General features: G+C 65.1%; 54 protein-coding genes and 2 tRNA genes (1 of these 56 running past the window's edge). 26 read left to right on the top strand and 30 right to left on the bottom strand.

The genetic code is table 11. From position 1 onward, the window contains the following. Positions 1-107 precede the first annotated feature (107 nt). Positions 108-698, top strand: coding sequence for a TetR/AcrR family transcriptional regulator (locus QQZ18_RS10085; RefSeq protein WP_446728623.1), 591 nt, complete (start codon positions 108-110; stop codon positions 696-698). A 6-nt stretch (positions 699-704) separates the two neighbouring features. Here QQZ18_RS10085 and QQZ18_RS10080 read toward each other — a convergent pair whose 3' ends face one another. The 5 genes from QQZ18_RS10080 to QQZ18_RS10060 all read right to left on the bottom strand — a co-directional run bounded on the left by QQZ18_RS10080 (position 705) and on the right by QQZ18_RS10060 (position 6,344). Further along, positions 705-1,787, bottom strand: coding sequence for an ABC transporter ATP-binding protein (locus QQZ18_RS10080; protein WP_284540655.1), 1,083 nt, complete (start codon positions 1,785-1,787; stop codon positions 705-707). A 5-nt stretch (positions 1,788-1,792) separates the two neighbouring features. After that, positions 1,793-2,707, bottom strand: coding sequence for a carbohydrate ABC transporter permease (locus QQZ18_RS10075; RefSeq protein WP_284540652.1), 915 nt, complete (start codon positions 2,705-2,707; stop codon positions 1,793-1,795). Next, a complete protein-coding gene (locus QQZ18_RS10070; protein WP_284540650.1) occupies positions 2,707-3,579 on the bottom strand; it encodes a carbohydrate ABC transporter permease in 873 nt (290 codons plus the stop codon). Before QQZ18_RS10070 ends, QQZ18_RS10075 begins: the two co-directional genes overlap by 1 nt. Before the next feature lie 74 nt (positions 3,580-3,653). After that, the gene (locus QQZ18_RS10065) at positions 3,654-4,880 is read right to left on the bottom strand and encodes an ABC transporter substrate-binding protein (protein ID WP_284540648.1); all 1,227 of its coding nucleotides are present in this window, start codon (positions 4,878-4,880) and stop codon (positions 3,654-3,656) included. Positions 4,881-5,006: 126 nt separating this feature from the next. Next, on the bottom strand, positions 5,007-6,344 hold the full coding sequence (locus QQZ18_RS10060; RefSeq protein WP_284540646.1) for a GH1 family beta-glucosidase: 1,338 nt from the start codon (positions 6,342-6,344) through the stop codon (positions 5,007-5,009). Positions 6,345-6,641: 297 nt separating this feature from the next. Here QQZ18_RS10060 and QQZ18_RS10055 point away from each other — a divergent pair, with 297 nt between their 5' ends. Then, positions 6,642-7,802, top strand: coding sequence for an ROK family protein (locus tag QQZ18_RS10055; RefSeq protein WP_284540644.1), 1,161 nt, complete (start codon positions 6,642-6,644; stop codon positions 7,800-7,802). Positions 7,803-7,883: 81 nt separating this feature from the next. On the opposite strand, the gene QQZ18_RS10050 is transcribed toward QQZ18_RS10055, so the two are convergent. After that, positions 7,884-7,959, bottom strand: a tRNA-Asn gene (locus QQZ18_RS10050). 257 nt (positions 7,960-8,216) lie between these two features. On the opposite strand from QQZ18_RS10050, the gene QQZ18_RS10045 reads away from it, so the two are divergent. Beyond that, the gene (locus QQZ18_RS10045; protein ID WP_284540642.1) at positions 8,217-8,471 is read left to right on the top strand and encodes a PGPGW domain-containing protein; all 255 of its coding nucleotides are present in this window, start codon (positions 8,217-8,219) and stop codon (positions 8,469-8,471) included. A 449-nt stretch (positions 8,472-8,920) separates the two neighbouring features. Beyond that, positions 8,921-9,157: a hypothetical protein gene (locus tag QQZ18_RS10040; protein WP_284540640.1), complete on the top strand. Its 237-nt coding sequence runs from the start codon at positions 8,921-8,923 to the stop codon at positions 9,155-9,157. A gap of 43 nt (positions 9,158-9,200) precedes the next feature. Here the strand turns inward: QQZ18_RS10040 and QQZ18_RS10035 are convergent, their stop codons facing one another. Then, on the bottom strand, positions 9,201-9,398 hold the full coding sequence (locus QQZ18_RS10035; RefSeq protein ID WP_284540638.1) for a family 1 glycosylhydrolase: 198 nt from the start codon (positions 9,396-9,398) through the stop codon (positions 9,201-9,203). Positions 9,399-9,726: 328 nt separating this feature from the next. On the opposite strand from QQZ18_RS10035, the gene QQZ18_RS10030 reads away from it, so the two are divergent. From QQZ18_RS10030 to nifH, 6 genes are all read left to right on the top strand, one after another. Beyond that, positions 9,727-9,800 (top strand) — tRNA-Cys (locus QQZ18_RS10030). 353 nt (positions 9,801-10,153) lie between these two features. After that, on the top strand, positions 10,154-11,668 hold the full coding sequence (locus QQZ18_RS10025; protein ID WP_284540636.1) for a nitrogenase component 1: 1,515 nt from the start codon (positions 10,154-10,156) through the stop codon (positions 11,666-11,668). A 13-nt stretch (positions 11,669-11,681) separates the two neighbouring features. Next, complete coding sequence (locus QQZ18_RS10020; RefSeq protein ID WP_284540634.1) at positions 11,682-13,085, top strand: nitrogenase component 1; 1,404 nt, start codon at positions 11,682-11,684, stop codon at positions 13,083-13,085. Then, a complete protein-coding gene (locus QQZ18_RS10015) occupies positions 13,082-13,474 on the top strand; it encodes a NifB/NifX family molybdenum-iron cluster-binding protein (RefSeq protein ID WP_284540632.1) in 393 nt (130 codons plus the stop codon). The genes QQZ18_RS10020 and QQZ18_RS10015 overlap by 4 nt, the downstream gene beginning before the upstream one ends. Further along, positions 13,471-14,412, top strand: a complete 942-nt coding sequence (locus tag QQZ18_RS10010; protein WP_284540629.1) for a radical SAM protein — start codon at positions 13,471-13,473, stop codon at positions 14,410-14,412. The genes QQZ18_RS10015 and QQZ18_RS10010 overlap by 4 nt, the downstream gene beginning before the upstream one ends. A gap of 32 nt (positions 14,413-14,444) precedes the next feature. Then, on the top strand, positions 14,445-15,314 hold the full coding sequence (gene nifH, locus QQZ18_RS10005; RefSeq protein WP_284540627.1) for a nitrogenase iron protein: 870 nt from the start codon (positions 14,445-14,447) through the stop codon (positions 15,312-15,314). A gap of 73 nt (positions 15,315-15,387) precedes the next feature. Here nifH and QQZ18_RS10000 read toward each other — a convergent pair whose 3' ends face one another. The 5 genes from QQZ18_RS10000 to QQZ18_RS09980 all read right to left on the bottom strand — a co-directional run bounded on the left by QQZ18_RS10000 (position 15,388) and on the right by QQZ18_RS09980 (position 21,522). Further along, on the bottom strand, positions 15,388-16,566 hold the full coding sequence (locus QQZ18_RS10000; protein WP_284540625.1) for a trans-sulfuration enzyme family protein: 1,179 nt from the start codon (positions 16,564-16,566) through the stop codon (positions 15,388-15,390). Next, positions 16,563-17,948 (bottom strand): cystathionine beta-synthase, encoded by a 1,386-nt coding sequence (locus QQZ18_RS09995; RefSeq protein ID WP_284540623.1) that lies wholly within the window; start codon positions 17,946-17,948, stop codon positions 16,563-16,565. The genes QQZ18_RS10000 and QQZ18_RS09995 overlap by 4 nt, the downstream gene beginning before the upstream one ends. A gap of 260 nt (positions 17,949-18,208) precedes the next feature. Further along, positions 18,209-19,264, bottom strand: coding sequence for an amino acid ABC transporter permease (locus QQZ18_RS09990; protein WP_284540621.1), 1,056 nt, complete (start codon positions 19,262-19,264; stop codon positions 18,209-18,211). Beyond that, the gene (locus QQZ18_RS09985) at positions 19,261-20,472 is read right to left on the bottom strand and encodes an amino acid ABC transporter permease (RefSeq protein ID WP_284540619.1); all 1,212 of its coding nucleotides are present in this window, start codon (positions 20,470-20,472) and stop codon (positions 19,261-19,263) included. The genes QQZ18_RS09990 and QQZ18_RS09985 overlap by 4 nt, the downstream gene beginning before the upstream one ends. A gap of 12 nt (positions 20,473-20,484) precedes the next feature. After that, positions 20,485-21,522 (bottom strand): amino acid ABC transporter substrate-binding protein, encoded by a 1,038-nt coding sequence (locus QQZ18_RS09980; RefSeq protein ID WP_284540617.1) that lies wholly within the window; start codon positions 21,520-21,522, stop codon positions 20,485-20,487. 286 nt (positions 21,523-21,808) lie between these two features. Between QQZ18_RS09980 and QQZ18_RS09975 the strand changes: the two genes are divergently transcribed. Beyond that, entirely contained in the window at positions 21,809-22,246 is a 438-nt protein-coding gene (locus tag QQZ18_RS09975; protein WP_284540614.1) for an RrF2 family transcriptional regulator, read from the top strand. 135 nt (positions 22,247-22,381) lie between these two features. Here the strand turns inward: QQZ18_RS09975 and QQZ18_RS09970 are convergent, their stop codons facing one another. Both QQZ18_RS09970 and QQZ18_RS09965 read right to left on the bottom strand, forming a co-directional pair. Next, positions 22,382-23,437, bottom strand: coding sequence for an isopenicillin N synthase family dioxygenase (locus QQZ18_RS09970; protein WP_284540612.1), 1,056 nt, complete (start codon positions 23,435-23,437; stop codon positions 22,382-22,384). A 110-nt stretch (positions 23,438-23,547) separates the two neighbouring features. Then, entirely contained in the window at positions 23,548-24,165 is a 618-nt protein-coding gene (locus QQZ18_RS09965) for an RBBP9/YdeN family alpha/beta hydrolase (RefSeq protein WP_284540610.1), read from the bottom strand. Between the two features lie 336 nt (positions 24,166-24,501). On the opposite strand from QQZ18_RS09965, the gene QQZ18_RS09960 reads away from it, so the two are divergent. From QQZ18_RS09960 to QQZ18_RS09940, 5 genes are read left to right on the top strand one after another with little or no spacing between them, the layout of a single operon-like run. Beyond that, positions 24,502-25,680 carry an aminotransferase gene (locus QQZ18_RS09960; RefSeq protein ID WP_284540608.1) on the top strand — a complete coding sequence of 393 codons (1,179 nt, stop codon included), beginning with the start codon at positions 24,502-24,504 and terminating at the stop codon, positions 25,678-25,680. Next, entirely contained in the window at positions 25,677-27,110 is a 1,434-nt protein-coding gene (locus QQZ18_RS09955; RefSeq protein ID WP_284540606.1) for an FAD-binding oxidoreductase, read from the top strand. Before QQZ18_RS09960 ends, QQZ18_RS09955 begins: the two co-directional genes overlap by 4 nt. A 34-nt stretch (positions 27,111-27,144) precedes the next feature. Further along, the gene (locus tag QQZ18_RS09950) at positions 27,145-27,933 is read left to right on the top strand and encodes a MetQ/NlpA family ABC transporter substrate-binding protein (protein WP_284540604.1); all 789 of its coding nucleotides are present in this window, start codon (positions 27,145-27,147) and stop codon (positions 27,931-27,933) included. Positions 27,934-27,944: 11 nt separating this feature from the next. Then, positions 27,945-29,042: a methionine ABC transporter ATP-binding protein gene (locus QQZ18_RS09945; RefSeq protein WP_284540601.1), complete on the top strand. Its 1,098-nt coding sequence runs from the start codon at positions 27,945-27,947 to the stop codon at positions 29,040-29,042. After that, on the top strand, positions 29,023-29,715 hold the full coding sequence (locus QQZ18_RS09940) for a methionine ABC transporter permease (protein WP_284540599.1): 693 nt from the start codon (positions 29,023-29,025) through the stop codon (positions 29,713-29,715). Before QQZ18_RS09945 ends, QQZ18_RS09940 begins: the two co-directional genes overlap by 20 nt. A 72-nt stretch (positions 29,716-29,787) precedes the next feature. Here the strand turns inward: QQZ18_RS09940 and QQZ18_RS09935 are convergent, their stop codons facing one another. The 5 genes from QQZ18_RS09935 to QQZ18_RS09915 are packed head-to-tail and all read right to left on the bottom strand — an operon-like array spanning position 29,788 to position 34,267. Further along, positions 29,788-31,098: an O-acetylhomoserine aminocarboxypropyltransferase/cysteine synthase family protein gene (locus tag QQZ18_RS09935; RefSeq protein WP_284540597.1), complete on the bottom strand. Its 1,311-nt coding sequence runs from the start codon at positions 31,096-31,098 to the stop codon at positions 29,788-29,790. Continuing rightward, a complete protein-coding gene (locus QQZ18_RS09930; protein WP_284540595.1) occupies positions 31,095-31,400 on the bottom strand; it encodes a hypothetical protein in 306 nt (101 codons plus the stop codon). Before QQZ18_RS09930 ends, QQZ18_RS09935 begins: the two co-directional genes overlap by 4 nt. Beyond that, positions 31,393-32,178: an ABC transporter ATP-binding protein gene (locus QQZ18_RS09925; protein WP_284540592.1), complete on the bottom strand. Its 786-nt coding sequence runs from the start codon at positions 32,176-32,178 to the stop codon at positions 31,393-31,395. Before QQZ18_RS09925 ends, QQZ18_RS09930 begins: the two co-directional genes overlap by 8 nt. Further along, positions 32,178-33,176, bottom strand: coding sequence for an ABC transporter permease (locus QQZ18_RS09920; protein ID WP_284540591.1), 999 nt, complete (start codon positions 33,174-33,176; stop codon positions 32,178-32,180). Before QQZ18_RS09920 ends, QQZ18_RS09925 begins: the two co-directional genes overlap by 1 nt. Before the next feature lie 44 nt (positions 33,177-33,220). Then, positions 33,221-34,267 carry an ABC transporter substrate-binding protein gene (locus QQZ18_RS09915; protein WP_284540588.1) on the bottom strand — a complete coding sequence of 349 codons (1,047 nt, stop codon included), beginning with the start codon at positions 34,265-34,267 and terminating at the stop codon, positions 33,221-33,223. Between the two features lie 431 nt (positions 34,268-34,698). On the opposite strand from QQZ18_RS09915, the gene QQZ18_RS09910 reads away from it, so the two are divergent. From QQZ18_RS09910 to QQZ18_RS09895, 4 genes are all read left to right on the top strand, one after another. Then, entirely contained in the window at positions 34,699-35,355 is a 657-nt protein-coding gene (locus tag QQZ18_RS09910; protein WP_284540586.1) for a protein-L-isoaspartate O-methyltransferase family protein, read from the top strand. A 294-nt stretch (positions 35,356-35,649) separates the two neighbouring features. Beyond that, complete coding sequence (locus tag QQZ18_RS09905) at positions 35,650-37,065, top strand: TolC family outer membrane protein (protein WP_284540584.1); 1,416 nt, start codon at positions 35,650-35,652, stop codon at positions 37,063-37,065. Between the two features lie 254 nt (positions 37,066-37,319). Then, positions 37,320-38,000 (top strand): PopZ family protein, encoded by a 681-nt coding sequence (locus QQZ18_RS09900; protein ID WP_284540582.1) that lies wholly within the window; start codon positions 37,320-37,322, stop codon positions 37,998-38,000. 4 nt (positions 38,001-38,004) lie between these two features. Beyond that, positions 38,005-38,337, top strand: a complete 333-nt coding sequence (locus tag QQZ18_RS09895) for a YnfA family protein (RefSeq protein ID WP_284540580.1) — start codon at positions 38,005-38,007, stop codon at positions 38,335-38,337. A gap of 35 nt (positions 38,338-38,372) precedes the next feature. Here QQZ18_RS09895 and QQZ18_RS09890 read toward each other — a convergent pair whose 3' ends face one another. Both QQZ18_RS09890 and QQZ18_RS09885 read right to left on the bottom strand, forming a co-directional pair. Further along, complete coding sequence (locus QQZ18_RS09890; RefSeq protein ID WP_284540578.1) at positions 38,373-39,119, bottom strand: hypothetical protein; 747 nt, start codon at positions 39,117-39,119, stop codon at positions 38,373-38,375. 99 nt (positions 39,120-39,218) lie between these two features. Continuing rightward, positions 39,219-40,124, bottom strand: a complete 906-nt coding sequence (locus tag QQZ18_RS09885; protein ID WP_284540576.1) for a LysR substrate-binding domain-containing protein — start codon at positions 40,122-40,124, stop codon at positions 39,219-39,221. 102 nt (positions 40,125-40,226) lie between these two features. Between QQZ18_RS09885 and QQZ18_RS09880 the strand changes: the two genes are divergently transcribed. The 3 genes from QQZ18_RS09880 to QQZ18_RS09870 all read left to right on the top strand — a co-directional run bounded on the left by QQZ18_RS09880 (position 40,227) and on the right by QQZ18_RS09870 (position 44,191). Beyond that, the gene (locus QQZ18_RS09880; protein WP_284540574.1) at positions 40,227-40,457 is read left to right on the top strand and encodes a hypothetical protein; all 231 of its coding nucleotides are present in this window, start codon (positions 40,227-40,229) and stop codon (positions 40,455-40,457) included. Between the two features lie 88 nt (positions 40,458-40,545). Further along, positions 40,546-43,305 (top strand): valine--tRNA ligase, encoded by a 2,760-nt coding sequence (locus QQZ18_RS09875; RefSeq protein ID WP_284540572.1) that lies wholly within the window; start codon positions 40,546-40,548, stop codon positions 43,303-43,305. A 139-nt stretch (positions 43,306-43,444) separates the two neighbouring features. Further along, positions 43,445-44,191 (top strand): metallophosphoesterase family protein, encoded by a 747-nt coding sequence (locus QQZ18_RS09870; RefSeq protein WP_284540570.1) that lies wholly within the window; start codon positions 43,445-43,447, stop codon positions 44,189-44,191. A gap of 22 nt (positions 44,192-44,213) precedes the next feature. Here the strand turns inward: QQZ18_RS09870 and QQZ18_RS09865 are convergent, their stop codons facing one another. The 5 genes from QQZ18_RS09865 to uvrA all read right to left on the bottom strand — a co-directional run bounded on the left by QQZ18_RS09865 (position 44,214) and on the right by uvrA (position 49,760). Beyond that, the gene (locus QQZ18_RS09865; RefSeq protein WP_284540569.1) at positions 44,214-44,891 is read right to left on the bottom strand and encodes a (5-formylfuran-3-yl)methyl phosphate synthase; all 678 of its coding nucleotides are present in this window, start codon (positions 44,889-44,891) and stop codon (positions 44,214-44,216) included. 17 nt (positions 44,892-44,908) lie between these two features. Beyond that, positions 44,909-45,379: a 2-amino-4-hydroxy-6-hydroxymethyldihydropteridine diphosphokinase gene (gene folK, locus QQZ18_RS09860; RefSeq protein ID WP_284540567.1), complete on the bottom strand. Its 471-nt coding sequence runs from the start codon at positions 45,377-45,379 to the stop codon at positions 44,909-44,911. Continuing rightward, positions 45,372-45,743 (bottom strand): dihydroneopterin aldolase, encoded by a 372-nt coding sequence (gene folB, locus QQZ18_RS09855; protein ID WP_284540565.1) that lies wholly within the window; start codon positions 45,741-45,743, stop codon positions 45,372-45,374. The genes folK and folB overlap by 8 nt, the downstream gene beginning before the upstream one ends. Next, complete coding sequence (gene folP / locus QQZ18_RS09850) at positions 45,740-46,558, bottom strand: dihydropteroate synthase (protein ID WP_284540563.1); 819 nt, start codon at positions 46,556-46,558, stop codon at positions 45,740-45,742. The genes folB and folP overlap by 4 nt, the downstream gene beginning before the upstream one ends. A gap of 289 nt (positions 46,559-46,847) precedes the next feature. Continuing rightward, complete coding sequence (uvrA, locus tag QQZ18_RS09845) at positions 46,848-49,760, bottom strand: excinuclease ABC subunit UvrA (RefSeq protein WP_284540561.1); 2,913 nt, start codon at positions 49,758-49,760, stop codon at positions 46,848-46,850. Positions 49,761-50,189: 429 nt separating this feature from the next. On the opposite strand from uvrA, the gene QQZ18_RS09840 reads away from it, so the two are divergent. After that, a complete protein-coding gene (locus QQZ18_RS09840) occupies positions 50,190-50,717 on the top strand; it encodes a single-stranded DNA-binding protein (RefSeq protein WP_284540559.1) in 528 nt (175 codons plus the stop codon). A gap of 160 nt (positions 50,718-50,877) precedes the next feature. Then, positions 50,878-51,462, top strand: coding sequence for a GNAT family N-acetyltransferase (locus QQZ18_RS09835; protein WP_284540557.1), 585 nt, complete (start codon positions 50,878-50,880; stop codon positions 51,460-51,462). On the opposite strand, the gene QQZ18_RS09830 is transcribed toward QQZ18_RS09835, so the two are convergent. Both QQZ18_RS09830 and QQZ18_RS09825 read right to left on the bottom strand, forming a co-directional pair. After that, positions 51,446-52,489 (bottom strand): zinc-dependent alcohol dehydrogenase family protein, encoded by a 1,044-nt coding sequence (locus QQZ18_RS09830; RefSeq protein ID WP_284540555.1) that lies wholly within the window; start codon positions 52,487-52,489, stop codon positions 51,446-51,448. The two genes, QQZ18_RS09835 and QQZ18_RS09830, sit on opposite strands and share 17 nt — an antisense overlap. 97 nt (positions 52,490-52,586) lie before the next feature. Further along, positions 52,587-52,955 (bottom strand): winged helix-turn-helix transcriptional regulator, encoded by a 369-nt coding sequence (locus QQZ18_RS09825; protein WP_284540553.1) that lies wholly within the window; start codon positions 52,953-52,955, stop codon positions 52,587-52,589. Positions 52,956-53,082: 127 nt separating this feature from the next. Between QQZ18_RS09825 and QQZ18_RS09820 the strand changes: the two genes are divergently transcribed. Then, complete coding sequence (locus tag QQZ18_RS09820; RefSeq protein ID WP_284540551.1) at positions 53,083-53,925, top strand: SDR family oxidoreductase; 843 nt, start codon at positions 53,083-53,085, stop codon at positions 53,923-53,925. Positions 53,926-53,949: 24 nt separating this feature from the next. On the opposite strand, the gene QQZ18_RS09815 is transcribed toward QQZ18_RS09820, so the two are convergent. Both QQZ18_RS09815 and QQZ18_RS09810 read right to left on the bottom strand, forming a co-directional pair. Further along, entirely contained in the window at positions 53,950-54,822 is an 873-nt protein-coding gene (locus QQZ18_RS09815; RefSeq protein ID WP_284540550.1) for an MBL fold metallo-hydrolase, read from the bottom strand. After that, a protein-coding gene (locus tag QQZ18_RS09810; protein WP_284540548.1) for a metallopeptidase family protein crosses the window boundary here: on the bottom strand, positions 54,819-55,168 show its 3' portion. It continues 82 nt past the right edge of the window; only the last 350 of its 432 coding nucleotides appear in the window; the start codon falls outside the window, past its right edge; the stop codon is at positions 54,819-54,821. The genes QQZ18_RS09815 and QQZ18_RS09810 overlap by 4 nt, the downstream gene beginning before the upstream one ends.

The following is a 55,168-nucleotide window of genomic DNA, read 5'->3' as shown; positions in this document are numbered from 1 at the left end:
CGGGCCGAGCGAACCGTTGCCCTCGGATCGGGTTTGCAATAAAAAGGAGGATGTCTCCGTTTCTAAATACGGAGGGAACCTCCGTTTATCAAGAGGCTCACGCGGACGTGATCGATAGTGCCGGAAAACCGCCCCGCAAGCCGCGCGCCGATGCCGAGCGCAATCGCACCCGGCTGATCGATGCCGCCAAGTCGGTCTTTGCCGAGAGGGGAGGCTCCGCCAGCCTCGAGGAAGTGGCGCGGACGGCGGGGGTCGGCATCGGCACGCTCTACCGCCATTTCCCGACGCGAGATGCGCTGATCGAGGCGGTCTATCGCAACGAAAGCGATCAGTTGGTGCGGGCGGCTTCCGAGCTTGCCGCCAGCCGGCCGCCGGTCGAGGCGCTCAGGGCGTGGATGCGCCTGTTCTTCCGCTACATGTCCGTCAAACACGGCATGATGGAGCTTCTGGACTCGCTCGCCGATGGCAAGTCGTCGCTCTACGCCGCGTCCGGCGCTGCCACCAAACAGACGATCGACCTTCTGGTGGGCAATGCCATCGCGGCCTGCGAGATCGGCTTCGACGCCGAACCGATCGATCTGCTGCGAGCCTTGGCCGGCATGGTCCAGTTCAGCGGTGGCCGCGACAACGAGGAAGCCGCCGCCCACGCCATCATCGACGTCATGATTGCCGGCTTGCAGGCGAAGCGGCCAAGCTGATCCGTGCTAGATCCGCCGCTCTGTCTGGGCGTCGAACACCGACAGACGGGAAAGATCGAACCCGACGACAACAGGTTCTCCGAGCTTCGGCAGCATGTCGGACGGGAATTTGCCGACGATTTCCTCGCCGCCCATGGCCAGCACGACGAGATTGTCCGAGCCGGTGTGCTCGATCAGCGTCGGCTTGAGCGTCAGTATGAAGGGCTCGCCGCCCGTCGTCGGCTGGACGGACTCGGGGCGCAGGCCGACCACCACCGCCTGTCCGTCGGCGGGCGCCGTTTCGAAGGCATAGCCGTCGAGCGGTACGGTAGCGGCACCGACGTCCGCCGAGACGCGTCCGCCCTCCATACGGAGGTGGCCCTTCATGAAGTTCATGCCGGGATTGCCGAGGAAGTCGGCGACGAACAGGTTGACCGGCCGATGATAGACCTCCTCCGGCTTGCCGACCTGCTGGATCTCGCCGGCCTTCATCACCACCATCCTCGTGGCGAGCGTCATCGCCTCGAGCTGATCGTGGGTGACGTAGATCGCCGTGGTGCCGAGCGACTGGTGCAGCTTCTTGATCTCGGTGCGCATGCTGGCGCGCAGCTTGGCGTCGAGGTTGGAGAGCGGCTCGTCGAACAGGAATACCTTGGGGTCGCGCACCAGGGCGCGACCGATAGCGACGCGCTGCCGCTGGCCACCGGAGAGCTGGCTCGGCCGGCGGTCGAGCAGGTGGTCGATATGCAGCATGCGTGCCTTGTCCTCGACCAGCGGTCGGATCTCCGACATCGGCTTGCCGCGCATGCGCAAGCCGAACTCCATGTTGCTGCGAACGCTCATGGTCGGGTAGAGCGCATAGGATTGGAACACCATGGCGATGTCGCGATCCTTGGGCTCGACGTCGGTAACGTCGCGGCCGCCGATCTCGACGACGCCGGAGGTCAGCCGATCGAGGCCGGCGACGATGTGCAAGAGCGTCGATTTGCCGCAGCCCGACGGCCCCAGGAGCACGATGAATTCGCCGCGCTCGATCTCCAGGTTGATGTCCTTCAGCACCCTCAGCGAACCGTAGTTCTTGTTGCAGTTGGAAATCCGGATGTCGATCATGACGGTCAACCCTTGACGGCCCCGGCGGTCATGCCACGCAGGAAGTAGCGGCCGAGCAGGATGTAGAGGATGAGGGTGGGAGAGGCGGCGATCACCGTCGCGGCCATGTGGACGTTGTATTCCTTCACCCCGAAGTTGGAGTTGACCAGATTGTTGAGGGCGACCGTCATCGGCGCGCTCGACGGATTGGAGAAGGAAACGGCGAACAAGAAGTCGTTCCAGATGCCGGTGAACTGCAGGATCAGCGCCACCACGATCACCGATGGCGACAGCGGCAGCACGATGCGGAAGAAGATCCAGAAGAAGCCGGCGCCGTCGATGCGCGCCGCCTTGATCAGGTCGTTGGGCACCGACAGGAAGAAGTTGCGGAACAGCATGGTGGTGATGGGGATGCCGTAGATCACGTGGATCAGGATCAACCCTTCCACCGAGCCGAACAGGCCGAGCGTGCGCAACGTCACCGACACCGGCGCCAGCACCACCTGGAACGGCACGAAGTTGCCGGCGACCAGGGCGGCGAACACGAAGCGGGCGCCGGGGAAGGGCCATTTGGCCAGCGCATAGCCGTTGATGGCGCCGATCATCACCGAGATCAGCACGGCGGGGACGGCCATCACCATCGAGTTGCCGAAATAGCCCTTGAGACCGCCGCAGGTGATGCCGATGCAGGCTTCGCCCCAGGCGGTGACCCAGGCCTGGGCCGTCGGCTCGTGCGGCAGCGACATCAACCCGCCCGCCTGGATCTCCGGCATCGTCTTGAACGACGTGCTGAGCAGGATGTAGAGCGGCCCGGCGAAGAAGAAGGCGACGATGGCAAGCAGCAGGTAGAGAACGACCCGCTTCAGGATGGCCTTGGTCCGCCGGGGCGTCAGCCAGCCGGATCGCGTGGGCCGGAGCATTGCATCTGTCGGAGCCGACATCAGGCGCGCTCCCTCGTTTCGACGTAGAGATAGGGGATCAGGATCGCCAGCACCGTGCCGAGCATCACCACCGCCGAGGCGGCCGACAGGCCGAGGTTGGTGCGGCGGAAGGCCATGTCGAACATGAACACCGACGGCAGGTCGGACGACACGCCGGGGCCGCCGTTGGTCAGCGCCACCACGAGGTCGAAGGCGCGAACGATCGACAGCGACAACAGCACCACGACGGTGAGAAACACCGGCGCCAGCATCGGAATGACGATGAACACATAGACGCGCCAGGCCGGGATGCCATCGACCGCTGCCGCCTTCCAGATGTCTTCATCGATGCCGCGCAAACCGGCGAGAAAAAGTGCCATGACAAGGCCGCAACCCTGCCAGAAGGCGGCGACCACAAGGGCCCAGATGACGGTGTCGGGATTGGTCAGCCAGTCGAGCCGGAAGCTCTCAAAGCCGAGCTGATGCATCATCACCTCGATGCCGAGTGTCGGGTTGAGCAGCCACTGCCAGATGATGCCTGTCACCACGAAGGACATCGCCATCGGATACATGACGATCGACCGGAAGAAGCTTTCGGCGCGGATGCGCTGGTCGATCAGGATGGCGATCAGGAGACCGAGCGAGATGGTGACGAGCAGGAACAGCCCGCCGAACAGGAACATGTTGGTGAAGGCGACGTGCCAGCGCGGGGTATGGAACAGGCGCCAATACTGCTCGAGGCCGACGAAACTGTCGAAGCGCGGGAAAGCCTTGCTGTTGGTTGTCGAGACAGCCACCGTGTAGGCGATGAAGCCGTAGAGAAAGATCGCGATCAGCGCCAGCGACGGCGATAGGGCGACCTGCGACACGTGCCGCTGGAGGAATCTGCGCATGATCGGAGCCTTCGCTTCACGGATCGGAGCGTACCGGCGGCAAGCCGCCGCCGGCACATCGTGTCGAATGCCCGTCAGCGGGTCGCGGCCACGGCGTCGGCCATGGCGGTCATGCCTTCCTCGGGCGTCATCTTGCTGTGCAGGAAGGTGGTCATCTGGTCGACCAGCGCGCCGATGCCGGTGGCGTCGGTGACGTTGTCGGGCACCAGGAACAGGTCACCATCGGCGGCGGCGCCCATGGCGATTTGGGCGCAGGCGTCGAAGCCGGTCTTGTCGATGTCGAGACGCGGCGGGATCGAGCCCTTGCGCAGGCTGAATTCCTTCTGCACCACCGGGTCCATGATCGTCTTGGCCAGCGCCAGCTGGGCCTCGCGGGCGGCCGGATCCTTGACGGCGGTCATGGCGAAGGCGTCGGTGCCGAACACCAGCGTCTTGCCGCCGGCCGGGAAGATCTCGCAGACGATGTCCTTGCCGGGAACCTTGTTCGCGGCCACGAACTCACCCTTAAGCCAGTCGCCCATGATCATGTAGGCGGCCTTGCCGCTGATCAGCATGCCGCCGGTGATGTTCCAGTCGCGGCTCGGACTGCCGGGATCGACCAGATCGCGCACCTTGGCGAAGGTCCCGAAGGCCTTCAGCATTTCCGGGCTGCGCAGAGCGGCGTCGTCGAGATCATAGGTGACCTTGGTCAGGAAATCGCGGCCGCCGACGTCGATCAGGATGCTCTCGAAGACGAAGATTTCCTGCCAGGACTGACCGCCGAGCGCCAGCGGAATGTAACCCTTGGCGCGGATCTTGTCGGCCGAGGCGATCAGCTCGTCCCAGGTCTTCGGCATGGCAATGCCGACGTCGTCGAGCACCGCCTGGTTGCCCCACAGCCAGTTATGGCCGTGGATGCTCATCGGCGCCGTGACGTACTTGCCTTTGAACTTGGCGTTGTCGGCGATCACTTTGGGCAGAAGCTTATCCCAATCCTTGGCCACTTCGTCGATGTCGTTGAGCTGGCCTTCCTCGGCGAGCGCCATCAAGGGAGCGCCGACCTGCCACTGCATGGACGTCGGCGGATCGCCGCCGAGAATACGGGTGCGCGCCACCATGCGGGCGGCTTCGCCGCCGGCCACTGGATTGTCCTTCCAGGTGTTGCCGGTCTTCTCATAGGCTTCGACGAGAATTTTCAGGGCGGCCGCCTCGCCGCCCGTCGTCCACCAGTGGATGACCTCGGCGGTGCCGGCGAACACCGGCGTGGTCGTGGTCAGGGCGAAGGCCATGACCGAGCCCAGCACTCCAAGCTTGTTCAACATCTCTCTCCTCCTTCATCGCAGCCCGAACTCTCCCCTCGGGCCTCTCCTGCATCGCCAAACCGCTGGCCCTGAACGCGAAGCGTCGGGGCGACGGAATGGAATTCGCTTCCGCCGTCGGCTGGCGGATCAGCCTTTCAAGAAGTCTGCAAACCAGCGGCCGCTGTCTTTCATGGTCCGCGTCTGGGTCTGGAAATCGACGTGCACCAGGCCGAACCGCTTGGAATAGCCTTCCGCCCATTCGAAGTTGTCGAGCAGGCTCCAGACGAAGTAGCCGGCGAGATCGACGCCGCCATCCATCGCGGCGCGCAATGCGTCGATGTGGCGATGGATGTAGATCGCTCGCCGGTCGTCATGGATACGGCCGTCCGCGGCCATCTCATCTGGATAGGTGGCGCCATTTTCGGTGATGGCGATCGGCACCGGGTGGTAATCGCGCGTGACGCGCAGCAGCAGTTCGGTGAGGCCTTCCGGATAGACCTCCCAACCGAAGCCGGTGACGTCGGGGGCCGTGGTCTCGACGACGCGCGACCGCATCGGTCCACCCTTCGGATCGTCGGCGATGATCTCCCGGAAGTAGTAGTTGATGCCGAGGAAGTCGGTCTTGCCGGCGATGATCGCGAGATCCCCCTCGAGGATATCGGGCGCGGCGGCGCCCAACTCGCGGAGGACGTCCTCCGGATAGCCGCGACCATGCAGCGGGTCGAGGAACCAGCGGTTCCTGAGGCCATCGTGGCGGATGGCGGCAAGGCGATCGGCTGCGGAGTCCGATGCCGTGTGGATCGGATGCAAGCTCAGGGCGATGCCGCATTGGGCGTCGGCGGCATTGGACCGGAGCACGGGCAATGCCAGGCCATGCGACAGCAGGACGTGATGGGTCGCCTGCATGGCCGCCGAGAGGTCGCGCTTGCCGGGCGCGAACTCGCCCTCGTAATAGCCCTTGATCGTGCTGCACCAGGGCTCGTTGTGGGTAATCCAGCGCTTGACACGATCGCCGAGCCGGCGGGACACCACGTCGGCGAAATCGGCGAAGGCGAGGGCGGTTTCCCGGTGCGGCCAGCCGCCGGCATCCTCGAGCGGCTGCGGCAGGTCCCAATGATAAAGCGTCAGCCACGGCTCGACGCCACGCTCCAGCAGCCCGTCGACGAGGCGGTCATAGAAGGCAAGGCCGGCCTCGTTCACCGCGCCGGTTCCCTTTGGCAGGATGCGCGGCCAAGACACGGAAAAGCGATAGGCGTCGACGCCGAGTGCCTTGACCAGATCAAGGTCCTCATCGAGGTGATGAAAGTGATCGCAGGCCACCGTCGGCGTGTCGGCGTTTCGGATCCGCCCCGGCTCGGCCGCGAAGGTATCCCAGACCGAGGGGCGGCGGCCTTCGATGTCCGTGGCGCCTTCGATCTGCAGCGCGGAGGTGGAAACGCCCCACCGGAAAGCGTCGGGAAACTGGGCGCGAGTGGAGCGAGGCATGCTGACGACCGCCGTTGATGACCTGATGTTGCTTCAATTAATTAAATGAAATGTACGACGAGTCAAGCGAGATAGTTTGCCCTCCAAAATTTATGCGCATGGGTGGAATGAGGCCTTGGAAGTGGGGAAGTCCCGGCCGATTTCCGCCGCTTTCGCTAGCTCGTCGTCGGCAGGCGTCCCAGTCGATGACGCTCGGGAGAAGTCCATCCGCAGTTGTCCGATATGTTGAAGTCCAACCGCTTTCGTTTCTATAAGTGAAACGAACGGGTCGCTGGCTCCGGAAATGGAAATGTTCTCATGCCCTCGCTGAAGGGAAATCAGAGTACGTCGCGCACGCTCAACCGGCTGCTGCTGCTCAATCACCTGCGTCGGCATGGACCAACGGCGCGATCGGACATTGCGGCGGCGACCGGACTCAGCCCGGCAGCCATTTCCTATGTTTCGTCCGAGCTCCTGGACCAGCAGATCATTACCGAACGCGACGCCGTGGCCGACGGCGGCCGGCGCCGGATGACCCGGCTCGATCTGAATTACGCCGGTCACGTCGCTCTCGGCGTCAAGCTGATGGAGCGTCACCTGAGGGCGACGCTGACCGACCTCGGCACCAACGTCATCGACACGCTGACGGCGGACGTCGACGCGCGGTCGCCCGACGCGGTCGCGCGGGCGACAGCCGACGCGCTCACATGTCTCATGGAGCGTTCGGGCGAGGATCGGAAGCGGCTCATCGGGATCGGCCTCGCCATGCCCGGCCAGCACGATGCCGAGAGCGGCGTATGTCTGCGGTGCGATCGATTCGGCTGGAAAGATGTGCCGATCGCCGCGCTGATCTCCGGTCTGGCCGGCGCGCCTGCCTGGGTCGACAATGACGTCAACGCCTTTGCGCTCGCCGAACATCTGTTCGGAGCCGGGCGGCAGGCGTCGTCGCTGGCAGTGTTTTCCTTTGGCCGAGGCATCGGCGCTGCAATGATTGTCGACGGCCAACTTCTGCGCGGCCGCTACGGCGGCGCTGGCGAGATCGGCCATCTCAGCGTGGTCGAGGATGGTCCCCGTTGCGAGTGCGGCCGGCTGGGCTGCCTTGAGGCCGTGACGTCCCTCCCGGCCATTCTCAACGCCTATCGCATGGTGCGGCCGTCCAGCCATGCCATCGACCCCGTTTCCCTTGCCGCGCTGGCGGGGGAGGGCGACCCGGTGGCTTGCGAGATCCTTGGTACCGCCGGCCGCCGTCTTGGCGCTGCTGCTGCCACTTTCGCCAGCCTGTTCGATCCGGAAACCATGGTGATCGGCGGCGAGGGCGTGCTGTTCGGGCCGGCTTTGCTCGAACCCATGGTGGCGACGCTGAAAGAGAAGAACTTCCAGCGCGATACCGAGGTGTTCGTCGAGTTCTGGAACGATGACGCCTGGGCGCGCGGCGCGGCCGCGCTTGCCATCGACAGCTTCTTCTCGCTTCCGTCGTAAACGGGCGCGTCACACGACCGGACGCATCAATCCACGAATGGATGCATCAGTGCCAGTCTTTTGATTTCCTTGGGAAACCGATGGCTCCGCGAGTAGGACTCGAACCTACGACCCGGTGATTAACAGTCACCTGCTCTACCAACTGAGCTATCGCGGAACAGCTTCGGTGGCGGTGCGTATAACAAAGCTGTTCCGGTTTGCAAAGCCCCCTCGGCAAGGAAAATGCGATCGTGGCGTGAAAAGGCCGGAAGAGGTGGAAATTTTGTAGCTAACGGTATGGTGGGGAACGGCTTTTCCTTCGCCGGGCAGTGTTTTCCCGCAAGCCCCGCGATAGGCTTTGAAAAGCCGGGGGTGCTTTCCTATCTGTCCCGAACCGGTCTTCGCCGGAAACGCGAGCATTTCGAAAGGCTGCGCATGTCGAGGGTGAAGTTCTGGGGGCGGACGGTGCGATTGCCGAGAAATCGGCCCCTTCGTGTCGCCATGGGCTTTGCCTTCGTTGCCATGGGGCTCGTTGGCTTCCTGCCGGTTGTCGGCTTCTGGATGATTCCGGTCGGCCTGGCCATCCTTTCGGTGGATTCGCCGCTTGCCCGGCGGTTCAGACGCCGTGCCGAAGTCTGGGTCCTGCGTCGCTACAATCGCTGGAAAAGGCGCAACGTCGGCTCCGTCTAGATCGGCATCAGCCATATCTCGACCGACTTCGGTCACCTGGCGGAATCCATTCACGCGAATGTGCCCGACTTTGATATTTCGTTTCTGGAGTGGGGACTCCACTTATGGCAGGTTGAATGCAGGACAGGCGCGATGGGATCGCGGTACTGCCGGAACAGGACACCCAGCCGAGTCGTTCGGCGTCATATTTCGGTCGTTGTTGATCACTATCGGTGTGCCCCAGAGAGTAACGCTCTCTCGAATTTGGGAAAGGAGGTCATAAATGACACACATTTCGCTCTCGCGGATGACGCGCACGAATGTATGCCGTTCAATGATCCGCCCCAATCATCTTCGCTCGAAACGCCAATGGCGAACGTGTCTTTGCTGAGCATCTGACACTTCTTACAAAAAACGTAGTCGACAGGATGATGGTCTCGCCACCGGCGAAAGGCCAGGAGAGCAATATTATGTCCAAGCCAATTGTGATTGAAGTGGCCGGAAAGGCCGTTGCCGTTGCTGCCCCCGCGGGCGATCAGGTGCGTTTCGTTGCCGTCAAGTATGATGTCTGGGATCTCGATGGCGAGCTCTACGGTTCTGTCGCCGAGGCCCAGCGGGCGGCCGCCCGGCTTCTCGCCGGTCGGGACAGTGTGGAGCGGCCCTTCGGTTCGAGCCGTTTCCCTGCCGAGCTGGCGGTCGCCGTCTGAGCGATGGCCGTCACGCGCACCAACTCCTCATACAAATAGGTCGCTACCAGTCGAGCCGATTGGTGGCGGCCATACGGCCGAACCACAGGCCAGAGGCCTTGATCGTCCGCTTATGACTGCGGAAGTCCGTGTGGATCAGGCCGTAACGCTCGGTGTATCCCTCCACCCACTGGAAAGTGTCGAGCGGCGTCCAGGCATGGAACGCCCGCACGGACGCCCCGTCGGCGATGGTCGCGCGCATTCCAACAGAACCTGCCGATGCCAGTCGATCCGCCTCTGGTCGAGTAAGCAAGGTGGTTCATGGCCGTTCGTATCGAACGGGATCATGCGCAACGGTCGGGGTGACGCCTATCGCCGTTCGTCACGGCGGCCTTGCCGAACCCGCGTGATCGCCGACCAACATCGGGCAGACGGTGTGTACCCCCTCCCGGTGGTCTTAGATCATGCCGATCGGCATGGCGAGCACCGGCCGGACCTAAGCAAAATGGCCGACGATAATGCTGCGATGGATTTTCCCTCGCTGCCCCCTTGTCTACGCAGCCGCGCTCGCTTATGACCCTTCTCCGTGAGGCCACGTGGCGGAGTGGTGACGCAGCGGATTGCAAATCCGTGTACGGGGGTTCGATTCCCTCCGTGGCCTCCAGACCATCCAATCGACATTGATATTGTTGGACTTGTTCAGTTGGCCGTCCGCCGCTGTGATCGCGCTTCCCGTGCCCGTTGCGAGCGAACAATTGACAGCGGCTGGTGAACCGGAAGACGGGCTAAGTGAAATATCTTAAGTATATAATATTATTAGCTTATCTTGGAAGCTCGTTCTCGGGCTCGCGCGGATTCAGGGCAAAAACTGCTCTCTCTTCCCGTCAATTAAAATACTAAATCTATCGTCTAATATTTCTCCGTGATCTCCTGAAGTCAGAGGTCGCGAGAGGCTTTCGAGCATCCCTTCGCGACCGGTTCCGTTCCAAGCGGCCTGCCGACAGGGGATAGCGCCACATGCCGATCAATCTTCGTACACCTCAGGCCGAGACGCGCGATCAGCGTCTTGGCACCATCACTCAGTGGGATGGCCCCGCTTCCCAGCTCGCCAAGGATTCGGCCTTCACCTTCGGCTGCGGTCGCGATTGCGGCCCCGGCGGCAAGCGCCTCTGCGAGTTGAACAGCCCATATTCGCAGGCCTCGATGTGCGCCGAGCAGATCGCGGTCACCAATGCCACCATCATCAAGGACACGGTGGTCATCCAGCATTCGCCGATCGGCTGCGCCTCCAGCCAGTCGTTCACCTCGCGCTATTCCCGCGATCTCGCCGCCCGGCGCGGCTGGAAGCCCGAGGACCCCAAGTCGATCTGCACCAATCTCGGCGAGCAGGACATGGTGTTCGGCGGCGTCGAGCGCCTCGCCGAGACGATCCGCGACGCCTATGAGCGGCACAAGCCGCGCGTCATCTTCGTCGCCACCTCCTGCGCCACCGGCATCATTGGCGACGACGTCGACGGCACGGTCCGCCAGCTCGAAGACGAGCTCGGCATTCCCGTGGTTGCCCTGCATTGCGAGGGCTTCAAGTCGCGGCACTGGTCGTCCGGCTGGGACGTCATCGAGCATGGCATCCTGCGCCGCCTGGTGCCGGACCGGACGCATGAGAAGAACCCCGATCTTCTCAATGTCATCCACCTCGGCGGCCCGGACGTGTTCACGCCGCTGGTCGAGCCACTGGGCCTAAAGGTCAACCTGATCATGGGTGGCAACTCGCTCGAACGCCTCGCCGACCTATCCACGGCGGCGGCGACGGTGACCATGTGCTTCGTGCTGAGCTACCTCGCCACCGGCCTCGAGCAGGAATACGGCGTGCCGGAAATCCGCGCGCCGCTGCCCTATGGGCAGGAGGCCACCGACAACTGGCTGCGCGACATCGCCCGCGTCACCGGGCGGACGCATCTGGTCGAGGCGGTGATCGCCTCCGAACGGGCTCGTATCGCGCCGGAACTGGAGCGCCTCCGGCGCCTCCTCAAGGGCAAGAAGGGCTTCGTTGCCGCCGGCGCCGCCTTCGCTCATGGCCTGATCGCCGATCTGCGCGAGCTGGGCGTCACCGTCGACGACGCCTATTCCTTCCACCACGATCCCTCGACCGACAGCCGCGATCCCGAGCAGGATTCGCTCGGCCATCTCATCGAGACCACCGGCGACATCGAGAACTTCACCGTCAGCCCGGACCAGCATTTCCAGACGCATGCGGCGCTGAAGCGTTCGAATCCGGACTTCGTCATCTGCCGTCATTCCGGCACCACCGCCACGTTGGCCGGCCGGCTGGGCATTCCGGTGCTGCCGATCTTCTATTCCAACGACGGTCTCGGCTACGAGGGTCTTTTGACCATCGGCCGCGCCATCCTGCGCGTGTTGCCGCGCCGGCGCTTCTACGAGGACGTCGCCGCCCATTCGTCCTTCCCCTACCAGAAATGGTGGCTGGAGGAGACCAATCCCTACGCCCTCGACACCACTGAGGCCGCCGAGTGAGCCGGAGAGACCGATGAACATCGTCAGCTATGTTTCCCAGGACACCTCCGACTCCTTCGCGGCCCCGCCGGGGCCGATCGAGCAGGTGCGTTATGCCTGCGCCCTCGGCGCGCTCACCTCGGTGATCGCCATCGAAGGGGCGATCCCCATCACCCATTGCGGCCCTGGCTGCGCCTCCAAGCAGTTCCACGCGCTGTCCGGCATCTCCGGCTATCAGGGGGGCGAGTTCCACGTGCCGTCCAGCAACATTGGCAACAAGGAGGTGATCTTCGGCGGCGCCGACCGGCTCGACGAACTGATCTCCTCGACGCTGAAGGTGATGGAGGCCGAGCTTTACGTCGTGCAGTCCGGCTGCATTCCCGGCCTCGTCGGCGACGACGTCGAGAACCTGGTGAAGGGCTACCAGCGGCGCGGCGTGCCCATCGTGTTCGCCGAAACGCTCGGCTATCGCGGCACTAACTTCACCGGCCACGAGACGGTGGTGAAGGCGATCATCGAACAGTATGTGGCAAAGCAACCGGAACAGCCGAAGCGGGCCGGCCTCGTCAACGTCTGGGCGCTGCTGCCCTATCAGAACCCGTTCTGGCGCGGCGATCTTACCGAACTCAGGCGCATTCTCGAAGGCATCGGCCTGGAGGTGAACATTCTGTTCGGCCCAGCCTCGGCCGGCCTTTCCGAGTGGCGCGCCATTCCTGCCGCCGCGTTCAACCTCGTGCTCAGCCCTTGGCTCGGCGTTTCGGTGGCCCGCGATCTCAAGGCCGCCTACGGCCAGAGCACTCTGCACATTCCGGCCCTGCCGGTCGGTGCGCGCGAGACGGCGGCCTTCCTGCGCAAGGTGGGCGACCATGCCGGCATCGACAGGCGCAAGGTGGACGCCTTCATCGCCCGCGAGGAGAAGACCTACTACCACTACCTGCGCGACTTCGCGGCCTTCTATGCCAACTGCACCAGCCAGTACCGGCTGCCGTCGGAAGTGAACATCGTCGCCGACAGCGCCTATGCGCTGGCCGTCGCCAAGTTCCTGGTCGGCGACCTCGGCCTCAACCCCGGCGTCATCGTCATCACCGAGAACCCGCCGGAGACCGAGCGCGAGGCGATCCGTGACGCTTTCCGCGATCTGGCGCCGAGCATCGATGCCGATCCGCTGTTCGAATCCGACGGACACAAGGCCCATGCCGTCCTTCGGGCTCATCCAAGGATCGGCGAACTGCCGATCGTCTTCGGCTCGACCTGGGAGGCGGGACTGGCAGGCGAGATCGGCGCGCCGCTGGTCGAGATCAGCTATCCGGTGACCGACGAGGTGGTGCTGTCGCGCTCCTACATCGGCTATCGCGGCGCGCTGCAACTGATCGAGCGCACCTATACGACGGTGGTCCGCCAGTCGACCGAGGAAAACCCGGAGGTCGCCGCGCTATGACGGCACTCTCCGATCCCGCTCCTTCCTCCGGCGCGGTGCGCGTCGCCATCGGCACCGCGACGGGCGCCAGGGTGAGCGAGCATTTCGGCCATGCCACCCGCTTCGAGATCTGGGAAGTCGGCCCCGCCGGCTCTCGCTATCTCGAATCCCGCAACAACCGCCCCGCCTGCGGCTCGGGCTGCGGCGATCAGGCCGAGGTGGTGATGGATGCCTCGGTGGCTCTGATCGCCGACTGCAAGGCCGTGGTGGTGTCGCGTCTCGGCGAATGCGCCATCAACAGGCTGACCAAGCTCGGCATTCTCGCCTTCGAGACCGACGACACGGTGGACGACACAGTCCGTCAGCTCGCCGCCTTCGGCGGCCTGTTCAGCGCGGAGGCCGCAGCATGAGCGTTTCAGGCATAGCCTCCTCGGCCTGCGCGGCACACGGCATGCGGCAGGCCGCCATGCAGCCGGCTTTCCCCGACCTCGAAGGCAAGCATCCCTGCTTTTCGACCACGGCGGAGGGCCATGCCAAGGCGGCGCGACTGCATCTTCCCGTCTCTCCACTCTGCAACATCGCCTGCGCCTTCTGCCGGCGCGATTTCAACCGCGTCGAACAGCGGCCCGGCGTCGCCGCCCGTCTGCTCAAGTCCCAGGAAGCCGTCGAAGTCGTCGAGCGGGCGCTGCGGCTGATCCCCAATCTCACCGTCGTCGGCATCGCCGGCCCCGGCGATCCGCTCGCCTCCGACCATGCCATCGAGACCTTCGCCGAGATCCATGCCCGCTGGCCCCACCTGACGCTCTGCGTTTCGACCAACGGCCTACAATTGCCGGCGCGCATCGGCGATCTCCACGCGGCCGGCGTGGTCACGCTGACGGTGACGGTCAATGCCGTCGATCCGGAGATTCAGGCCAAGATCACGCCGAAGCTCGCCTGGGAGCGCAAACGGCTCGACGGCATCGAAGCGGCACGGCGGCTGATCGACAGTCAGCTCACGGGCATCGCCCGTGCTGCCGAGCTCGGTTTCACCATCAAGATCAACACGGTGCTGATCCCCACCATCAACGATCATCACATCGGGCAAGTGGCGGAAACGGTGGCGGCGGCCGGCGCGCGGATGATCAACGTCATCCCGCTGATCCCCGAGCATCAGCTCGCCCACTTGAAGGAACCGACCTTCATTGAGCGACACAAGGCGCGCGCCGATGCCGCACGGCATCTCAAGGTGTTCACCCACTGCCAGCGCTGCCGTGCCGATGCCGCAGGCGTGCCCGGACTCTCCGACTACACGGCCGATCTCTACGGCGACGATCTGCAGACCGAACCCACGTTCTCACACGGCTGACCGCCCGCTTTTCAATCCTCAAGGAGTATTTCATGTCCCGCAAACCCAAGCAGATCGCCATCTACGGCAAGGGCGGCATCGGCAAGTCGACCACCACCTCCAACATCTCCGCCGCGCTTGCCGAGGCCGGCTACAAGGTGATGCAGTTCGGCTGCGATCCGAAGGCCGATTCCACGACGACGCTGCGTGGCGGCGAATACATCCCTTCTGTGCTCGACCTCTTGGCCGAGAAGCGCCGGGTCGATGCCCGCGAGGCGGTGTTCAAGGGCTTTGCCGGCATCTACTGCGTCGAGGCGGGCGGTCCGGCGCCGGGTGTCGGCTGCGCCGGCCGCGGCATCATCACCGCCGTCGAGCTCCTGAAGCAGCAGCGGGTGTTCGAGGATCTTGACCTCGACTTCGTCATCTACGACGTGCTGGGCGACGTGGTGTGCGGCGGCTTTGCCGTACCGGTGCGCGAGGGCATTGCCGAACACGTGTTCACCGTGTCCTCTGCCGATTTCATGGCCATCTACGCCGCCAACAACCTGTTCCGCGGCATCGAGAAATTCTCGTCGAGCGGCGGCGCGCTGTTGGGCGGCATCATCGCCAACTCGATCAACACCGACTTCCAGCGCGAGATCATCGAGGACTTTTCGGCCAAGACCTCGACGCCGATCGTCCAGTTCGTGCCGCGCTCGCTGACCGTCACCCAGGCCGAGCTGTCGGGCAAGACGACCATCGAGGCCGCGCCGCACTCCGAGCAGGCCGACGTCTACCGTGCGCTCGCTCGCCACATCGCCGGCCACGAACAGTCGAAGGTGCCGACGCCGCTCAGCCAGTCGGAACTGCGCGACTGGTCGGCGCGCTGGGCCGAGCACATCGTCCAGATGGAACGGGCCGAGCGGGCACGCGCCGTGGCTTGATCTTCAGCGATACCGCGCAAAGCAAGAGGCCGGAGGTCATCCCCCCGGCCTCTTCGCATTCGATGTCGGCCGCTCAGGCGTCGAGGGCGGCCCTGAGGTCGTCGATCAGGTCGCCGCTGTCCTCGATGCCGGCCGACAGGCGAACGAAGCCATCGGAGATGCCGAGCTTGGCGCGCTGTTCGGCAGGGATAGAGGCATGCGTCATGATGGCCGGATGCTCGATCAGGCTTTCGACGCCACCGAGGCTTTCGGCCAGCGTGAACAGCCTGGTGTTCTCAAGGAAGCGCTTGGTGCCCTCAAGATCACGGTCGAGCTCGACGCTGACGATGCCGCCGAAGGCCGACATCTGCGATTTGGCGAGAGCATGTTGCGGATGGCTTTCGAGGCCGGGATAGATCACCCGTCGCACACCCCTCCGTCCCTCGAGATAGCGGGCAATGGCAAGCGCGTTGGACGAGTGGCGCTCGATCCTGAGCGCCAGCGTCTTCAGGCCGCGCAGCGCGAGGAAGCTGTCGAACGGCCCGGAGACCGCGCCAACGGCATTCTGCAGGAAGGTGAGGCGCTCGCGCAGCTCGGCGTTATCGCCCACCACAACCGCGCCGCCGATCATGTCGGAATGACCGTTGAGATATTTTGTCGTCGAGTGGACGACGAGGTCGATGCCGAGCTCCAGGGGGCGCTGGATGGCGGGGCTGGCGAAGGTGTTGTCGGCGACGGTGACGATGCCGCGCTTGCGGCCGATGGCGGCGATCGCCTGGAGATCGACGATCTTCAGCATCGGGTTGGTTGGCGTCTCCACCCAGATCAGCTTCGTCCCTGGCCGGATCGCCGCCTCGATGGCAGCCGGATCGCGGAAGTCGGCAAAGGAGACGTCGAGACCGGCCGAGCGGCGACGCACCTTGTCGATCAGCCGGAAGGTGCCGCCATAGAGATCGTCGGAGGCGACGATATGGGCGCCATGGTCGAGGGTTTCCAGGATGTTGGCGATGGCGGCAAGGCCCGAGGCGAAGGCGAAGCCGGCGGTGCCGCTTTCGAGGTCGGCGATCGCCCGCTCGAAGGCCTGACGCGTCGGGTTGTGGGTGCGGCCGTATTCCCAGCCCTTGTGCACGCCGGGGCTCGATTGGGCGAACGTGGAGGTGGCGTAGATCGGCACCATCACGGCGCCGGTGGTCGGATCATGGCTCTGGCCGCCGTGGATGGTGCGGGTCGAGAAGGCGAGCCGATGATTGATGCGCGGGGGCTGGTAGGTCACGAGTGAAGCCTCAGGTGATTGATGAGATCGACGCGGGTGACCACGCCGAGAAAATCGCTGCCGTCGAGCACCAGGGCGACTTCGCCGCGCTCGAACAGGGGGAGGGCGGCGCTGACGGGATCGATGGACTGCAGCGTGTGCAGATCGGTGATCATGTGGTTGCCGACGGCCTCTCCGAAGCGGGCCTGCCCGGCCACCGCTCCGCGCCCCAAGGCGGCATAGAGGTCGCTCTCGTCGATGATGCCGACGAGCCGCCCGCCCGCAACCACGGGCAACTGCGACACGTCAGCCTGCCGCATCCGCTTGTAGGCGGTCGCCAGCGTGTCGTCGGGAGCGACGGTCACGGTGGAACCATCCTGCTGGCGGCGGATGACCAGATCGGAGAGGTTGCCGCGGACCGGCCGGTCGGCCAGCCCCTGCTCGGCGAGCCAGCTGTCGTCGTAGACCTTGGAGAGGTACTTGGCGCCGGTGTCGCAAACGAGAGTGACCACGCGCTTGGGCGTCGTCTGGGCGCGGCAATACTTGAGCGCCGCCGCCAGCAGCGTGCCGGACGAGGATCCGGCCAGGATGCCCTCCTTGGAGAGCAGTTCGCGGGCGGTGGCGAAGCTTTCGGCGTCGGTGACGGTATAGGCCGACGACACCAGCGACAGGTCGCAGTTGGGCGGCACGAAGTCCTCGCCGATGCCTTCGACGGCCCAGGAGCCGGCTTCGATCAGTTCGCCCGTGTTGACGAGCGGCGCCAGAACGGAGCCGGAGGGGTCGGCGAGCACCATCTCGGTTTTCGGCGATACCCGCTTGAAGTAGCGACCGATGCCCGAAAGTGTGCCGCCGGAGCCGACGCCGACCACGATGGCGTCGACGTCGCCGTCAAGCTGCGCATGGATCTCCGGCGCGGTCGTCGTCTCGTGGGCGGCAGGGTTGGCCGGGTTGGCGAACTGGTTGACGTAGAAGGCGCCAAGTTCGGAGGCGAGACGCTCGGCCATGTCCTGGTAATAGGCGGGGTGGCCCTTGCCGACGTCGGAGCGGGTGATGCGTACGTCGGTGCCGAGCGCGCGCAGGTGGGCGATCTTCTCGCGCGACATCTTGTCGGGCACGATGAGGATCACCTTGTAGCCCTTGGGCAGGCCGACCTGGGCAAGGCCGAGGCCGGTGTTGCCGGCGGTCGCCTCGATGATGGTTCCACCGGGCTTCAGGCGGCCGTCGGCCTCGGCGGCGGAGATCATCGAAAGGGCGACGCGATCCTTGATCGACCCACCGGGATTGGCGCTTTCGAGCTTGACGAACAGGCGGCAGGGGCCGGTATCGAAGCGAGTGAGTTCGACGACCGGCGTGGCGCCGATCAGGTCGAGCGCCGAATGGGCGGGTTTCCGGAGAGCGGACATGGAGTGTCTCCCAAGAGAAAACGGTCGGTTGCTCACCGTATTGGCGAACAGACCGAAAGAAGAAGGTTGCATCTGGCTTCGGTGTCGCACGACATCGCGCTTGCTATTGGTCCGGACGATGCCGGATACAGCCAGGATTTCAGCGAAGGTTAGCCGTTATGTCGACAGGTCATCAGCTTTGTATTTCCATTTTGCTGCGAAATACTGGAACGATATGCCGCGTCAACCGGGTTTGAGCGCATGCGGTTTGTCTTGAACGCTCATGGCACGCTGAGATGCCGCTCCAGCCAGAGGCTGTAGCGAGCGGCGGTAAAGCAGAAGACGAAGTAGACGGCCGCGGCGAACACATAGGCTTCGGCATAAAAGCCGATCCACATCGGATCGGTCGCGGCCGCGCGCGCCGCGTTGAGCAGGTCGAACATGCCGATGATCGCCACCAGCGTCGTATCCTGGAAGATGCCGATCGCCAGGTTGACGATCGGGGCGATCACCTGTTTCAGCGCTTGCGGCAACACCACCAGACGCAGCGTTTGCCAATGCGTGAGACCGAGCGACGCGGCGGCCTCCGACTGTCCGCGCGGTACCGCCTGAAGGCCGGCGCGGATGATTTCGGCGAGATAGGCCGACACGAAGATCGATAGCGCCACCGCGGCGCGCGCGAACTTGTCGATGGCGGCGCCGGCCGGCAGCATCAACGGGAACAGCAGCGTTGCCGTGTAGAGAATGGCGATGAACGGCACGCCGCGCACAGTCTCGATCAGCACGACCGCATAGAGGCGGATGCCGCCGAGCTTCGAGCGGCGGGCAAGCGCCAGCACGATGGCGAGCGGAAAGGCGAGGATGAAGCTGCCGAGCGACAGAAGCAGCGTCACCGGCAGGCCGCCCCACTTTTCGGTCGGTATGGGCGACAGCGGCCCGCCGCCGCCCAGCAGCCAGATGGCGCCGCCAACTCCTGCGACCCAGCCGCCCACCAGCCAGCGGCCCCAGAAGCGCGGTACGGCTGACAGTGCCAGAAGCCCAATCAGAAGCGCACTGGCCGCATAGGCGCGCGAAGCCTCGTCCTGCGGATAAAAGCCCAGGACGATGAACTTCAGCTTTTCGCCGACAAAGGCCCAGCAGGCGCCGCTGGCCGCCTTGCAGGTCTCGGCCGTACCGAGGAAGGTGGCGTCGATCAGCAACCAGCGGACCAGCGGCGGCACCAGCAATGCCGCGACGATCACGACGGCGACCGACAGGGCCAGGTTGCCACGACTGCCGACGGTCGCTTTCAGGAATGGCGACCTGTCGAGGAGGGATGGCGGACGCAGCGCACTCATCGCCGCTCGCTCCTCAGGACATGGCTTCGGTTGTAGGCGTTCATGATCGCGGAGGTCGTAAGGCTGAGCGTCAGGTAGGCGCCGAGCATCAGCGCAATCACCTCCAACGCCTGTCCGGTGACGTTGGCCGTTGTATTGAGAATGCTGACGAGGTCCGGAAAGCCGATGGCAACGGCAAGCGACGAATTCTTGGTGAGGCTCAAGTAGCTCGACGTCATCACGGGAATGATGATGCGGAGCGCCTGCGGCAGGATGACGAGGCGCATCACCGCAAGGGGGCGTAGGCCCAGGGACCGGGCAGCTTCCCATTGGCCGGTGGGAACGGCGAGGATGCCGGCGCGCACCGTTTCGGCGATCGAGGCGGAGGCGTTGACGGCGAGCCCCAGCATCAGTGCCGCGAACTCCGGCGTCATGGAGACGCCACCGCGAATGTTGAAGCCCTTGAGCGTCGGTATGTCGGGCGCGAAGGAAATGCCGAGGCCGGTCGCGATGGCGACGGGCAGCAACAGGGCGACCGCGTAGGCCGAGAGGACAACGCGGCTTGGCGCCGGACCGGCGAACCGGCGGCGACGGCGCAGAACCAGCCGGGTCGCGATCAGCATGGCGGCCATCGCGGCCAGCACGAGCAATCCGCGCCCGCCCGCATCGATCGCCGGCAGGAACAGGCCGCGATTGGTGAGAAGAATGCCCGGAACGGGCGACAGCGCCTGTTTGGGTACGGGCAGGAGATGGATCACCGTGTTCCAGGCGAAGAGCTGCAGCAGCAGGGGCGTGTTGCGCAACAGCTCGACATAGGCCTGCACGAGGCGGGAAACCAGCGGGTTGGGCGACAGGCGGGCGATGCCGACGCCGACGCCGAGTACCGTCGCGACAAGGCATCCGAGCGCCGAGACGGCCATGGTGTTGAGAAGACCGACCAGCGCCGCGCGGGCGTAGCTGTCGCCGGCGGCATAGGCGATGAAGCTCTCGCCGATCTCATAGTTGGCGGTGTGTTCCAGGAACTCGAACCCGGGCGTGAGGCCGAGCCGGGCCATGTTGGCGAGAAGATTTCGGCCGAGCCACAGGAAGAGCAGCAGCGTGCCGAGGTAGAGGGCGATCTGGGCAAGTGGCCAGCCCCCCAGCCACATACGGACGAACGCCGGAATTCCGGGCCGCGTGCGGCCCGGTTCTCCGGTTTCGACCGAGGCGTTGATGACGCCGTCGACCATGGCTCTCGCCTCTCAGCGGAACGGCGGCGAGTAGAGAAGGCCACCCTTGGTCCAGAGCTGGTTATAGCCGCGCTCGAAGCCGACCGGCGTCTTCGGGCCGATGTTGCGGTCGAAGATCTCGCCGTAATTGCCCACCGCCTTGATGATGTTGTAGGCGAACTTCGGATCGAGACCGATGGCTTCGCCGAGCGAGGTGTCGACGCCGAGGAAGCGCTTGATCGCCGGATCCTCGCTCTTCAGGAACTCGTCGACGTTGGCCTGGGTGATGCCGAACTCCTCGGCCTGGATGGTGGCGTAGACCGTCCAGTTGACGATCTCCAGCCAGCGGTCGTCGCCGGCGCGGACGGCGGGAACCAGCGGCTCCTTCGACAGGCGCTCGGGCAGCACTACGTAATCGTCGGGCTTGGCGAGCTGGCTGCGGCGGATGGCAAGGTCCGAGCTGTCCTGCGTCAGGGCATCGACACGACCGGACTCGAGGGCGGCGACGAACTCCTTGGAGTCCTCGATCACCACGGGGGTGTATTTCTTGCCCGTCTTGCGGAAGAAGTCGGCGATGTTCAGTTCGCCGGTGGTGCCGGATTGCACGCCGATGGTGGCGCCGTCGAGATCGGCGGCCTTCTCGACACCCAGCGACTTGTTCACCAGGATGCCCTGGCCGTCATAGAACAGCACCGGCCCGAAGTGGAAGCCAAGCTTGAAGGCGCGGGTGATGGTCTGCGTCACGCCGGACAGCAGGATGTCGAACTCGCCGGCCTGAAGCGCCGGCAGGCGCTGCTGCGGCGAGGACGAGGTGAAGTCGACCTTGTTGGGATCGTTGAACACGGTGACGGCCAGCGCCCGTCCGAAATCGACGAAGAACCCCTGCCATTTGCCGTTGGAGTCGGGAGCGAAGAAACCCGGTGACGTACCGACGCCGACCTTGATCAGTCCGCGCTGCTGAATGGCATCGAGGGTGGGGCCGGCCTTGGCCGTCGTCAGGAAAGCGCCGCTGACGGCGATGGCCACGGCTGCCGCGCGCAGGCTCTGGCTGAGCCCGAAATGAAATGACATGAGATCACCTATCGAAAAAGGACGAGCCCGCCGAAAGGCTTGAGATCGGGAGAGGAGAGAACCTCCCGATCAGGGCGGGCTCTGATGCCGAATTGAGCAGGTCTTGCCGATAGTGCCAAAATATAAACTATCAAATTTATAGCATAATGGCGAATTTCGTTCCACGTTCGCCCGATGGTCGTGAGAAACGCCATTTTCCGCGCTCCGGGGGCGCCGGAGCAATGCTCTGCAATTGACGCCATTCGCATGCCCGGCTATCTCGGCCGGGTACGTCCGGAGGCGATCGATGCTGACCAAGAAGGGCAAATACGGGCTCAAGGCACTGGTCCACCTTGCCCGATCGGAGCCGGGCAAGGCGGTCCAGGTTGCGGAAATCGCCGCGCGCGAGAACATTTCCAAGAAATTCCTCGACGCCATCATGCGGGATTTGAAGAACGCTGGCTTCGTTCGGTCCTGGAAGGGACCGGGCGGCGGGTTCGCGTTGAGCCGTCCGGCATCCGAGATCGTGGTCGGGCCGGTGGTGCGGGCACTGGACGGACCGCTGGCGCCGATTGCCTGCGCCAGCCGTACCGCTTTCCAGCCTTGCGACGACTGCGGCGATCTTTCGACCTGCTCGGTCCGCATCGTCATGACCGAGGTGAGGGACGCCATCGCCGAGGTTCTCGACCGTACGACCCTCGCCGACATGCTGGAGAAGTCCAGCGCCGCAGCACTCGCCAGCTGAAGACGTCATACCGTTTCCGTCGGGTTTCGACCTTTCGGGCGGAACCTGACGGAAGCGGAAGCGCCCGACCGGGCGCCGGCCAGTCAGGCCGAAACCCGCTTGAGCCGGATGAGTCCGGATCAAGCGGAACGCGTATCAGTAGGCCGACCCAGGGCCGGTCGCGGTCCGTTCCGCCTCCGTCAGCAGGTCTGCGTGGTGCCGCCTGGCAACGTCGGGGTGCGACCGAAGGCGACTCTTCAGCGCGTTGCGACCCACTTGCTGGAAGATCGGGTTGAGCGCATCGACCGTCACGCCGCGCCGCTTGTCCTTGATCTCCTCGGGTAGCTCGATCACCGGCACCACGGAATCGACGTGCGCGCCGAGGAAGAAGGCGACCGACAGGCGCTCGCTGCCGGCTGGCGGCGCCACCACGTCATGGACGTCGGCGCGAACATAGCCCTGCGTCGCCAATTCCAGCACTTCGCCCGTGTTGATGATGAAGGTACCCGGCACCGGCGGCGCCTCGATCCACACGCCCTCCTCGGTACGGACGCGCAGGCCCGCGACCTTGTCCTGCAACAGCACGGTGACGAAGCCGCCATCCTTGTGGGCGCCGACGCCTTGCGAGCTCTCGGCGACGTCACGACCCGGGTAGCGGATCAGCTTCAGCAACTGCGTCGGCAGCGGCGTGTAGATGTCGGAGAAGACTTCCTCGTCCTGGCCGAGTGCGACCGAAATGGCTTTCAGAACCTCGAGGCCGACGCGCGTCACTTCCGCCTGATAGCGCAGGATGAGCGGCTTGAAGTCAGGCAGCCCTTCCGGCCACTGGTTGGGGCCCGTCAACCGGTTCCATGGCTTGTCCGGATCTTCCGGCAGCCGTTCCGCCTCGGTGGCGATGTCGATCTGCTCGCGCCAGTCCTTCTCGCCGCGCGTCAGCTCCCAGCCGGGTCGGTTGTAGCCTCGGAAATGCGGCGAGTTGGCCATTTCGACCTTCAGCTTCTCCTCGATGGGCAGGGCGAAGAACCGGCGCGACTGGGCGAGCACGTCGTCGATCAGCGCTTGCGGCACGCCGTGGCCGGTCAGATAGAAGAAGCCATGATCGTAGAGAATGCGCCGGATTTCGTCGATGAAGCGGCCCCGCTCCTCGGCCGGTCCCCGGAAGCGGGAAATGTCGACGAAGGGCAAGGTGACGGAGGTCGGCTGGTAGGTCATGGACAAGCTCCTCGGGAATTGGCGCCACGCCGGCGTCTTTCCTCATTCGAGCATGGCCTTCTTATAGACGACAGATTTAGTATTCTTTAGATCGCCTCCACCTTGCATTTTCAGTTCGCGATCGCGGCCACCGGGAAAATTCGCTTGCGCGACGCGCTGCCGCAGAAGCCGCTTCCGAGGGCCAGCGACCGGCCGCGAGCCACTGCGGTCAGGCGGGCGAGCAGTTTCTGGCCCTCTGGCCAGGTGCCGAGATCGGCGGCCGCGTTGATGTGCCCCACGTGGCCGGCGTCGACATACTCGGCTTCCCACATGCGGGCGAGAATGCGGGCGCGGGCAGCCGGCATCCAAGGATCGTTGCGGCTGCCGACCACGATGGCAGGAAAGCCAAGGGGAGCGGTGGGTATCGGGGCAAAGGAGGCGAGAGCCGGCACCTTGGCAGCCTGCGCGTCGACATCCGCCGGCGCCACCAGCAACGCACCGGCGATGGGAAGCTCCGGGCGACGGTTGGCGAGATGGGCGATCAGGACGGCACCGAGACTATGCCCGACCAGAATGGGATTGGGATGGCGTTCGATGGCGGCGATGGCTGCATCGAGCCAGTCGTCGAGGTCGGGCCTGTCCCAATCGCGCTGGCGGACCAGCACGGTCCTGTCCATCAGGTTCAGCCAGTGCGCCTGCCAATGTTCGGGTCCGGAGCCTTGCCAGCCCGGAAGAATGAGCGTTGTCATCGCATGTCTCCCCTTGCCTGAAAGGGGGCGGACGCCGGATGGCATCGCCCGCATGTCGCAAGAGGGTAGGAGCAGCGGCGCCACTTGTAGTGGTCGTATTTTGCGTTTTCAGCCCGGATGGCGGATCGCTGTTGCAGCGTTCCGCCCTGGTGAGGATCAAGGCTAGACCTCGTCCATCCGGTCCGGAAACGAACGCGTCGGCCGATTGCGGTTCCCGGGGAACAACGTTTCCGACCCAGGGCGACATTTCGAATAATATACTTAGGCTATTAGATCAGTATTCTTATCATCGTTTCCCTGGACCGGCGGCCACGTCGGACAACGGGGGACGGCGACATGGTCAGCTCGATTTTCAGCGCGATCGGCACCTCCATCTTCGAGGCCATGTCGCGCCTTGCGGTGGAAACCAATGCCATCAATCTAGGGCAGGGCTTTCCGGAAGGGCTGGAGCCTGAGGCCGTCATCGAAGCGGCGATCGAAGCGCTGCGCGCCGGGCCGCATCAATATCCGCCCATGTTGGGTCTGCCGGCTCTGCGTCAGGCGGTGGCCGCCAACACCAGACGCTTTCTCGACATCGAGGTCGACTGGGAGCAGGAGGTGCTCGTCACTTCCGGAGCGACAGAAGCGCTGAGCGATGCCTTTTTCGGCCTCATCGAGCCCGGCGACGAGGTGATCCTGCTCGAGCCGGTCTACGACAGCTACGCCACCATCATCCGCCGCGCCGGAGGCGTCCCGGTCCCGGTGCGTCTCGAACCGCCCCGCTGGGAGTTGCCGACCGACCGGATCGAAAGGGCGATCACGCCGCGCACGCGGGCGATCGTCGTCAATACGCCCTGGAACCCGACCGGCCGCATCATCGGCGACGAGGAACTGCGCTTTCTCGCCGATCTGCTCCTGAAGCACGATCTCATCGCGATCTCCGACGAGGTCTACGAGCATCTGGTCTTCGACGGTCGCCATCATCGGACGCTGTTCGCCCTGCCGGAGGTTCGGGACCGGGTGGTGCGCATCGGCTCGGCCGGCAAGACCTTCTCGGTTACCGGCTGGAAGGTCGGCTATGTCACGGCCGATCGCCGCCTGTTGGCGCCGATCTCGCGGGCGCATCAGTTCATCACCTTCACGACGCCGCCGGCCCTGCAGGCGGCGGTGGCCTTCGGCCTCAACCAGCCGGACGCCTATTTCGACGGCTTGCGCGCGACGCTGACCGAACGGCGCGATCTTCTGGTCGGCGGCCTCAGGGCGGCGGGCTTCAAGGTGGCCGACGTCGAAGCGACCTACTTCGCCCTGGCCGAGCTTGGCGACCTCGACCCGGAGGGCGACGATTTCGCCTTCTGCCAGCGCATCACCCGCGAAGCGGGCGTCGCGGCGGTGCCGATCTCTTCCTTCTATGGCAACCGGGATGTCCGATCTCATATTCGCTTCTGCTTTGCCAAGCGCCGCGAGACGATCGAGGAAGCGGTCCGCCGCCTTGCATCCTGGCGCGCTGGCGCCGGCGTTCGGGCTGCCGCCGAATGAACAGCCCCTTCCGCCTGAAGCCCGACGTGTCGGGCGCCGTCGCCGAGCTCACGGCGCGCTTCGGTGCGCGAGCCCGCGATTCCGAGGCGGTCCGCCGCCATCACGGCGGTGACGAAAGTCATCATCCGGTCAGCCTGCCGGATGTCGTCGTCGAGCCGGAGACCACCGAGGAGGTGGTCGAAATCCTTCGCATCGCCAGCCGCCACAAGGTGCCGCTCGTGCCCTTCGGCGCCGGTTCGGGCCTCGAAGGCGCGGCGATCCCGGTCCACGGCGGTATCTGCCTCGACACCATCCGCCTCAATCGCATCCTGGAAGTTCGCGAGGCCGACATGATCGCCCGCGTCGAGGCTGGCGTCCGTCGACAAACCCTCAATGCCTTCCTGCGCGACACCGGCTTGTTCTTTCCGGTCGATCCCGGCGCCGACGCGTCGATCGGCGGCATGGTCGGCACGGGCGCTTCCGGCACCAATGCCGTTCGCTTCGGCGTCATGCGCGAGAACGTCCTCGGCCTGACAGCGGTGCTCGCCGACGGCCGCGTCATCCGCACGGGTTCGCTGGCCCGCAAGTCGTCGGCCGGTTACGACCTGACACGCCTTCTCGTCGGCTCGGAAGGGACGCTCGGCATCGTCACCGAAGTGACGCTGCGCCTGCACCCGGTGCCGGACTCGGTGTCGGCCGTTGCCGGCTTCGCCACGCTGGACGGCGCCGTTCGGACGGTGGTCGACATCAAGCGGATGGGCTTGCAGATCGGCCGCGTCGAACTGCTCGACGCGCGCCTCGTCGGCGTCATCGGCCGCCATTCCACCATCCGCCTGCCGGAAAGACCGACGCTCTATTTCGAGTTCCATGGCAGCGTCGAGGAGATCGACGCCGTTGCCGGCGCGGTGGCCGAGATCGTCGCCGAACATGATGGCGGCGCCATCGCCTGGATGAAGACGCTCGATGAGGCCCGCGCCCTTTGGGAAACCCGTCGTCTCGGGCTCGGCTGGGCCGGCAGCGAACGACCGGGTTCGACCTCCTGGCCGTCCGACGTCTGCGTGCCGGTGTCGCGCCTCGCCGAGGTCATTCTCGAAACCGAGGCGGACATCGCCACGTCCAGCGTGCCCGCCTACATCGTCGGCCACGTCGGTGATGGCAACTTCCATTGCGTGTTCAAGCTCAAGCCGGACGATTCCGCCGAGGTGGCCGAGGTTTCTCGCCTCAACGCCCGCATCGTCGAGCGCGCCATTGCCGCCGGCGGCACGTCGACCGGCGAGCATGGCGTCGGCCTTGGCAAGCGCGCTTATCTCGAAGCCGAACACGGCCGCGACGCTGTCGCCGTGATGGCGCTGCTGAAGAAAGCCCTCGATCCCGACAACATCCTCAACCCCGGCAAGGTGCTGCCGGACGACATCGCGGCGGCCGCCGGCTTGCCGACGTTTTTCCCATGACCTCCCGCCACGATCTTTCGGAGACACCACGATCATGACCGCCAGAAAACTGCTCGCCGCCTCTGCCATCGGCCTCCTATTGGCTCTCGCGAACGGAGCCTCGGCCGAAACCATCAAGCTCGGCGTCACCGCCGGTCCGCATGCGGAGATCGCCGAGGCGTTGAAGCCGGTGGCCGCTGCCAAGGGACTCGACGTTCAGATCGTCGAGTTCTCCGACGGCGCGCTCATCGACCCGGCCACCGAGGATGGCGACCTTGATGCCAACGCCTTCCAGCACACGCCTTATCTCGACCAGCAGAACGCCGACCGCGGCCTGCATCTCGTCTCTGTTGCCAAGACCGTGCTGCTGCCGATGGCGGCCTATTCGCACAAGGTGAAGTCGGCTGCCGATCTGCCGGACGGCGCCGAGATCACCATTCCCAACGATCCCTCCAACGGCGGGCGTGCCCTGAAGCTTCTGGAGCAGGGCGGCATCATCAAGCTGACGCCGGGCGTCACCTTCAAGGCGACCGAGCTCGACATCGTCGACAATCCCAAGCATGTGAAGATCCTTCCCCTTGAGACGGCGCAGTTGCCGCGCTCGCTGGAGGACGTCGATTTCTCGGTCATCACCTCGCATTTCGCCATCAGCGCCGGCCTGCTGCCGAGCCGCGACGCGCTGCTGATCGAAAGCCAGCAGTCCGATTACTTCTGCCTGATCGCCGTCAAGCCGGAGAACGCTGACAAGCCCTGGGTCAAGACGCTGGTCGAAGCCTACCGCTCGCCCGAGGTGAAGGACTTCATCGCCAAGAAGTTCGAGGGCAACATCATCGTCAGCTGGTAAGGAGCACGCCGATGAACGCCTTGCCTCCGTCCGCCGACTTCGCGCCGTTCGACGTAGTGACGAAAGCGCCGGCCATCTGCCTCGAAAGGCTCGGCAAGACCTTCGACCCTGCCGTCGGTCCCGTGCTGGAGGACGTCTCGCTGACCATCGGGCAGGGCGACATCTACGGCATCATCGGCCGCTCCGGCGCCGGCAAGTCGACGTTGGTGCGCTGCATCAACAATCTGGAGCGCCCGACCAGCGGTCGGGTGCTCGTCGCCGAGCGGGATATCACCGCGCTGTCCGGCGCCGATCTCCGCTCGGCGCGGCGCGATATCGGCATGATCTTCCAGCATTTCAATCTGCTGTCGTCGCGCACGGTGGCGGGCAACGTCGCGCTGCCGCTGGAGGTGATAGGCCTGTCGCGCGCCGAGATCGACAGGCGCATTCCCTCGCTGCTCGACCTGGTCGGCCTTGCCGACAAGGCGAAAAGCTATCCGTCGGAACTCTCTGGCGGCCAGAAGCAGCGCGTCGGTATCGCCCGGGCACTTGCCACCGATCCTTCGGTGCTTCTCTGCGACGAGGCGACGTCGGCGCTCGATCCCGAGACTACCGAGCAGATCCTTTCGCTGCTGAAAGACATCAACCGACGCCTCGGCCTGACCATCGTCCTGATCACCCACGAAATGCAGGTGGTTCGCGACATCGCCAGCCACGTCGCCGTTCTCGAACGCGGACGATTGGTGGAGGAGGGGGCGACCTTCGACGTCCTGGCCTTTCCGAAGTCGCAGGTGGCCCGGTCGTTCCTGTCCGGCCTCGTCGCCCACGAGCTGCCGCCACCCGTCGAGCGCCGGCTGCGAAGCGAAGCGGGACCGGACACCGATCCGGTGCTGCGCATCGTGTTCTCGGGCGACAATGCCCACCAGCCGATCATCGCCGACCTCGTCCACCGCTTCCCGGTCGAGCCGAACATCCTGTTCGGCCGCATCGACTATGTCGGCGACCGGCCGCTCGGTGTCCTGACGCTGGCACTTGCCAATGGCGAGGCGCATCTGCCGGCCATCGTCGCCCATCTCGTCTCTCTCGGTCTCTTTGCGGAGGTCCTCGGCCATGTTGTTCGGTTTGCTTAGTCCGGCACTTGCCAATCTGCTCCTGGAATCGCTGACGCAGACGGCCGTGATGGTGTCGGTATCGGCGGTTCTGGCGTTGGTGCTGGGCCTGCCGCTCGGCGTGCTGCTAGTGGTGACGACACCGGGCCACATCTTCACCCGGCCGCTCCTCAACAAGGTGGTCGGCACCTTCGTCAACCTGATCCGGTCGACGCCTTTCATCATCATGATGGTGGCGATCATCCCGCTGACGCGGCTTCTGGTTGGCACGTCGGTCGGCACCTCGGCGGCCATCGTGCCGCTCACAGTGGCCATCACGCCGCTCTTCGCCCGCCTGGCCGAAACGGCAATGCGCGAGGTCGATCGCGGCCTGATCGAGGCGGCGGAAGCGATCGGCGCCACGCCGTTCCAGATCATCGTCAAGGTGATCATTCCCGAGGCGCTGCCGGGCATCGTCGCTGGCGTCACGGTGACGCTGGTCAGCCTCGTCGGCTATTCCACCATGGCCGGCACGGTGGGCGGCGGCGGCCTCGGTGATCTCGGCATCCGCTACGGCTACCAGCGTTTCATGCCGGAAGTGATGCTGATCGTCGTCGTCATCCTGGTGGTTCTGGTTCAACTGATCCAGTTCGCCGGCGATCGTGCCGCCTTCGCGGTCAACCATCGTCTGGCGCGACGGCGTCGGGTCTCGTGACTCTGAAAGCACTGGTCCAGACGGACGGATGCCCCCGGGGTGGTCATGCCTGCCCGGGGGCGTTCATGCAGGTCAGAGCCCGGCCAGCGCCTGATCGATGTCGGCGATGATGTCGGCCGGGTTCTCGATGCCGATCGAGAGGCGGACGAAGGACGGCGTCACGCCGGCGGCCAGCTTCTCCTCCGGCGACAGCTGACCGTGGGTGGTCGAATAGGGATGGATGGCCAGCGTGCGGGCGTCGCCGATGTTGGCGAGGTGGTAGATGAGCTTCAGCCGGTCGATGAAGGCAAGCGCCGCATCCTCGCCGCCCATGGGCTCGAAGCCGACCAGTGCGCCATAGCCGCCCTTGAGATAGGTGTCGGCACGTCGGCGATCCTCGCCGGCCTGAAGGCTCGGATAGACGGTGCGCTCGACCTTCGGGTGCTTCGACAGGAACTCGGCCACCTTGGCGGCATTGCTGAAATGGCGTTCGAGGCGTAGCGGCAGCGTTTCGAGGCCCTGGATCAGCTGGAAGGCGTTCTGCGGCGACAGCGCGGGGCCGAGGTCGCGGACGATGGCGGCGCGGGCGCGGACGATGAAGGCGATCGGCCCGCCGAGCGCATTGGCGAGATCGACGTAGGAGCGGTTGTCGTAGGCCGGGTCGGGGCTGTTGATCAGCGGCTGGCGCTCGGGGAAATCGGCCCAGGGGAAGCCGCCGTCGACGATGGCGCCGCCGATGGTCGTGCCGTGACCGCCGATGTACTTGGTCGCCGAATAGACGACGATGGCCGCGCCGTGATCGAGCGGCCGGGCGGCCAGCGGCGAGGCGGTGTTGTCGATGATGAGCGGGACGCCGAGCGGCCTGCCGATGTCGGCCACCTCGCGGATCGGGAACACGGTCAGCCGGGGATTGGGCAGTGTCTCGCCGAAGTAGAGGCGCGTGCGATCATCGGTCGCCCGGCGGAAGTTCTCGGGGTCGTCGCTGTCGACGAAGCGCGCCTCGACGCCGAACTGCTTCAGACGCTCGCGGAAGAAGTTGACCGTGCCGCCGTAGAGCCCGCGCGAGGCAACGATGTTGTCTCCGGCCTTGACCAGCGACAGCACCGCGACGGCGGTGGCCGCCTGCCCGGAGGCGACGCCCAGCGCCGCGACGCCGCCGTCGAGCTCGGCAAGGCGTTGCTCGAAGGCATCGACGGTCGGATTGGCGACGCGCGAGTAGGTGTAGGCGATCTCCTCGAAAGCGGAGATTCGCTTGGCCTTGGCCGTGCTTTCGAAGGCGATGGACGTCGTCTGGTAGATCGGCACGGCGACGGCCGATGTCGCCGGGTCGGTGCGGAAGGTTCCGCCATGCAGCACCAGCGTATCGCTGGCGAGCGGTGGCTTGATCTGTGTCGGGGCATTCATGCTTGCGTCTCCTTTGACGGTGAGCGCCGGCCGATGAGGACGAGACCGGCGGCGAGGAGGGCGACCGACAGCCAGAAGGCGGCCGGCGAATAGCGGGTGATGTCGAGAAGGTGCGTTTGCGCGCACAGCGCCTCGGCCAGCGAGCAAATGTCGGTCTTTCGGGCGAGGCAGGGCAGGGCGTTGGCGATCGGCAGGCTGCCGGCATCGATCTGGCGGCTGTAGACGATCCACCACCAGGCGGTCGTCACAAGGCCGGCGATCACGCCGGTGCCGGTGAGCACGGCGGGGAGGCGGCTAGACATTCTGCACTCCGAGTTCATGCAGGATTTCGCGGCGCAGACGCACGAAGTCCGGGTCGTCGCGATGGCGCGGGTAGTCCGTCGCGATGTTGAACTCGGCGAGGATGCGGGCCGGCCGGTCGGACAGCACGACCACGCGGTTGGCGAGCAGCAACGCCTCTTCGACGTCGTGCGTGACCAGGAGCGCCGTGAAGCCGGTCGTCTGCCAGAGCTTCAGGAGTTCGTTCTGCAGGGATAGGCGTGTCAGCGAGTCGAGTTTGCCGAAGGGCTCGTCGAGCAGCAGCAGGCCGGGGTCGTTGACCAGCGCCCGGGCCAGCGCCACGCGCTGGGCCATGCCGCCGGAGAGCTGGCGCGGGTAGGCGTCTGCGAATTCTTCGAGGCGGACAAGAGACAGCGCCTCGTCGATGCGATGGGCCTTCTGCGGCAACAGCCGGCGCGCTTCGAGGCCGGTGGCGATGTTCTTGCGAACGGTGCGCCATGGAAACAGCGTCGGGTCCTGAAAAACCAGGAGGCGTGACGGATCGGGCGCGCCGATCTGGTTTCCATCCTCCAGGAGCGTGCCGCGCCGAGGCGCTTCGAGGCCGGCGGCGAGGCGCAGCAATGTCGACTTGCCGCAGCCGGACGGGCCGAGCAGGGCGACGAACTCGCCCGGCGCTACCGACAGGCTGATGTCGTCGAGCACGTCGAAGCGGGTGCCGGCGATGTCGTAATGGTGGGAGACGGAGCGGATGTCGAGCGACAGGGCGCGCGTTACGCCATCGGTTGCAGCGAGGGCGGACATCAGATCAGCCCCCTTTCCTGCCAGACGAGCAGCCGGTTGCGCGCCACGAACAGCAGCTTGACGATGCCCGAGCAGAGGACCGCCATGATGACGATGGTGGCGTAGACGTTGGCATAGGCCGAGTAGGCGCTCTGGAAGGCGATGTACCAGCCGAGGCCGTATTTGGCGCCCAGCATCTCGGCGACGACCAGCACGGCGAAGGAGTAGTAGAGGCCCATGAACAGGCCGACGAAGACGTGGTTGAGGGAGGCGGGAACGGCGACCTTCAGCACCAGAAAGCGCTCGCCGGCGCCGAGCGTTCGCGCCACGTCGTAGTAAGCGCGGTTGACTTGCGAGACGCCCGCCGCCGTCTGGATGGCGACGGGGATGCCGCAGGACAGCGCCACGAGAAAGATCGAGGCGTGAAACGTGGTGGGAAAGAAGAAGAAGGTGGCCGGGATCCAGGCCGTCGCCGGCACCGGGCCGATCAGCTTCAGAACCGGCATGCCCCAGTAGTTGAAGCGGGCCGACCAGCCGAGCGCCACGCCGATGACGAAGCCGAGGCTGATGCCGGAAAAGAAGCCGAGGCCCCAGAGGCGCAGCGAATAGCCGATGCAGACGAGAAGGCGCGACCAGTCGGCGACATAGACCTGCAACAGGCCATGCGGCGGCGAGAAGAAGGGCTTCGGCAGCCAGCCGGTCTTGGCGGTGGCGTACTCCCAGAGAAGAAACCAGACGCCGAGAGCGATAAGCCAAGGTCCCCAGAAGGCGATGCGGTCGCCGGTGCTGCCGAGGCGGTGAAGGGTCAATGCCAGCGCCAGCAGCAGCACGCCGCCGATGGCGATGATCGCCGCGAACAGCCCGGCACTGCCCCAGGGTATGACGTCGGGCAACCCCCAGGTGACTGCAGCGGTGAGCAGCCAGAATACGGACGCCACCAAGCCCTGGTACCAGATGGGAAAGGACGTCGCCGAAGCCGCTGTCACGCGGCCATCGGCGGTTTGAGCCAGATCGCTCACGGCATGTCTCCTGGAAAGATGAAGGGGCGGCCGGGCCGCTGCCGTCATGCGAGAATGTTGATCGTCACTCGCTCGGCCAGATCCTTCGGGTCGGTGGCCGGATCGAGCACGTTGACGAACTTCAGATCCTCGGCGCCGCGCCGAACCTGATCGATGAGTTCCGGGCCGACCGGATGGTTGTGCGTCACCAGATGGCCGATGATCTCGGTGAGGCTCTGGAGATCGAGCCCGGCCGGCTTGAGATTTTCGAGATACCAGGCGGCCACTTCGTCCGGATGGGAGGCGGTGTACTCGTGCAGCTCGATGTTGCCTTCGGCGAGCCGACGGATGGCGTCCTTGTTCTCGCTGAGGAACGGTCCGTTGGCGCCGAGCACGCAGCAGACGCGGCCGTCGAAATAGCCGGTCTGGCTGTCGGCGATCAGGTTGAAGCCGTGCTGTTTCTGGATCGAATAGGCCCAGGGGTCGAGATGGGCGACGGCATCGGCCTCGCCCTTCACCACTGCCTCTCCAACCAGTTCGAACGGCACGACCTTCCAGGTGATGTCGTTCTGGACGTCGACGCCCGCCTTGGCGAGCGCCACCTGGAACTGCAGGTGCGGCGAGGTACCGAGACCGGCGACCGAGATGGTCTTGCCCTTGACGTCGGCGAGCGTCTTGATACCCGACGCCTCCGGTGCCAGGAGACGCAGGCAGCCGCCGTGCGAGCCGACGAACAGCTTGACGTCGAAGCCCTGTTCGAGCGGCTTCAGCCAATCGCCGACCAGACCTGCGCCGGCGTCGGCCTTGCCGGTGGCAAGCGCCTGGATCAGCGTCTGGCCGCTGGCGCCCTGATAGAACAGTTCGACGTCGACGTTGTGCTTGGCATAGATGCCCTTGGCGACGCCGAAGCCGAGCGGAGAGTGGCAGGCCGCCACTTCCGTCCAGGCGAGGCGGATCTTGGTCGGTGGCGCGGCGATGGCCGGCGTGAACAGACGGCTGCCGGCGGTTGCGCCGAGAGCGACGGCGCCGGCGCCGAGCGCCGTCCGTTTCAGGATGTCACGCCGCGACAGTCGGGCCTCGGGTGAGATCTTTATGTCTGAAGAATTCGCCATGCCCCATGCTCCGGTTTGCGGCCGCATCACGCTTCGGCCCATCAACCAGAAGGATAATCCCGGGTCGGCGATTGTCCATATAGTCTATAAAAATACTATTCTAATTGCGTCGTCCCGATCGAGAGGCTGTGCTGCGAAACCCGCCGATTGAAAAAACGGATCGCGTTTTGCCGAAACCGCGCTTCCCTCGTCGAAACCCGTCCCAAGTCCCGGAGACGCTGATGGTCTGGTCTGGCGACGGTATCGGGTCGTCACGTTTTCCTGACCGATATGGCGTTCGCCGGGCATTTCGCGCCGTCCCGTCATTCAGCGATCCCGATCCTCCGATCGACTCGTGCATCCGCTCCGCAAAGCTGCGTAGAAGCCCTTGTTTCGGAAGAGGGGGGCGGCTATTGGAGGAGCCGGCAGAGAATTCCAGGGGACTGCGATCCATGGTCGATTTTCCGGCGTTGCGCACCAAGATGGTCGACGGTCAGGTCAGGCCGAACGACGTCACCGATCTCCGTATCATCGATGCGATGGGCGAGGTGGCGCGCGAGAACTTCGCGCCCGACGACCAGAAGCCGCTTGCCTACCTCGATCGGGACCTGCCTCTGGGTGCGGGGCGCGCTCCGCGCGTGCTGATCCAGCCGATGGTGCTGGCGCGCATGCTCCAGTACGCGGCTATCAAGCCGACCGACAAGGTGCTGGAGGTCGGCAGCGCGTCGGGCTACGGCGCTGCGGTGATGGCCCGACTCGCGGGATCCGTCGTGGCGCTGGAGCAGGATGGGGATCTGGCGACCATCGCCCGCCGGCAGCTCTCGGGTCTTGCCAATGTGGCGGTTGTCGAGGCGTCGCTGACCAAGGGCGTGCGGGATGCGGCGCCCTTCGACGTCATCATCTTCAATGGTGCCGTGGTCACTTTCCCCGATGCCATTGCCGATCAACTGGCCAAGGGTGGCCGGATGCTCCTCGTCGAGGAGGGGGGCAGCGCCCCCTGGGCCAAGCTCTATACCAGGGATGATGCCGGCATTTCCGGCCGTGCGTTGTTCAATGCTTCGATCCCGGTGCTGCCGGGCTTTGAGGCGGTCGAGACGTTCGCCTTCTAGTTCCGCCTTGTAACGGTACGTTTCACACGACTGTACCTCTCCGCCGGCCAGCGTAAAGCGGGCCGGCTGGTCTTGTGGCGCCGATGTGATTTCTGTGCATCGATTTGACTGAATTTGCCGCCTCGTTGCCGGCCGCGCTTCCGTTCGTACGCTCATCGGTTATATTCCGTCGCCGACGATTAACGTTTTGTTAGCGAATGTGGCGGTTGGGCGGCTTCCTCGCGCAGGCGTGAGAAGACCTGGCATCGATCGCAGGCTATATCGCTTCGGTCGGCGATAAAGGTGAGGTGTGTCGTGGCGTTCCGTCCCTCTTTGTACATGTCGGCCGCCGTCGGCCTCTTTCTCGCCCTGTCCGGCGCCGTGTCGGCGGAAACGTTGCAAGAGGCCATGTCCGCGGCCTACGCCAACAATCCCTCTCTCAACGCCGCGCGCGCCGGGATGCGTGCCATGGATGAGAACGTGCCGCAGGCGCTTTCCGGCTACCGGCCGACGATCAACGGCCAGATCTCGACCGGGCTGACCGCCACCGATACGCGGTTTCGCATCAAGGGCAGCTCGAACTGGGCCAGCACCTACACCGACACCGGAGCCATTCAGGGCCAGATTCAGATCGTCCAGCCCCTCTACATGGGCGGGCGCATCGACAATGGCGTCAAGCGGGCGGAATCGGCGGTGAAAGCATCGCGCGAGCAACTCAGGACCGCCGAGCAGTCGACCCTGCTCGAGACCGCCGCCGCCTACATGAACGTCATTCTGTCCGGACAGGTGCTCGAGCTGCGTCAGTCCAACGTCGCCTTCCTTCAGGAGCAGGTGCGGGCCGCCAACGACCGATTCTCAGTGGGCGAGGGGACGCGGACCGACGTGTCGCAGGCCCAGGCGGCACTGGCCGCGGCGACCTCCTCCGTCAGCGCGGCGCAGGCCGATCTTCTCACCGCTCGGGCCAGCTACATCCAGGTGGTCGGCCATGAGCCCAAGGGGCTGCGCTCGCCCGGACCGATCACCAAGCTGCTGCCGGCCAAGCTGGCGGTTGCCGTCGATGCGTCGCGCACCGAGCATCCGTCGATCCGTCAGGCGATCTACAATGCCGATACCGCGTCCTACAACGTCGAGATTCAGGAGGGCGCGCTGCTGCCGAGCTTCGTCCTGCAGGGAACGGTAAGCAGCGCCTTTGCCGGGAGTTCCGTACCCGGCGGGAGCAGCACGCCGGAGCGGGCGCGCACGCTTGAAGGATCGGTCGCCGCCGTCCTGTCTATCCCCATCTATCAGGGTGGTGGCGAGTATGCGACCGTCCGCCAAGCCAAGGAAGAGCTTGGTCAGGCCAAGCTGCAGGTCGATGCCGCCCGCATGTCGGTCGATGCGTCCCTTGCCCAGGCGTGGAGCGCGCTTGAGTCGGCGAAGGCGCAGATCGTTGCGGCCGAGGCGTCGGTAACGGCAAGCCGGCTAGCGCTTGAAGGCGTGGTCGAGGAGCAGAAAGTCGGCCAGCGGACGACCCTCGATGTCCTGAACGCTCAGAGCACGCTGATCGACGCCCGTCTGTCGGAAGTCGGCGCCGAGACCCAACTCGTGGTGGCGAGCTATCGCGTCCTAGCTGCCATGGGGCGCCTGGATCGGGAACGACTCGGCCTCAAGGTCACGGCCTATAAGCCGGAGCGCCATTACGAGCAGGTCCGAGACAAGTGGATCGGCCTGCGTACGCCGGACGGCCGCTGACCCTTGAATGGCCGGGCGCCGGGGATAACCGCCCCATTTCCGGCGCAAACCGTGTTCAGCTGCGTTAACTAATCTATACTTCGGAGGTCGAATCAGGCTTGCTGCCGGTATTCATCCGGTTGACCGCCGCGTTGTTTGGCGTTTCGACGCCGCCGTCGGGAACGGAGGCAGGTCGATTGTCAGAAGTGCCGGGCGGAAAAAGGCATTGATCGATCGTGTAACATGTGGTGGGGCGACCCACTCGGAGTAGACCAATGGCCAAGGCAGCTGCGTCCGCCGAACCTTCAATGGAAGAGATCCTGGCTTCCATCAGGCGGATCATTGCCGACGAGCCCGATGGCAAGGAGGCTGCGGCACCCAAGCCGGCCCCGGCCAAGGCGGTCGCTCCGAAACCGGAGGTCGAAACTATGGCCAAGCCGGCGGTCGAGGACGAGCACATTTCCGAGGAGGATCTCGACAAGCTGTTTGCCCAGTCGGGTGACGACGAGGACGAACCGGAAATGGATGTCGACGACGCCGACGACGGGGACGAGCCTGAAGTGCTCGATCTCGCCGATGTCGCCATGGTCGACGAGACGGAGCCGCTGGATCTGGTGGAAGGGCTGAAGGACGACGAAGCCGAGGTCGCCTTCGCCGAGCCTGAGCCGGAACCCCCGCGCCGGCCCGAGCCTCCGAAGGCCGAGGCGCCGCGCGCCAATGCGTTTCTGGATCAGGAAGCCGAAGAGCGGCTTGTTTCCGCGGCCGCCGGTGCTTCCGTGCAATCCGCCTTCGGTCAGCTGAGCCACACGGTGCTTGCAGCCAACGCACGCACGCTCGACGATCTGGTCAAGGACATGCTGCGGCCGATGCTGCGGGCCTGGCTCGATGAAAACCTCCCGGTGATCGTCGAGCGGCTGGTGCGGGCCGAGATCGAGCGCGTCTCGCGGGGGCGCTGAGGCCGTGAGGGCCATCCTTCTTCAGGGGCTCGCCGCATTTTTCGAGATTGCCGGTTGTTTTGCCTTCTGGGCATGGTTGCGTTTGGGCAGGTCCGTGCTGTGGACGCTGCCCGGCGTCGTGTCGCTGATCCTGTTCGCGCTCGTGCTGACGCGCATCGACAGCGCAGCGGCCGGCCGGGCCTATGCCGCCTATGGCGGCGTCTACATCGCTGCCTCGTTGATTTGGCTATGGACGGTGGAGCGGCAGGCGCCCGACCGCTGGGACCTCATGGGCGCAGCGGTTTGTCTGGTTGGCGCGGCGATCATTCTGCTCGGGCCACGGGCGGCGGCCGGTTGAGAGGTCCTTGTTCAGGCTGTCAGGCTATCAGGCTGTCAGGCCGCGACGCCGGCCGAATAGGTCATCGCGGCACTGTTGGCGATGCTGGCGTAGAGGTTGCTCACGGCCTGAGACAAGCCGCCCTTGCTGCCGCTGCCGAAGTTGTAGGGCATGTTCGCCTGTGACGTATCCGACGCGGATTGGCCTTGGCCGCCGGTCGTCGTCACGCTGGTCGAGCCATCCGAGTAGCTGACCGTGATGGTGCTGCTGCCGTCCGGATTGTCGAGATAGGTCGTGCTGACGACTTCCTTGCTTTCGCTCGCGCCGGAGGCGCTGCCGGACGACGAGGCATCGCCTGACGCCGAGGTGCCGGCATTGGTCGAAGTGGTCGCATCGGTCGATGCCGCAGCCTCAGCGCTGGAGGAGCTCTCTTCCGACGGTGGCGGAGGCGGCGGTGGCGGCGCCATCGCAGCACTCGACTCTCCCGAAGTCGCGGACGCAACGTCGGTCGCGGACGCCGTTGCCGACGTGTCCGAAGGAGGCGGCGGAGGCGGTGGCATCATCGATCCATCGCTCTCGCCCATCTGCTCCTGGAGCGATAGCAGCGCCGACTGCAAGTCGTCGCCGAGCGAGGAAAAGGAGCTGGTCGACGAGACAGTTCCGGTCGTCGAGCTGTTGTCCTGACTGCCGGACGATGCTGGTGGCGCAAAAGCGGTTGGTGCCGAGCTTGTCTTGCTGCTGGACGATCCGAGAAGGGCGGCAAGGCTGCTGGCGTTGCTGGTCAAGGCGGAAAGGGACGACATCTGCTGCCTCCGGGAAAAACTCCCTCTGCAGCTTTAGACGGGCCTCACACCGAAACCAGGCGCCGAAATCTCAGAAAAATACGGTTAATGATTTCCTGCTCACGGCGGGTTCTTCTCGATGTCCTTCAAGAGCCAGTCCCTGAACGCCCTGATCTTCGGCTGGCTGCGCCGGTTTTCCGGGTAGACCAGCCAATAGGCGGAACCATCGCTGCAGATGAGATCGAACGGCATGATCAAACGGCCACTGGCCAGTTCCTCGCGATAGAAGTTCGGCGTCAGGATGGCGACGCCGTGACCGGCAATGGCCGAGCTCGCTTCCAGCGCCTGCGATCCGAACAGGTTTCGCGGCCGTCCCTCAAGGTCGGCGTCGGGTACGCCGGCGGCTTCGAACCAGCGCCGCCACCAGGGGTCGCTGGGATCGATGAGCTTGCACTTCAGAAGGTCTCGTGGGCTGTCGAGTGGCTTGACCCATTCAAGCAGGGATGGGCTGAGCATCGGCGCAAAGTCGAGGTTCATGATGTGGTGAGCGACGAGGCCCGGCCATTCGCCCTTGCCGCCTATGCCGGCGCGAATGGCCACGTCACCCGGATCGCGGTTGAAATCCATCACGGTGGTGTCGGTGATGAGCCGCACCGCGATATGCGGGTCGCCGAGCTGGAAATTGCCGATACGCCGGGCGAGCCAGTGGGCGGCGAACGTCGGCGTGGTGTTGATGACGAGCAACTCATCGGCCGCCGTTCGGGCCGCCGACATCGCTTCGCCAAGAAGCGTGAAGGCTTCGCTCACCTTGGGCTTCAAACGCTCCCCGGCTTCGGTCAACTCGATGCGACGCGACAGTCGGCGAAATAGCAGTTCGCCCAGCACGCCTTCCAGGAGCTTCACCTGATAGCTCACCGCCGTTTGCGTCATGCCGAGCTCCTCGCCAGCGCGCGTGAAGCTCATCAGGCGCGACACGGCCTCGAACACCCGTAGCGCATTGAGCGGGATCTGTCGGCTCAGCTTCATGGATAAGTTCTCTTTATGGGTCGAGACAAACGTTCGATTGGAAACATTCGGCTTTTGGGCAGAGATTGCTTCTACCGCATCAATGGATCAAGGGATATGACAATGACTTGCCTGGATCCGCCCATGATCCGGCGCGGCAGCTGGCGCGCCTCCATTCTCTCGATCTTGCCCCTCCTGGCCGGCTTGGGTTTCTCTCTTCGTCGGTGGCGGACGGGGAAGATCGAGGATCTCAACGAGCATATGCTGCGGGACATCGGCTTTACCGGCGGTCGTGCCACGGAGGCCGGCATGCGGGAAAGGGCGGAGCGTCGGTGCGAGTTCGATCGGTTTTGACGGCTGAAAGGCCGCTTCTTGTTGATTTTCGGGGGCGTAGCAGCTAACCGTCGCTCACCCGAAGACGACAGGAAAAAGACGTCGGATCATGCTGGAAAAGACATTCGAAGCGGCGGACGTCGAGCCGCGCATCGCCAAGGCTTGGGACAATGCGAAGGCGTTTGCCGCAGGCGCCGGCAAGCAGCCGGGCAAGGACACGTTCACCATCGTCATTCCGCCGCCGAACGTCACCGGCTCGCTGCACATGGGCCACGCGCTCAACAACACGCTGCAGGACATTCTGGTGCGCCTGCAGCGCATGCGCGGCCTCGACGTGCTCTGGCAGCCCGGACTCGATCATGCCGGAATCGCTACGCAGATGGTGGTGGAGCGCCAGTTGGCCGAAAGGCAGCTGCATCGCCGTCAGATCGGCCGCGAGGAGTTCGTCAAGCGCGTCTGGGAGTGGAAGGCCGAGTCGGGCGGTACCATCGTCGGCCAGTTGAAGCGCCTCGGCGCCTCCTGCGACTGGTCGCGCGAACGCTTCACCATGGACGCCGGCCTGTCCAAGGCGGTGCTGAAGGTCTTCGTCCAGCTCTACCGCGAAGGGCTGATCTACAAGGACAAGCGTCTCGTCAACTGGGACCCGAAGCTGCTCACCGCCATCTCCGACCTTGAGGTCGTGCAGACGGAGCTGAAGGGCAATCTCTGGCACTTCCGCTACCCTCTGGCTGATGGCGTCACCTACCAGCATCCCATCGCCTTCGACGAAGCCGGCAAGCCGACCGAATTCGAGACGCGCGACTACATCGTCGTCGCCACCACCCGTCCCGAGACCATGCTGGGCGATACGGCCGTCGCCGTCCATCCTACCGACGAGCGCTACAAGGCGATCGTCGGCAAGAAGGTGCTGCTGCCGCTGGTCGGCCGCCTGATTCCGATCGTCGCCGACGAGTATTCCGACCCGACCAAGGGCACCGGCGCGGTGAAGATCACTCCGGCGCACGACTTCAACGACTTCGAGGTGGGCAAGCGCCATGGCTTGACGCCGATCAGCGTCCTCGACGTCGAGGCGGCGGTGGTCCTCAAGGACAACGCCGAGTTCCTTGAGGGGGTGACGCCGTCGGACGAGCTCGCCCAGACCATCGAGAGCTTGCACGGCAGAGATCGCTTCGAGGCGCGCAAGCTGGTGGTCGCTGCCTTCGAGGCGGCCGGCCTTCTGGACAAGATCGAGCCGCACGTCCATCAGGTGCCGCATGGCGACCGCGGCGGCGTGCCGATCGAGCCCTTCCTGACCGACCAGTGGTACGTCAACGCCAAGGTTCTGGCCGAACCGGCGCTCGCCTCCGTCAAGGAAGGCCGCACCAACTTCGTGCCGAAGAACTGGGAGAAGACCTATTACGACTGGATGGAAAACATCCAGCCCTGGTGCATCTCGCGCCAGCTCTGGTGGGGTCATCAGATCCCGGCCTGGTACGGACCGGACGGCAAGGTGTTCGTCGCCGAGAGCGAGGCCGCCGCGGCCGAGGAAGCCAAGGCGCACTACGGCGAGGCGGTCGGGCTGAAGCGCGACGAGGACGTGCTCGACACCTGGTTCTCGTCGGCCCTCTGGCCCTTCTCGACGCTCGGCTGGCCGGACGAGACGCCGGAGCTCGCCCGCTACTATCCGACCAACGTGCTGATCACCGGCTTCGACATCATCTTCTTCTGGGTCGCCCGGATGATGATGATGGGCAAGCACTTCATGGGCACCGAGCCCTTCAAGGACGTCTACATCCACGCGCTCGTCCGCGACGAGAAGGGCGCCAAGATGTCGAAGTCCAAGGGCAACGTCATCGATCCGCTCAACCTGATCGACGAGTTCGGCGCCGACGCCCTGCGCTTCACGCTGGCCGCCATGGCCGCGCAGGGGCGCGACATCAAGCTCGCCACCAGCCGTGTCGGCGGCTATCGCAACTTCGCGACCAAGCTTTGGAATGCCGTCCGCTTCTCCGAAATGAACGGCTGCGTCCGCGTTGCCGGCTTCGATCCGGACAGGGCGAGCGAGACGCTCAACCGTTGGATCGTCACCGAGGTGCGCAAGACGCAGGCCGAAGTGTCCGAAGCGCTCGACGCCTATCGCTTCAACGACGCGGCCGGCGCCATCTATCGCTTCGTCTGGAATTCGTTCTGCGACTGGTATCTCGAGTTCACCAAGCCGGTGCTGACGGGCGACGACGGATCGGCCAAGGACGAGACGCGCGCCAGCTGCGCCTGGGTGATCGACGAGATCCTGAAGGTGCTGCACCCGTTCATGCCCTTCATCACCGAGGAGTTGTGGGCCAAGACCGGCGAGGCCGGCCCGGCGCGCGACAACCTCCTGGTGCTGACGTCTTGGCCGGAAGGCAGCCGCGAGACGACCGACGCCGCCGACGAGATCAACTGGCTGATCGACGTCATCACCGAGATCCGCTCCGTGCGCGCCGAGATGAACGTCGCGCCGGCGACGCTGCTGCCGCTGGTGCTGGTTGGCGCGTCGGACAAGGTGAAGGGCTGGCTCGCCACCCACACGCCGGCCATCCTGCGCCTTGCCCGCGTGTCGGATGTGTCGACTGCCGAAGTGGCGCCGGGTCAGTCGGCCCAGATCGTCACCGCCGACGGCGTCATCGCCCTGCCGCTGTCCGGCGTGGTCGATCTCGACGGCGAGCGTACTCGCCTCGGCAAGGAGGAGAGCAAGCTCATCGGCGAGATCGAACGCATCGACAAGAAGCTCGGCAATGCCGCCTTCGTCGCCAAGGCTCCGGAAGAGGTGGTCGAGGAGGAGAAGGCCAAGCGCGACGGCTATGCGGAGCGGCTCGTCAAGGTGCGCGAAGCGCTGGCGCGACTGGCCTGAGGGTCGTCATACCCGGTTTGATTGGGGCCTCGCGGTTTTTTGCCGCGGGGCTCTTTTGATTCCAGCGCACGTCCGGGGCGGGGTGTTGGAGCGCGGTTCGAAATCCGATAAGTTTAGCAGGAGCCCACGGAAGCCTCCCATGCGTATCGCTATCCTCTCCGACATACACGGCAACGCCGACGCGCTCGTGGCGGTGCTCGACGATCTCGCCGGCCGCTCGGTGGACGCCACGCTTTGCCTCGGCGACCACTTGTCGGGGCCGCTGGAAGCGCGGCGGACGGCCGACATGCTGATGGCTTCGCCGGTTTCCTGCATTGCCGGCAACCATGATCGGGCGCTCGTCAGCACGCCCAGGTCCGAGATGGGGCCGTCGGATGGCCATGCCTATGACCAGCTTTCGGGCGCGCATATCGCCTGGCTGAAGGGATTGCCCGCCTCGCTGTCCGTCGGACCGGTCATCGCCTGGCATGGAACGCCCGCCTCGGACGTCGAATACTGGCTGGAGACGGTGGAGGGTGGCCGGATGCGACTCGCAGATCGCGATACGGTCGAAGCCCGGGCGCGCGTGTCGACGGCCGCGATCGGCCCGTCCAGTCTGCTTCTTTGCGGGCACACGCATATGCCGCGCGTCATTCGGCTGAAGTCCGGCGCGACGGTGGTCAATCCCGGCAGCGTCGGCCTGCAGGGCTATACCGATGACGCGCCGGTACACATCATGCAAGTCGGTGCACCTGAGGCCCGCTACGCCATAGCGGAGAAGCGGGCCATCGGCTGGGCTGTGGTACACCACGCCGTGCCCTATGACACCGCCAACGTCGTTCGTCTTGCACGCGAGGCCGGCCGGCCCGAATGGGCGTCGGCACTCGAAAGCGGTTGGATCGCCTGAGTCTTGCGTCCTGCGCGAGACGTCAGGCCTCGTCGGCCTCCGGTCGGACCGAGTGGATGGCAAAAGCGGCGGCGACGGCGCGGACACGCGCCGGGTCGATCGGCTTCGCCGGATCTTCGTCTTCCGATACGGCGGCGCGGAAGCCGAGGTGATCCGGTCGAAGCGGCAACAACGTTCCGACGTCGACGACGCGCAAGCCCCCCGAAACGCCAACCGTCAGCTTCGACCGACGCGCCGATGCGATGAAGCGGGCAATGTCGGCGAGCTTGATGGTTTTGATCAGGCCATCGATAGTCTCGGACGCGGAAAGCCAGACGCCCGAGAAGCCGGCAATGGCGGCGACCGGCAAGAGATCGAAATCCGGCCCGGCCTCCGGTGGGAACACGGCAACCAGCCGGACGCTGGCTGCCAGCGAACGGCCGATCCGTGACAGCAGCGCCGCGCCTGCGTCGCCCTGCGGCACTGGCAAGGCCAGCGCGGTGACGCCCGTTGCGGCAAAATCGGCAAGATCACTGTCCGCCAATCCTCCCACCGCGGCCACCACCTCGGCCCGCTCGCCCGCGACGGCCAGGATGGCGCGCAGTTCGGATAACGGAACGGCGGAGACCGTTCCGACGGCGGCGAAGATCATGGTCACGCCCGCGACAACGGCGGCTCTCGCCTCGTCGGCGGTGGTGACGGTCACCTGAAGGGCGGTCATGGCAAGTCTCCGGCGCGTCAGAGCTTCTCTACTGGATCGTTCGCGAATCGGGCCGCCAGCTCGGCAACGGCCCTGTCGCCAATCAAGAGGTCCGGAGCGATCTCGGCAAGAGGGATCAGCACGAAACCTCGCTCGTGGGCGTGGCGGTGCGGCAGCGTCAGCTCCGGGGTCTCCATGCTGACGCCGTCGTAGGCGATGAGGTCGATGTCGATGACGCGTGGCCCCCACCGTTCGTGGCGAACGCGCCCAAGCTGGCGTTCCACGTCAAGACAGGTGGCGAGCAACTCCAGCGGGGGGAGGGCGGTCTCCACGACGGCCGAGACGTTGGTGAAGTCTGGCTGATCGGTCTTGCCCCAGGGGCGGGTACGGTAGTCCGACGAGCGGGCCGCCACTCTTACTCCCGCCGCCTCCAGATGCCGCAGCGCCTTTGCAATGGTGTCGCGGACGTCGCCGATGTTGCCGCCAAGGCTGAGCGCCGCTTTAGCCATCTGCGCGACTCCGTGTGATCTCCACCGACACGGTGTCGAGCACGTGCGGCACTGGTGCAGATGGCTTGTCGACGCGGACGGTGATGGCCTCGACGAGCGGGAACGCAGCCAGAATGTCGGTGGCGATCGCTTCGGCCAGGGCCTCCAGCAACTTGAAGCGCCGGGTCGTGGCGATGGAAACGACGACGTCGGCCATGTCCGCATAGGATACGGACTTCGTCAGATCGTCGCTGGCACCGGCGGCGCGGGTGTCGACGGCGGCATCGAACGAGATGAAGAAGCGCTGCCCAATCGCGGCCTCCTCGGGCAACACGCCGTGGCGGGCGAAGACGGCAAGCCGATGAACGCGAATATGGTCGGTCATCGCATTTCCCTTCTGATGGCGTCGGCGACGGCGGCGGCGTCGCGATGGGCGGCGACATCGTGGACGCGGACGATGTCGGCACCGGCCAGGATGGCGGCGACGTTGGAAGCGATGGTGCCATGAAGCCGCTCGGCGACCGGTCGTTCGGCACCGATCAGAGCCCCGATCATACGCTTGCGCGATGTCCCCATCAGAACCGGAAAGCCGAGCGCCTTGAGCTCGCCGACGCGGGCCACCGCCTGAAGGTTCTGCTCGAAGGTCTTGCCGAAGCCGATGCCAGGGTCAAGGATGACATGCTCGTCGGCGATGCCGGCCTTGCGGGCGATATCCAGCGAGCGCCCGAAGAACGTTTTCATGTCCTCGATGATGTCGATCGTCGGGTCGATGTCGGTCCTGTTGTGCATGGCGATCACCGCTGCGCCATGAGCGGCAGCGGCGGACGCGATGTCCGGCTCGCGCTGAAGGCCCCAGACGTCGTTGACGATGGCCGCCCCAGCCCTGAGCGCCGCCTCTGCCGTCTTGGCCTTGTAGGTGTCGATGGACACCGGAGGAAGGCCGCCTGCCAAGAGCCGCTCGATGACCGGCACCACGCGGGCCATCTCTTCCTCTGCCGAAACTTCGGTCGCGCCCGGTCGAGTGGACTCGCCACCGACGTCAAGGATGTCGGCGCCTTCGTCGGTCATGTGGCGGGCGTGGGCGAGAGCGGCTTCCACCGAGGAATAGCGTCCGCCGTCGGAAAAGCTGTCCGGCGTGACGTTGAGGATGCCCATAACCAGTGTTCGCTTGCCGAGGTCTGGCAGAAGGGAAAGGACCATGGGCATGCTCGCATTTGGAGGTCGGACTTCTGAGGTAGCCCGCGCGCCGTCCGCTGGCAAGCGGCTGTTCAGCTACAACGTCTGAAGCTCTTCATCCTGATTCTGATTGTGAGGTCGCGCCCACTTGAATCAACATGTGAATATGGAAATTCGTTTTCTAATTCAATGCGTTGTTGTTCTTTCCCGAATCTTTTGCAGAGCTTTGCCTGTGCCCTGGTAACGGGATCGCCTTGCCCCGATGCCGCCGGCGCGCGATGGCCGGCCGGCGGCATGGACTCGTCTGCGACGATTATTCCGCCGCGTTGCGACGCTGCGGACGACGCTCGAGCAGCTCGCGGAGATACCGGCCGGTGTAGCTCGCATCCACCTTCATCACCTCTTCCGGTGTGCCGGCGGCGACGATGCGGCCGCCGCCGTCACCGCCCTCGGGGCCGAGGTCGACCAGCCAGTCGGCGGTCTTGATGACCTCGAGATTGTGCTCGATGATCACCACCGTGTTGCCCTGCTCGACCAGTTCGTGCAGCATCTCAAGCAGCTTGGCCACGTCGTGGAAGTGCAGGCCGGTCGTCGGCTCGTCGAGGATGTAGAGCGTGCGGCCGGTCGCCCGGCGCGACAGCTCCTTGGCGAGCTTGACGCGCTGCGCCTCGCCGCCCGACAGCGTCGTCGCCTGCTGGCCGACCTTGACGTAGCCGAGGCCGACGTCGCGCAACGCCGTCATCTTGTCGCGGATGGCCGGCACCGCCTGGAAGAAGTCGCAGGCCTCCTCGACGGTCATGTCGAGCACGTCGGCGATCGACTTGCCCTTGAAGTGGATCTCCAGCGTCTCGCGATTATAGCGATGGCCCTTGCAGACGTCGCAGGTGACGTAGACGTCCGGCAGGAAGTGCATCTCGATCTTGATGACGCCGTCGCCCTGGCAGGCTTCGCAGCGGCCGCCCTTGACGTTGAAGGAGAAGCGCCCCGGACCATATCCACGCGCCTTGGCTTCCGGCAGACCGGCGAACCAGTCGCGGATCGGGGTGAAGGCGCCGGTATACGTCGCCGGGTTGGAACGCGGCGTGCGGCCGATCGGCGACTGGTCGATGTCGATCACCTTGTCGAGCATTTCCAGCCCCTCGATGCGGTCATGCGCCGCCGCCTGCTCGCGGGCGCCGTTGAGACGCCGCGCCGCCGCCTTGAACAGCGTGTCGATCAAGAGGGTCGACTTGCCGCCGCCGGACACGCCGGTGACGCAGGTGAACAGGCCGATGGGAATATCGGTCGTGACGTTCTTGAGATTGTTGGCCCGCGCACCGACGACGCGGATGTACTTGTTCTTCTGCGGCTTGCGGCGCTTGTCCGGCAGGGGGATGGCGAGCGCGCCGGAAAGGTACTGGCCGGTGAGGCTGGCGGGGTCGGCCATGATCTCGGCCGGCGTGCCCTCGGAAACGATCTTGCCACCGTGAATGCCGGCACCGGGGCCGACATCCAGCACGTAGTCGGCGGCGAGGATGGCGTCCTCGTCATGTTCGACGACGATCACGGTGTTGCCGAGGTCGCGCAGATGCTTCAGCGTTTCGATCAGCTTGTCGTTGTCGCGCTGGTGCAGGCCGATGGACGGCTCGTCGAGCACATAGAGGACACCGGTGAGACCCGAACCGATCTGGCTGGCCAGACGGATGCGCTGGCTCTCGCCGCCCGAAAGGGTGCCGGACGAACGCGACAGCGTCAGATACTCGAGGCCGACGTTGTTGAGGAAGCGCAGGCGTTCGCGAATTTCCTTCAGGATGCGGACGCCGATTTCGTTCTGCTTGGCGGTGAGATGGTCCGGCAGGGACGTGAACCACGCACCCGCCTCGCGGATCGACATCTGGGTGACCTGGCCGATATGCAAGCCGGCGATCTTCACGGCGAGCGCTTCCGGCTTCAGGCGGTAGCCGTTGCAGGTCTCGCAAGGGTGATCCGACTGGAAGCGTCCCAACTCCTCGCGCACCATATCGGAGTCGGTTTCCTTCCAGCGGCGCTCGATGTTGCCGACCACGCCCTCGAACGGCTTCTTGGTGGTGTAGGTTCTGAGGCCGTCGTCGTAGGTGAAGGTGATCTCCTCGTCTCCCGACCCCGTGAGGATGACGTCGCGCACCTTCTGCGGCAGATCCTTCCACGGCGTCGTCATCGACGCCTTGAAGTGGCGGCAGATCGCTTCGAGCGTCTGCGCATAATAGGGCGAAGAGGCGCCGGTCTTCGCCCAGGGCAGGATGCAGGCGCCGCGCAAGCTGAGGCTGTCGTCCGGCACCACCAGTTCCGCCTCGAACTTCAGCTCCGTGCCGAGGCCGTCGCACTTGGGACAGGCGCCGAACGGGTTGTTGAAGGAGAACAGGCGCGGCTCGATCTCGGGAATGGTGAAGCCGCTGACCGGGCAGGCGAACTTCTCCGAGAAGGTGACCCGGCGCGGCTCGCTCTCGCCCTCTTCGACGTTGGCGAACTCCAGCACGGCGATGCCGTCGGCGAGAGCCAGCGCCGTCTGGAAGCTGTCGGCGAGGCGCGCGGCCAGATCCGCCTTGACGACGATGCGGTCGACGACGATGTCGATGTCGTGCTTGATCTTCTTGTCGAGGGCCGGCACCTCCTCGATCGGATAGAAGCTGCCGTCGACCTTGACGCGCTGGAAGCCCTTCTTCTGAAGATCGGCGAACTCCTTGCGATACTCGCCCTTGCGGCCGCGGATCATCGGCGCCAGCAGATAGAGGCGGGTGCCCTCCGGCAGCTCAAGTGTCCGGTCGACCATCTGGCTGATGGTCTGGCTCTCGATCGGCAGGCCGGTGGCCGGAGAATAGGGAATGCCGACACGTGCGAACAGCAGGCGCATGTAGTCGTAGATTTCGGTGACGGTGCCGACCGTCGAACGCGGGTTGCGCGATGTGGTCTTCTGCTCGATGGAGATGGCCGGCGACAGGCCGTCGATCTGGTCGACGTCCGGCTTCTGCATCATGTCGAGGAACTGGCGGGCGTAGGCCGACAGGCTCTCGACATAGCGGCGCTGGCCCTCGGCGTAGATGGTGTCGAAGGCGAGTGACGACTTGCCCGAGCCGGAGAGGCCGGTCATGACGATCAGGCTGTCGCGCGGCAAATCGACGTCGATGTTCTTGAGGTTGTGTTCGCGCGCGCCGCGCACCGAAAGGGAGCGCCGGGCCTGATCGAAAATGCTGGTCGGCTTGTTCGGCATGTCTGTCGTCGTCCTTGTCGCGTTTCCCGGCGGAGGGCGGGAAGCGGAGTGTCTTGCCCGGGGATCCTGAACCGGGCGGCCAGAGGGCGCGCTAAGCTAGTCCGGGTCTGCTGTCGCATCCTGTCAGGATCGGCCGAGAGCCTGCAAGGCACCGGCGTGCGCGGCAGCCATGCCGCCGGATCCAGCGATGAAACGCGGAAAGCCTCGGAATTCGGTTGCGACATCCTTATGAAACGTCTAGAACGTATCAGGAACACGAAATGGGCGCCAGCCTTTTTCTCACTGTGGAAAAGGATGCGCCGCCGCTGGGGCGGGGTTTCGCAGGGGTGGTGCCGGCGTTAACGTGCGCCTGTGTTGCCGGCAATGGCCCGGCCGGTCCGGCGTGTCAACGCACCGGACCGAAGGTAACGAGTTCGAGGGAAGAAAGCCATGGCAGGCAGCGTCAACAAGGTCATCCTGATCGGCAATCTTGGGCGCGATCCCGAGGTGCGGCGGATGGGGTCGGGCGACGCCGTGGTCAACCTGCGCATTGCCACCTCGGAAAACTGGCGCGACCGCCAGAGCGGCGAGCGCAAGGAGCGCACCGAGTGGCACTCGGTGGTGATCTTCAACGAAAATCTGGCCAAGGTCGCCGAGCAGTATCTGAAGAAGGGCTCCAAGGTTTACATCGAGGGTCAGCTCCAGACGCGCAAGTGGACCGACCAGTCCGGCCAGGAGCGCTACTCCACCGAGGTCGTGCTGCAGCGCTTCCGTGGCGAGCTGACCATTCTCGATAGCCGCGGCGAAGGCGGCGGTCGCAGCGAAGGCGACTTCGGCGACGCCGGTTCGGACTACGGCTCGTCCGGTCCGATGGAGCGCGCTCCTGCCCGTTCGGGTGGCGGCGGTGGTCGCGCACAGGGTGGTGGCGCCCCGGCTTCCAATTTCTCGTCGGATCTCGACGACGACATTCCCTTCTGAGGCAACGGGATGATGCCCGGCCTTCTTTTCCGATCGGACACTGCGGGTTGAGCCGCATCCGGGCCTTGTGGTCCGGGTTCGGCTCGTTCCGACGCATCGTCGACGCGCGGCTGCCCTGACGGCGGCCGTGCGGCATTGTCCTGCAATCGGAAAGAAGACCATGAGTTTTGTCATCCGCAGTGAAACGGCGGCTGATCAAGCCGCTATTGGCGAGCTGACCACCGCTGCCTTCCTGAACGTCGCCCATGCCAACGGCACCGAGGCGGCGATCGTTCGCGATCTACGCGCTGCTGGCGCGCTGGTCCTGTCGCTCGTCGCCGTCGATCCGGCCGGCGAAATCGTCGGACACGCCGGCTTTTCGCCGATCGAGACGGACATGCCCGGCCGCTGGTTCGGTCTGGGACCGCTGTCCGTGGCGCCGGCATGGCAACGGATTGGTGTCGGCTCAGCGCTGGTCCAGGCCGGTCTTGCTCAGCTCACAGAGTTGAAGGCAGCCGGCGTCGTCCTGGTTGGCGAGCCGGCTTACTACGGCCGCTTCGGCTTCGCCGCGCAGCCGGGCCTGTCCTGCCAAGGCGTTCCGGACGTCTATGTCCAGGCGCTTGCCTTTGGAGAGGCGCCGGCGTGGAAGGCGATCGTCTTCCATCCGGCCTTCTTCACCGCCAAAAGCGCATCGGCCGAACGTGGAGGCCGGTCTTCGGACGTTCCGATGCGGTGGCGAGACCGCATCGTCAGCCGAAATCGGTGATGACGTTGATGCCGGTCTCCTGAAAACGGTCCATGCCGATGAGCAGGTCGATCGCCTCGTCGAGTCCGACGTGGCGGTTGACCAGCTTCTGCGGCTGGAGCTTGCCGGCGGCGATCATCGCGAGCATGTCGTCATAGCGCCAGGCTTGCATGCCATGGCTGCCGTAGACTTCGAGCTCCCAGCCGATGATGCGCGCCATTGGAATGGGGGCCTCGACGTCGTCGCCGAGCATCAGGCCGACCTGCACATGGCGTCCACGCCGCTTGAGGCCGAGGATGGAGTTGCGGGCGGTGACCCGGTGACCAAGGGCATCGATCGAAAGATGAGCGCCGCCGCCCGTCAGGTCGCGGATGGCGCCGGCGACGTCCGGTGTTGTCTTGCCGTTGATCACCGCCGTGGCGCCGATGGTCTTGGCAAACTCCAGCTTGTCGTCGGCGATGTCGACGGCGATCACGTCGGCGCCCATCGCCGCGGCGATCATGATGGCGGACAGGCCGACACCGCCACATCCGTGCACCGCCACCCACTCGCCGCCGCGCACCCGACCCTGGTCGACCACCGCCCGGAAGGAGGTGGCAAAGCGGCAGCCCAGGCTGGCCGCCGTCGGGAAGTCGATGTCGTCGGGCAGGGCGACCACGTTGTCGTCGGCATTATGGACGCCAACATACTCGGCAAACGACCCCCAATGGGTGAAGCCGGGCTGAGTCTGGTTGCGGCAGACCTGCTGATTGCCCGAGCCGCACTCCGGGCAGCGCCCGCAACCGGCAACGAAGGGCATGGTGACGCGATCGCCCACCCGGAAGCGACGGACGTCGCGGCCGATGGCGACGACGCGGCCGGCGAACTCGTGACCGGGTACGTGTGGCAGTGCGATGTCCGGATCATGGCCCATCCAGCCGTGCCAGTCGGAGCGGCAGATACCCGAGGCCTCCACCTTCAGCACGAGGCCGTGCGGCTCCGGCGTCGGGTCGGGCAGGGTGCGGATCTCCGGACGCTGGCCGAACAGCTCGTAGAATATGGCGCGCATTCTGATTCTCCCGGCGGCAACTGGCCGACCACCCCCGGCGATAGCACGGACGATGTGAGCGAAAAAGCGTGGGATTGCCGATGCCTGCGGTCTTCCGTCAGCCTGTCATGGCCGAGTCGTAGGCGGTCTGGGCGGCGAGGACCGCGTCCATGTTGACCTCGGCCCAATGGGCGAAGGCGGCGACCGTCTCGGTCAGCGTCCGGCCGAGCGAGGTCAGCGCATAATCGACGCTGACCGGAACGGTGGGATGGACTGTGCGTTTTACCAGTCCATCGCGTTCGAGGCGCTTCAGCGTCTGGGACAGCACCTTCTGAGAGAGTCCGCGGATGTCGCGTCGGAGATGATTGAACCGCACTGGACCGTCCTGCAGCCGATCGAGCACCAAGAGCGCCCACTTGTCGGCCAGCCGGTCGAGCACCAAGCGGGTGGGGCAGCGATCGTCGAAGACGTCATAGGCGGGATTCATCGGGCCTCTCCGGGCGGTTTCTCGAAGGAAACCTGGTCACTGGAAACTGCCTTCTTTCGATGGTTTCGAGAATTGACTATGTTCTTCATCGAAACAAGGTTTCCGATAGATACTATGGAGTTTCGATATGGCTGGCAAGATTCTGGTTATTGGCGCCACCGGCAACGTCGGGCGGCCGCTCGTGAAGGCGTTGTTGGCTCGGGGCGAGGCGGTCAAGGCGGCATCGCGCAACGGCAAGCCGGTGGATGGCGCCGAGGGCGTCGTCTTCGACGTGGCCGACCCGATGACCTTTCCAAATGCCTTCGAAGATGTTGACCGCGCGTTCGTCATGCTGCCGAGCGGCTACACCGAGGCCAAGGCGCTGCTGTTGCCGATCATCGAGGCGGCGGCGACGCGCGGCGTCAAGGTGGTGCTGCAGTCGGTCCTCGGCGTCGATGCCGACGACTCCATCCCGTATCGTCAGGCGGAAATTGCCCTTGAGAAGTCCGGCGTCCGTTGGGTCGTGCTGCGCCCCAACTGGTTCACCGACAACTTCGTCAACTACTGGAAGCCCGGCATCGACGCGGCGGGCGTCATCGCGGTACCGGCCGCCGACGGCAAGTCCAGCTTCATTGACGCGCGCGACATCGCCGACAGTGCCGCCGCCGCTCTGACCACCGACCGTTTCGATGGCAAGGCGTTCAATCTCACCGGCCCGGAAGCGCTCGGCTATGCCGAAGCCGCCGCGCTGATCTCCGAGGCCATCGGCAAGCCGGTTGCCTATCAGGCGGTCGACGACGACACCTTCGTCGGCATTCTTGTCGGCGCCGGGGTTCCCGAGGTCTATGCGCGCTTCCTCGCCTCGATCTTCTATCCCGTTCGCGAGGGCTGGACGGCCGTCGTCACCGACGACGTCCGGACGCTGACCGGGCACCCGGCGCGTCAGGTTGCCGCCTGGGTGAAGGAAAACGCCGCCATCCTGAAGGGTTGATTGTGCCGCTCGGGCGGTTGGGTGTCAGAGCCCGACCGCCGCGAGCGCCTTGAGGTTGGCCCGATGTACCGCTTCATAGGGCTCGAAATAGCCGATGCGACCGGCCTCGACGTCGTCGGCAACGAAGCGGGAAAGGGGCGCGCCATCGCGCCCCTCGCCGGCAAGTAGCCGCATCAGATAGCTGCGATTGGCGGCGATGAGGCCGGCATCATATCCCCCCGCCGCGATCCGCTCGGCAGCGCCATGGGCCGGCAGGATGCTGCGAACGGGCAGGGCGGCGAGCCGGTTCAGTTCCGCGATGTGCGTCGGTGTGAAGTCCGCTTCCGAAATGTAGGTGACAGTGTCTTCCACCACATCCCCGGCAAGCAGCAGGCCGGCGTCCGGCACGTGCAGCACGACGCCATCGGCGCTGTGGATTTCGAAATGCAGGGCCTCGACGATGCGGCCGCCCATCGTGAGCGTCAGTCCGTCCTCGAAGATCTCGGTCGGCATGACCAGCGGCCGTATCGCCGGGTTGCCGTTTTCCAGCTTGTCGCGGTTGGCGGCGAGCGCATCGCGCGTCAGGTGGTGGGCAATGATCGGTCCATCGGCGAATACGGCGTTGCCGGCAACGTGGTCGTCGTGCCAATGGCTGAGCACCAGCGTGAAGCGGCTTACGCCGCGTCCTTCGAGATGCTGCCTGACGGCGCGGGCATGATCGAGCGAGATGTGGCTGTCGAAGACGACCGCCTCGCTGCCCTCGACGATGGCGTAGGACGCGATGCCGAGACTGTAGGCGCCGTCGTCAAGCCAGTTCTCCATGGCCGAGTGCAGCCGGGCGCCCGGCACGCGCCCGTCGTAATAGGCGAACACACCCCGTGTCGGCTCCAGAATGCGCAAGGTGCTCGTGTCGGTCACGGTTCGTTGTCCTCGATGCCATACATGTCGTCGTCGCTGAGACCGAAATGGTGACCGATTTCGTGGACCAGCACGTGGGAGACAATATCTCCCAGCGTTTCCTCATGCTCGGCCCAATAGTCGAGGATGGGGCGGCGATAGAGCCAGACCCGGTTGGGAAGGCGGCCGGTTTCCGGCACGGCGGCGTCGTGTGCGAGGCCGGTGCCATGGAACAGGCCCAGAATGTCGAAATCGCTTTCGAGCTCCATTTCCTTGACGACTTCTTCGTCGGGAAAGTCGGCGACGCGGATCTCGATCTCGCCGGTCATCGCCCGGAAATCGGCCGGCAGTGCGGCATAGGCCTCCG

The organism is Pleomorphomonas sp. T1.2MG-36 (assembly GCF_950100655.1).
Classification (GTDB): Bacteria; Pseudomonadota; Alphaproteobacteria; order Rhizobiales; family Pleomorphomonadaceae; genus Pleomorphomonas.
Note: the sequence above shows the minus strand (reverse complement) of the source record. Positions and strands in the feature narration are given on the sequence as shown.

Excerpts from the sequence above, each read along its gene's own strand:
- QQZ18_RS10080 (WP_284540655.1), bottom strand. The coding sequence starts at position 1,787 with ATGATCGACATCCGGATTTCCAACTGCAACAAGAACTACGGTTCGCTG.
- QQZ18_RS10075 (WP_284540652.1), bottom strand. The coding sequence starts at position 2,707 with ATGTCGGCTCCGACAGATGCAATGCTCCGGCCCACGCGATCCGGCTGG.
- QQZ18_RS10070 (WP_284540650.1), bottom strand. The coding sequence starts at position 3,579 with ATGCGCAGATTCCTCCAGCGGCACGTGTCGCAGGTCGCCCTATCGCCG.
- QQZ18_RS10065 (WP_284540648.1), bottom strand. The coding sequence starts at position 4,880 with ATGTTGAACAAGCTTGGAGTGCTGGGCTCGGTCATGGCCTTCGCCCTG.
- QQZ18_RS10060 (WP_284540646.1), bottom strand. The coding sequence starts at position 6,344 with ATGCCTCGCTCCACTCGCGCCCAGTTTCCCGACGCTTTCCGGTGGGGC.
- QQZ18_RS10055 (WP_284540644.1), top strand. The coding sequence starts at position 6,642 with ATGCCCTCGCTGAAGGGAAATCAGAGTACGTCGCGCACGCTCAACCGG.
- QQZ18_RS10045 (WP_284540642.1), top strand. The coding sequence starts at position 8,217 with ATGTCGAGGGTGAAGTTCTGGGGGCGGACGGTGCGATTGCCGAGAAAT.
- QQZ18_RS10040 (WP_284540640.1), top strand. The coding sequence starts at position 8,921 with ATGTCCAAGCCAATTGTGATTGAAGTGGCCGGAAAGGCCGTTGCCGTT.
- QQZ18_RS10035 (WP_284540638.1), bottom strand. The coding sequence starts at position 9,398 with ATGCGCGCGACCATCGCCGACGGGGCGTCCGTGCGGGCGTTCCATGCC.
- QQZ18_RS10025 (WP_284540636.1), top strand. The coding sequence starts at position 10,154 with ATGCCGATCAATCTTCGTACACCTCAGGCCGAGACGCGCGATCAGCGT.
- QQZ18_RS10020 (WP_284540634.1), top strand. The coding sequence starts at position 11,682 with ATGAACATCGTCAGCTATGTTTCCCAGGACACCTCCGACTCCTTCGCG.
- QQZ18_RS10015 (WP_284540632.1), top strand. The coding sequence starts at position 13,082 with ATGACGGCACTCTCCGATCCCGCTCCTTCCTCCGGCGCGGTGCGCGTC.
- QQZ18_RS10010 (WP_284540629.1), top strand. The coding sequence starts at position 13,471 with ATGAGCGTTTCAGGCATAGCCTCCTCGGCCTGCGCGGCACACGGCATG.
- nifH (WP_284540627.1), top strand. The coding sequence starts at position 14,445 with ATGTCCCGCAAACCCAAGCAGATCGCCATCTACGGCAAGGGCGGCATC.
- QQZ18_RS09995 (WP_284540623.1), bottom strand. The coding sequence starts at position 17,948 with ATGTCCGCTCTCCGGAAACCCGCCCATTCGGCGCTCGACCTGATCGGC.
- QQZ18_RS09990 (WP_284540621.1), bottom strand. The coding sequence starts at position 19,264 with ATGAGTGCGCTGCGTCCGCCATCCCTCCTCGACAGGTCGCCATTCCTG.
- QQZ18_RS09985 (WP_284540619.1), bottom strand. The coding sequence starts at position 20,472 with ATGGTCGACGGCGTCATCAACGCCTCGGTCGAAACCGGAGAACCGGGC.
- QQZ18_RS09980 (WP_284540617.1), bottom strand. The coding sequence starts at position 21,522 with ATGTCATTTCATTTCGGGCTCAGCCAGAGCCTGCGCGCGGCAGCCGTG.
- QQZ18_RS09975 (WP_284540614.1), top strand. The coding sequence starts at position 21,809 with ATGCTGACCAAGAAGGGCAAATACGGGCTCAAGGCACTGGTCCACCTT.
- QQZ18_RS09970 (WP_284540612.1), bottom strand. The coding sequence starts at position 23,437 with ATGACCTACCAGCCGACCTCCGTCACCTTGCCCTTCGTCGACATTTCC.
- QQZ18_RS09965 (WP_284540610.1), bottom strand. The coding sequence starts at position 24,165 with ATGACAACGCTCATTCTTCCGGGCTGGCAAGGCTCCGGACCCGAACAT.
- QQZ18_RS09960 (WP_284540608.1), top strand. The coding sequence starts at position 24,502 with ATGGTCAGCTCGATTTTCAGCGCGATCGGCACCTCCATCTTCGAGGCC.
- QQZ18_RS09955 (WP_284540606.1), top strand. The coding sequence starts at position 25,677 with ATGAACAGCCCCTTCCGCCTGAAGCCCGACGTGTCGGGCGCCGTCGCC.
- QQZ18_RS09950 (WP_284540604.1), top strand. The coding sequence starts at position 27,145 with ATGACCGCCAGAAAACTGCTCGCCGCCTCTGCCATCGGCCTCCTATTG.
- QQZ18_RS09945 (WP_284540601.1), top strand. The coding sequence starts at position 27,945 with ATGAACGCCTTGCCTCCGTCCGCCGACTTCGCGCCGTTCGACGTAGTG.
- QQZ18_RS09940 (WP_284540599.1), top strand. The coding sequence starts at position 29,023 with ATGTTGTTCGGTTTGCTTAGTCCGGCACTTGCCAATCTGCTCCTGGAA.
- QQZ18_RS09935 (WP_284540597.1), bottom strand. The coding sequence starts at position 31,098 with ATGAATGCCCCGACACAGATCAAGCCACCGCTCGCCAGCGATACGCTG.
- QQZ18_RS09930 (WP_284540595.1), bottom strand. The coding sequence starts at position 31,400 with ATGTCTAGCCGCCTCCCCGCCGTGCTCACCGGCACCGGCGTGATCGCC.
- QQZ18_RS09925 (WP_284540592.1), bottom strand. The coding sequence starts at position 32,178 with ATGTCCGCCCTCGCTGCAACCGATGGCGTAACGCGCGCCCTGTCGCTC.
- QQZ18_RS09915 (WP_284540588.1), bottom strand. The coding sequence starts at position 34,267 with ATGGCGAATTCTTCAGACATAAAGATCTCACCCGAGGCCCGACTGTCG.
- QQZ18_RS09910 (WP_284540586.1), top strand. The coding sequence starts at position 34,699 with ATGGTCGATTTTCCGGCGTTGCGCACCAAGATGGTCGACGGTCAGGTC.
- QQZ18_RS09900 (WP_284540582.1), top strand. The coding sequence starts at position 37,320 with ATGGCCAAGGCAGCTGCGTCCGCCGAACCTTCAATGGAAGAGATCCTG.
- QQZ18_RS09890 (WP_284540578.1), bottom strand. The coding sequence starts at position 39,119 with ATGTCGTCCCTTTCCGCCTTGACCAGCAACGCCAGCAGCCTTGCCGCC.
- QQZ18_RS09885 (WP_284540576.1), bottom strand. The coding sequence starts at position 40,124 with ATGAAGCTGAGCCGACAGATCCCGCTCAATGCGCTACGGGTGTTCGAG.
- QQZ18_RS09880 (WP_284540574.1), top strand. The coding sequence starts at position 40,227 with ATGACTTGCCTGGATCCGCCCATGATCCGGCGCGGCAGCTGGCGCGCC.
- QQZ18_RS09875 (WP_284540572.1), top strand. The coding sequence starts at position 40,546 with ATGCTGGAAAAGACATTCGAAGCGGCGGACGTCGAGCCGCGCATCGCC.
- QQZ18_RS09870 (WP_284540570.1), top strand. The coding sequence starts at position 43,445 with ATGCGTATCGCTATCCTCTCCGACATACACGGCAACGCCGACGCGCTC.
- QQZ18_RS09865 (WP_284540569.1), bottom strand. The coding sequence starts at position 44,891 with ATGACCGCCCTTCAGGTGACCGTCACCACCGCCGACGAGGCGAGAGCC.
- folK (WP_284540567.1), bottom strand. The coding sequence starts at position 45,379 with ATGGCTAAAGCGGCGCTCAGCCTTGGCGGCAACATCGGCGACGTCCGC.
- folB (WP_284540565.1), bottom strand. The coding sequence starts at position 45,743 with ATGACCGACCATATTCGCGTTCATCGGCTTGCCGTCTTCGCCCGCCAC.
- folP (WP_284540563.1), bottom strand. The coding sequence starts at position 46,558 with ATGGTCCTTTCCCTTCTGCCAGACCTCGGCAAGCGAACACTGGTTATG.
- uvrA (WP_284540561.1), bottom strand. The coding sequence starts at position 49,760 with ATGCCGAACAAGCCGACCAGCATTTTCGATCAGGCCCGGCGCTCCCTT.
- QQZ18_RS09840 (WP_284540559.1), top strand. The coding sequence starts at position 50,190 with ATGGCAGGCAGCGTCAACAAGGTCATCCTGATCGGCAATCTTGGGCGC.
- QQZ18_RS09835 (WP_284540557.1), top strand. The coding sequence starts at position 50,878 with ATGAGTTTTGTCATCCGCAGTGAAACGGCGGCTGATCAAGCCGCTATT.
- QQZ18_RS09830 (WP_284540555.1), bottom strand. The coding sequence starts at position 52,489 with ATGCGCGCCATATTCTACGAGCTGTTCGGCCAGCGTCCGGAGATCCGC.
- QQZ18_RS09825 (WP_284540553.1), bottom strand. The coding sequence starts at position 52,955 with ATGAATCCCGCCTATGACGTCTTCGACGATCGCTGCCCCACCCGCTTG.
- QQZ18_RS09820 (WP_284540551.1), top strand. The coding sequence starts at position 53,083 with ATGGCTGGCAAGATTCTGGTTATTGGCGCCACCGGCAACGTCGGGCGG.